The 55,789-nt window shown below is 73.5% G+C and carries 53 protein-coding genes and 1 pseudogene (1 of these 54 cut by a window edge); 30 read left to right on the top strand and 24 right to left on the bottom strand.

Features of this window, described 5'->3' with window-relative positions; all coding sequences use genetic code 11:
• From LPU43_RS07850 to yidD, 6 genes are all read left to right on the top strand, one after another.
• Nucleotides 1-1,045 carry the 3' portion of a hypothetical protein gene (locus tag LPU43_RS07850; protein WP_229399588.1) on the top strand. The gene continues 503 nt to the left of window position 1, outside the view, so the window shows 1,045 of its 1,548 coding nt (coding positions 504-1,548); its start codon lies off the left edge, out of view; its stop codon occupies nt 1,043-1,045.
• Between the two features lie 124 nt (nt 1,046-1,169).
• Nucleotides 1,170-3,464, top strand: coding sequence for a putative bifunctional diguanylate cyclase/phosphodiesterase (locus tag LPU43_RS07845; protein WP_229399587.1), 2,295 nt, complete (start codon nt 1,170-1,172; stop codon nt 3,462-3,464).
• 49 nt (nt 3,465-3,513) lie between these two features.
• Nucleotides 3,514-4,272 carry a MerR family transcriptional regulator gene (locus LPU43_RS07840; RefSeq protein WP_229399586.1) on the top strand — a complete coding sequence of 253 codons (759 nt, stop codon included), beginning with the start codon at nt 3,514-3,516 and terminating at the stop codon, nt 4,270-4,272.
• Between the two features lie 196 nt (nt 4,273-4,468).
• Complete coding sequence (locus LPU43_RS07835; protein WP_229399585.1) at nt 4,469-5,569, top strand: hypothetical protein; 1,101 nt, start codon at nt 4,469-4,471, stop codon at nt 5,567-5,569.
• Between the two features lie 231 nt (nt 5,570-5,800).
• Nucleotides 5,801-7,390, top strand: a complete 1,590-nt coding sequence (gene wzy / locus LPU43_RS07830) for an O-antigen polysaccharide polymerase Wzy (protein WP_229399584.1) — start codon at nt 5,801-5,803, stop codon at nt 7,388-7,390.
• Between the two features lie 38 nt (nt 7,391-7,428).
• Nucleotides 7,429-7,797 carry a membrane protein insertion efficiency factor YidD gene (yidD, locus tag LPU43_RS07825; protein WP_229399583.1) on the top strand — a complete coding sequence of 123 codons (369 nt, stop codon included), beginning with the start codon at nt 7,429-7,431 and terminating at the stop codon, nt 7,795-7,797.
• A gap of 97 nt (nt 7,798-7,894) precedes the next feature.
• Here the strand turns inward: yidD and LPU43_RS07820 are convergent, their stop codons facing one another.
• The 5 genes from LPU43_RS07820 to LPU43_RS07800 form a co-directional block, all read right to left on the bottom strand.
• Nucleotides 7,895-8,347, bottom strand: coding sequence for a VOC family protein (locus LPU43_RS07820; protein WP_229399582.1), 453 nt, complete (start codon nt 8,345-8,347; stop codon nt 7,895-7,897).
• A gap of 37 nt (nt 8,348-8,384) precedes the next feature.
• Complete coding sequence (locus LPU43_RS07815; RefSeq protein WP_229399581.1) at nt 8,385-9,278, bottom strand: phosphorothioated DNA-binding restriction endonuclease; 894 nt, start codon at nt 9,276-9,278, stop codon at nt 8,385-8,387.
• A complete protein-coding gene (locus LPU43_RS07810; protein ID WP_229399580.1) occupies nt 9,275-12,340 on the bottom strand; it encodes a DEAD/DEAH box helicase in 3,066 nt (1,021 codons plus the stop codon). Before LPU43_RS07810 ends, LPU43_RS07815 begins: the two co-directional genes overlap by 4 nt.
• Nucleotides 12,341-12,433: 93 nt before the next feature.
• Nucleotides 12,434-12,946, bottom strand: a complete 513-nt coding sequence (locus tag LPU43_RS07805; protein WP_229399579.1) for a flavoprotein — start codon at nt 12,944-12,946, stop codon at nt 12,434-12,436.
• The gene (locus LPU43_RS07800; RefSeq protein ID WP_229399578.1) at nt 12,943-13,221 is read right to left on the bottom strand and encodes a hypothetical protein; all 279 of its coding nucleotides are present in this window, start codon (nt 13,219-13,221) and stop codon (nt 12,943-12,945) included. Before LPU43_RS07800 ends, LPU43_RS07805 begins: the two co-directional genes overlap by 4 nt.
• Before the next feature lie 441 nt (nt 13,222-13,662).
• Between LPU43_RS07800 and LPU43_RS07795 the strand changes: the two genes are divergently transcribed.
• Nucleotides 13,663-16,056 carry an acylase gene (locus LPU43_RS07795; RefSeq protein ID WP_229399577.1) on the top strand — a complete coding sequence of 798 codons (2,394 nt, stop codon included), beginning with the start codon at nt 13,663-13,665 and terminating at the stop codon, nt 16,054-16,056.
• Nucleotides 16,057-16,119: 63 nt separating this feature from the next.
• Here the strand turns inward: LPU43_RS07795 and LPU43_RS07790 are convergent, their stop codons facing one another.
• From LPU43_RS07790 to LPU43_RS07780, 3 genes are all read right to left on the bottom strand, one after another.
• On the bottom strand, nt 16,120-16,620 hold the full coding sequence (locus LPU43_RS07790; protein ID WP_229399576.1) for a macro domain-containing protein: 501 nt from the start codon (nt 16,618-16,620) through the stop codon (nt 16,120-16,122).
• 320 nt (nt 16,621-16,940) lie between these two features.
• The gene (locus LPU43_RS07785; RefSeq protein WP_229399575.1) at nt 16,941-17,609 is read right to left on the bottom strand and encodes a hypothetical protein; all 669 of its coding nucleotides are present in this window, start codon (nt 17,607-17,609) and stop codon (nt 16,941-16,943) included.
• Nucleotides 17,610-17,762: 153 nt separating this feature from the next.
• The gene (locus LPU43_RS07780; RefSeq protein ID WP_229399574.1) at nt 17,763-19,796 is read right to left on the bottom strand and encodes a DEAD/DEAH box helicase; all 2,034 of its coding nucleotides are present in this window, start codon (nt 19,794-19,796) and stop codon (nt 17,763-17,765) included.
• A 233-nt stretch (nt 19,797-20,029) separates the two neighbouring features.
• On the opposite strand from LPU43_RS07780, the gene LPU43_RS07775 reads away from it, so the two are divergent.
• Nucleotides 20,030-20,350: a helix-turn-helix domain-containing protein gene (locus LPU43_RS07775; RefSeq protein WP_229399573.1), complete on the top strand. Its 321-nt coding sequence runs from the start codon at nt 20,030-20,032 to the stop codon at nt 20,348-20,350.
• Nucleotides 20,351-20,459: 109 nt separating this feature from the next.
• Nucleotides 20,460-20,999 (top strand): annotated as a pseudogene (locus LPU43_RS07770) (AAA family ATPase); the annotation flags it as partial.
• Nucleotides 21,000-21,068: 69 nt separating this feature from the next.
• Here LPU43_RS07770 and LPU43_RS07765 read toward each other — a convergent pair.
• A complete protein-coding gene (locus LPU43_RS07765; RefSeq protein ID WP_229399572.1) occupies nt 21,069-22,049 on the bottom strand; it encodes a hypothetical protein in 981 nt (326 codons plus the stop codon).
• 185 nt (nt 22,050-22,234) lie between these two features.
• Here LPU43_RS07765 and LPU43_RS07760 point away from each other — a divergent pair, with 185 nt between their 5' ends.
• Both LPU43_RS07760 and LPU43_RS07755 read left to right on the top strand, forming a co-directional pair.
• Nucleotides 22,235-23,557 (top strand): AAA family ATPase, encoded by a 1,323-nt coding sequence (locus LPU43_RS07760; protein ID WP_229399571.1) that lies wholly within the window; start codon nt 22,235-22,237, stop codon nt 23,555-23,557.
• A 103-nt stretch (nt 23,558-23,660) separates the two neighbouring features.
• On the top strand, nt 23,661-24,308 hold the full coding sequence (locus tag LPU43_RS07755; protein ID WP_229399570.1) for a DUF6879 family protein: 648 nt from the start codon (nt 23,661-23,663) through the stop codon (nt 24,306-24,308).
• On the opposite strand, the gene LPU43_RS07750 is transcribed toward LPU43_RS07755, so the two are convergent.
• On the bottom strand, nt 24,272-25,093 hold the full coding sequence (locus tag LPU43_RS07750) for an inositol monophosphatase family protein (protein WP_229399569.1): 822 nt from the start codon (nt 25,091-25,093) through the stop codon (nt 24,272-24,274). The two genes, LPU43_RS07755 and LPU43_RS07750, sit on opposite strands and share 37 nt — an antisense overlap.
• Nucleotides 25,090-26,118, bottom strand: a complete 1,029-nt coding sequence (locus LPU43_RS07745; protein ID WP_229399568.1) for a DUF5919 domain-containing protein — start codon at nt 26,116-26,118, stop codon at nt 25,090-25,092. Before LPU43_RS07745 ends, LPU43_RS07750 begins: the two co-directional genes overlap by 4 nt.
• Nucleotides 26,119-26,397: 279 nt before the next feature.
• Between LPU43_RS07745 and LPU43_RS07740 the strand changes: the two genes are divergently transcribed.
• From LPU43_RS07740 to LPU43_RS07730, 3 genes are all read left to right on the top strand, one after another.
• Nucleotides 26,398-26,739, top strand: coding sequence for a hypothetical protein (locus LPU43_RS07740; protein WP_229399567.1), 342 nt, complete (start codon nt 26,398-26,400; stop codon nt 26,737-26,739).
• Nucleotides 26,736-27,827 carry an oxidoreductase gene (locus tag LPU43_RS07735; protein ID WP_229399566.1) on the top strand — a complete coding sequence of 364 codons (1,092 nt, stop codon included), beginning with the start codon at nt 26,736-26,738 and terminating at the stop codon, nt 27,825-27,827. The genes LPU43_RS07740 and LPU43_RS07735 overlap by 4 nt, the downstream gene beginning before the upstream one ends.
• A gap of 154 nt (nt 27,828-27,981) precedes the next feature.
• Nucleotides 27,982-28,827: an SAM-dependent methyltransferase gene (locus LPU43_RS07730; RefSeq protein ID WP_229399565.1), complete on the top strand. Its 846-nt coding sequence runs from the start codon at nt 27,982-27,984 to the stop codon at nt 28,825-28,827.
• A 76-nt stretch (nt 28,828-28,903) separates the two neighbouring features.
• On the opposite strand, the gene LPU43_RS28660 is transcribed toward LPU43_RS07730, so the two are convergent.
• Both LPU43_RS28660 and LPU43_RS07720 read right to left on the bottom strand, forming a co-directional pair.
• Nucleotides 28,904-29,899, bottom strand: coding sequence for a cellulose binding domain-containing protein (locus tag LPU43_RS28660; RefSeq protein ID WP_305073661.1), 996 nt, complete (start codon nt 29,897-29,899; stop codon nt 28,904-28,906).
• A 75-nt stretch (nt 29,900-29,974) separates the two neighbouring features.
• Nucleotides 29,975-30,646, bottom strand: a complete 672-nt coding sequence (locus tag LPU43_RS07720) for an SMI1/KNR4 family protein (RefSeq protein ID WP_229399564.1) — start codon at nt 30,644-30,646, stop codon at nt 29,975-29,977.
• A 103-nt stretch (nt 30,647-30,749) separates the two neighbouring features.
• Here LPU43_RS07720 and LPU43_RS07715 point away from each other — a divergent pair, with 103 nt between their 5' ends.
• A complete protein-coding gene (locus LPU43_RS07715) occupies nt 30,750-31,268 on the top strand; it encodes a GNAT family N-acetyltransferase (protein WP_229399563.1) in 519 nt (172 codons plus the stop codon).
• 51 nt (nt 31,269-31,319) lie between these two features.
• Here the strand turns inward: LPU43_RS07715 and LPU43_RS07710 are convergent, their stop codons facing one another.
• Together LPU43_RS07710 and LPU43_RS07705 are read right to left on the bottom strand one after the other, a co-directional pair.
• A complete protein-coding gene (locus LPU43_RS07710; RefSeq protein WP_229399562.1) occupies nt 31,320-32,171 on the bottom strand; it encodes an aldo/keto reductase in 852 nt (283 codons plus the stop codon).
• An 84-nt stretch (nt 32,172-32,255) separates the two neighbouring features.
• Entirely contained in the window at nt 32,256-33,494 is a 1,239-nt protein-coding gene (locus LPU43_RS07705; RefSeq protein ID WP_229399561.1) for an endonuclease, read from the bottom strand.
• A gap of 220 nt (nt 33,495-33,714) precedes the next feature.
• Between LPU43_RS07705 and LPU43_RS07700 the strand changes: the two genes are divergently transcribed.
• The 5 genes from LPU43_RS07700 to LPU43_RS07680 are packed head-to-tail and all read left to right on the top strand — an operon-like array spanning nt 33,715 to nt 37,598.
• A complete protein-coding gene (locus tag LPU43_RS07700) occupies nt 33,715-35,343 on the top strand; it encodes a Ycf46 family AAA ATPase (RefSeq protein ID WP_229399560.1) in 1,629 nt (542 codons plus the stop codon).
• Between the two features lie 28 nt (nt 35,344-35,371).
• Nucleotides 35,372-35,827, top strand: coding sequence for a hypothetical protein (locus tag LPU43_RS07695; RefSeq protein WP_229399559.1), 456 nt, complete (start codon nt 35,372-35,374; stop codon nt 35,825-35,827).
• Nucleotides 35,824-36,036, top strand: a complete 213-nt coding sequence (locus LPU43_RS07690; RefSeq protein WP_229399558.1) for a DUF2997 domain-containing protein — start codon at nt 35,824-35,826, stop codon at nt 36,034-36,036. The genes LPU43_RS07695 and LPU43_RS07690 overlap by 4 nt, the downstream gene beginning before the upstream one ends.
• Nucleotides 36,020-36,925, top strand: a complete 906-nt coding sequence (locus LPU43_RS07685; protein ID WP_229399557.1) for a ComEA family DNA-binding protein — start codon at nt 36,020-36,022, stop codon at nt 36,923-36,925. Before LPU43_RS07690 ends, LPU43_RS07685 begins: the two co-directional genes overlap by 17 nt.
• Nucleotides 36,903-37,598: a 4Fe-4S single cluster domain-containing protein gene (locus LPU43_RS07680; RefSeq protein ID WP_229399556.1), complete on the top strand. Its 696-nt coding sequence runs from the start codon at nt 36,903-36,905 to the stop codon at nt 37,596-37,598. The genes LPU43_RS07685 and LPU43_RS07680 overlap by 23 nt, the downstream gene beginning before the upstream one ends.
• A 46-nt stretch (nt 37,599-37,644) precedes the next feature.
• Here the strand turns inward: LPU43_RS07680 and LPU43_RS07675 are convergent, their stop codons facing one another.
• Genes LPU43_RS07675 through LPU43_RS07665 form a run of 3 tightly spaced genes read right to left on the bottom strand, consistent with a single transcriptional unit; the run spans nt 37,645 to nt 40,048 of the window.
• A complete protein-coding gene (locus LPU43_RS07675) occupies nt 37,645-38,361 on the bottom strand; it encodes a YqeB family protein (RefSeq protein WP_229399555.1) in 717 nt (238 codons plus the stop codon).
• Between the two features lie 2 nt (nt 38,362-38,363).
• Nucleotides 38,364-39,152 carry an ABC transporter permease gene (locus LPU43_RS07670; RefSeq protein WP_229399554.1) on the bottom strand — a complete coding sequence of 263 codons (789 nt, stop codon included), beginning with the start codon at nt 39,150-39,152 and terminating at the stop codon, nt 38,364-38,366.
• Nucleotides 39,149-40,048 (bottom strand): ABC transporter ATP-binding protein, encoded by a 900-nt coding sequence (locus tag LPU43_RS07665; protein ID WP_229399553.1) that lies wholly within the window; start codon nt 40,046-40,048, stop codon nt 39,149-39,151. Before LPU43_RS07665 ends, LPU43_RS07670 begins: the two co-directional genes overlap by 4 nt.
• 178 nt (nt 40,049-40,226) lie before the next feature.
• Between LPU43_RS07665 and LPU43_RS07660 the strand changes: the two genes are divergently transcribed.
• Together LPU43_RS07660 and LPU43_RS07655 are read left to right on the top strand one after the other, a co-directional pair.
• Nucleotides 40,227-41,480, top strand: a complete 1,254-nt coding sequence (locus LPU43_RS07660; RefSeq protein ID WP_229399552.1) for a sensor histidine kinase — start codon at nt 40,227-40,229, stop codon at nt 41,478-41,480.
• Nucleotides 41,459-42,241, top strand: a complete 783-nt coding sequence (locus LPU43_RS07655) for a response regulator transcription factor (RefSeq protein WP_373321675.1) — start codon at nt 41,459-41,461, stop codon at nt 42,239-42,241. Before LPU43_RS07660 ends, LPU43_RS07655 begins: the two co-directional genes overlap by 22 nt.
• Before the next feature lie 90 nt (nt 42,242-42,331).
• Here the strand turns inward: LPU43_RS07655 and LPU43_RS07650 are convergent, their stop codons facing one another.
• Entirely contained in the window at nt 42,332-43,114 is a 783-nt protein-coding gene (locus LPU43_RS07650; RefSeq protein WP_229399550.1) for a D-Ala-D-Ala carboxypeptidase family metallohydrolase, read from the bottom strand.
• A gap of 320 nt (nt 43,115-43,434) precedes the next feature.
• Nucleotides 43,435-44,076: an NAD(P)-dependent oxidoreductase gene (locus LPU43_RS07645; protein ID WP_229399549.1), complete on the bottom strand. Its 642-nt coding sequence runs from the start codon at nt 44,074-44,076 to the stop codon at nt 43,435-43,437.
• 303 nt (nt 44,077-44,379) lie between these two features.
• On the opposite strand from LPU43_RS07645, the gene LPU43_RS07640 reads away from it, so the two are divergent.
• Together LPU43_RS07640 and LPU43_RS07635 are read left to right on the top strand one after the other, a co-directional pair.
• On the top strand, nt 44,380-44,973 hold the full coding sequence (locus LPU43_RS07640; protein WP_229399548.1) for a pentapeptide repeat-containing protein: 594 nt from the start codon (nt 44,380-44,382) through the stop codon (nt 44,971-44,973).
• 123 nt (nt 44,974-45,096) lie between these two features.
• Nucleotides 45,097-45,429: a hypothetical protein gene (locus LPU43_RS07635; protein ID WP_229399547.1), complete on the top strand. Its 333-nt coding sequence runs from the start codon at nt 45,097-45,099 to the stop codon at nt 45,427-45,429.
• 196 nt (nt 45,430-45,625) lie between these two features.
• Here LPU43_RS07635 and dacB read toward each other — a convergent pair whose 3' ends face one another.
• On the bottom strand, nt 45,626-47,209 hold the full coding sequence (gene dacB, locus LPU43_RS07630) for a D-alanyl-D-alanine carboxypeptidase/D-alanyl-D-alanine endopeptidase (RefSeq protein ID WP_229399546.1): 1,584 nt from the start codon (nt 47,207-47,209) through the stop codon (nt 45,626-45,628).
• Between the two features lie 268 nt (nt 47,210-47,477).
• Here dacB and LPU43_RS07625 point away from each other — a divergent pair, with 268 nt between their 5' ends.
• Nucleotides 47,478-47,759 carry an adhesin gene (locus LPU43_RS07625; RefSeq protein ID WP_229399545.1) on the top strand — a complete coding sequence of 94 codons (282 nt, stop codon included), beginning with the start codon at nt 47,478-47,480 and terminating at the stop codon, nt 47,757-47,759.
• A gap of 72 nt (nt 47,760-47,831) precedes the next feature.
• Here the strand turns inward: LPU43_RS07625 and LPU43_RS07620 are convergent, their stop codons facing one another.
• Nucleotides 47,832-48,995: a beta family protein gene (locus LPU43_RS07620; RefSeq protein WP_229399544.1), complete on the bottom strand. Its 1,164-nt coding sequence runs from the start codon at nt 48,993-48,995 to the stop codon at nt 47,832-47,834.
• 88 nt (nt 48,996-49,083) lie between these two features.
• Here LPU43_RS07620 and LPU43_RS07615 point away from each other — a divergent pair, with 88 nt between their 5' ends.
• The 4 genes from LPU43_RS07615 (at nt 49,084) to LPU43_RS07600 (ending at nt 53,048) form a co-directional block, all read left to right on the top strand.
• A complete protein-coding gene (locus LPU43_RS07615; protein WP_229399543.1) occupies nt 49,084-50,010 on the top strand; it encodes a sulfotransferase domain-containing protein in 927 nt (308 codons plus the stop codon).
• 69 nt (nt 50,011-50,079) lie between these two features.
• Nucleotides 50,080-50,481 carry a hypothetical protein gene (locus LPU43_RS07610; protein ID WP_229399542.1) on the top strand — a complete coding sequence of 134 codons (402 nt, stop codon included), beginning with the start codon at nt 50,080-50,082 and terminating at the stop codon, nt 50,479-50,481.
• Nucleotides 50,482-50,792: 311 nt separating this feature from the next.
• Nucleotides 50,793-51,185, top strand: a complete 393-nt coding sequence (locus LPU43_RS07605; RefSeq protein ID WP_229399541.1) for a cupin domain-containing protein — start codon at nt 50,793-50,795, stop codon at nt 51,183-51,185.
• 78 nt (nt 51,186-51,263) lie between these two features.
• Complete coding sequence (locus tag LPU43_RS07600) at nt 51,264-53,048, top strand: glycoside hydrolase family 15 protein (protein ID WP_229399540.1); 1,785 nt, start codon at nt 51,264-51,266, stop codon at nt 53,046-53,048.
• 75 nt (nt 53,049-53,123) lie between these two features.
• Here the strand turns inward: LPU43_RS07600 and LPU43_RS07595 are convergent, their stop codons facing one another.
• The gene (locus tag LPU43_RS07595) at nt 53,124-54,314 is read right to left on the bottom strand and encodes a threonine synthase (protein ID WP_229399539.1); all 1,191 of its coding nucleotides are present in this window, start codon (nt 54,312-54,314) and stop codon (nt 53,124-53,126) included.
• A gap of 15 nt (nt 54,315-54,329) precedes the next feature.
• Entirely contained in the window at nt 54,330-55,418 is a 1,089-nt protein-coding gene (locus LPU43_RS07590) for a DNA polymerase ligase N-terminal domain-containing protein (protein ID WP_229399538.1), read from the bottom strand.
• A gap of 78 nt (nt 55,419-55,496) precedes the next feature.
• On the opposite strand from LPU43_RS07590, the gene LPU43_RS07585 reads away from it, so the two are divergent.
• A partial coding sequence (locus LPU43_RS07585; RefSeq protein ID WP_229399537.1) for an aldo/keto reductase occupies nt 55,497-55,789 on the top strand: 293 nt, incomplete at its 3' end.

Here is a 55,789-nt window from a genome sequence, read left to right as displayed (position 1 = left end):
CTCGTCGGCGCTGGTGGCGTTGACCGAGGCGCTGACCCTGCACTGGGCCACCGGGCAGAGCGCGGTGGAGGACCTGCACCTGCCGGCGGTGCTCGGCTGGATCGACCCGCCGCCGGGGCTGGACGGCGCACGGGCGGCGGCCCGCGCCGAGGACCCGTCGCTCTGCCCGCCCGCCGGCCCGGCCACCGACCCCGACTTCGACAACAGGGTGCTTGCCCCGGCCATCGCCGCGTACGCCGGGGCGGGCGACGACGAGGCCGCCCGGCGGTCGGCGTACGCGGAGCTGGAGCGGGCGCTGCGCGGCCAGCTCGCGCCCACCTGGGACCTGATGTGGCGCGGCCTGGGGCTGCTCGCCGCGCTGCCGCCCGGCGCGCGGGTCGAGGACCGCTGGGCCCGCGACCGGGACGCCTTCACCGCGCACGCCGAGCACGTCGACGAAGGCGGCGGGCCGCAGCCGCGCCGCGACGGCGCGGTCGCCGCCGCCGTGCGCCTGCACCGGCTGGAGCGGGCGCTGACCTCGTACGCCGTGCAGCGCGCCTACGACGACCCCCTCGTGATGGCCGAGCACCGGCTGGCCGGGGAGGCGTTCGTGGGCGACGTGACGCTGGCCGACCCGGGGCGGGTGGACGACACCGGCAAGCGCCCCGTGCTGCGCCCCCGCATCCAGGTGGTCACCACCGAGCCGGTGGCGGTGCCGCTCGGCGCGACCCTGTACTCGCCGGCCCGACCGGGCCAGAAGGCGAAGGTGGTCTTCGTGACCCCGGCGGCCGACGGCAAGACCGAGGTGGTGCTGGAGCTCTCCGGCGGCATGGGCCGGGGGCTGACCGCGCCGCCGGGCACGGTGCCGGAGGTGGGGGAGCGGCTCTGCCTCACCACCCTCTCGGACGGGTTCCTGCCGGCGGGCGCGTTCCCGGCCCCGGAAGAGACACCGTGGACCCACGGCGGCCCCCCGGCCGCCGCCCCCGTCGATCCCGCCCCGGCCACCGCTCCTGCGGCTTCCGGCCCCGCCCCGGCGGACGGCGACCCGGCCGAGGAATGGGGTTGAGGCCACGCCGGGGCGGATGACCCTGGCGGCCCGCCCGGGGGGTGGCTAGTCTTTCGACGTCCATTGTCAACGACCGGTCTCACCGTCGAGGGTGCGCGCAGGAGAGAGAGCCGGAACGACCACTGTGCTGCCCCACGACGCACGTCACGCCTGTGCGACCCGCGCCGGGTCGGCCCGTTCCGGCCCGGCCGGCTTCGTCGTGGCCGCGCTGCTCCTCCTCGTCGAGGCGGCCTGGCTGGCCGCCGCCCTGCCCGGCGGGGCGCTGGTCAGCGACCTGGCCGCCGTCGCCGTGGCGGGCTGGGCCGGCTACGCCTGCTTCGTCGCGGCCCGCCGGGGCCCGGCGCCGCTGCGCTGGTTCTGGGTGCTGCTCGCGACCACCATGGGGCTCGCCGTGCTCGGCCGGGCGCTGTGGACGGCGCAGCGGCTCGGCGGCGACCCCCTGCCGCACACCCCGCTGATCGGCACGCTGTTCACCCTCGGCATCGTCACCGGCACCGCCGCGCTGCTGAGTTTCCGCGCCGCGCCGCGTAGCGCCGTCGGCCGGGCCCGGACCGTCCTGGACGGGGTGATCGTCGGGCTCGCCCTCATCCCGATCGGCTGGGTGGTGGTGTTCCGCGACGTCGCCGTCGCCGACATCGCCGACCCGATGCGCACCCTGGGGCTGCTCTACCCGGCGCTCGACCTGATGCAGTTGACCGTCCTGGTCGCGGTGGCCGGCCCGGCCCGTCCGATGTGGTGGCCGCTGACGGCGATCGGGGCCAGCCTGGCCGTCCGGGTGTTCGCCGACGCCACGTACGTCTCCCTGTTCGCCCACGGCGACTACGTCCCCGGGCACCCGATCGACGTCTGCTGGCCGCTGAGCTACCTGCTGATCGGCGCCGCCGCCGGGTGCTCGCCGTCGCCCGCCCGGGGCGACGGGGAGGAGAGCGTCGAGGCGCCGCCGCCGCCGTGGTGGCGGGTCGCCCTGCCGTACCTGCCGGTGGGCGGCGCGATCGCGGCGGTGATGCTGGCCCGCCTCTCCACCGGGCAGACCCCGCATCTGATCTTCCTCGGCATGATGGCCCTGCTCGGCGTCCTCGCGGTGCGGCAGGGGCTGGCCGCCAACGAGAACCTGCGGCTGGTCGCCCAGCTGCGCTGGCTCGCCTACGTCGACCAGCTCACCGGCCTGCCGAACCGGCTGATGTTCGTCCGCCGGCTGAGCCGGGCGCTGCGCGACGAGACCCCGGTCGCCGTGCTGGTGCTCGACCTCGACGGCTTCAAGCAGGTCAACGACCGGTTCGGGCACGGCACCGGGGACGACCTGCTGACCAGCATCGGCGAGCGGATGAAGCGGGCCGTGGGCACCGACGGCAGCGTCGCCCGGCTCGGCGGCGACGAGTTCGCCGTCCTCGTCCAGGGTCATGCGCAGGTCCGGCCGGAGCGGCTGGCCGAGCGGCTGCTCGCGGCCCTGCGACCGTCCCCGGGGGAGGAGGAGGCGGGCGTGCACCCCTCGGCCAGCATCGGCATCGCCGAGTACGGCCCCCGGCACACCTCCCACACGGACCTGATCCGCGACGCCGAAATCGCCATGTACGCGGCCAAGGCGGGCGGCAAGTCCACGTACCGGACGTGCACCCCCGCGCTGCGGGAGGCGGCGGTGAGCCGGGCCGAGCTGATCGCCGACCTGCGCCGCGCCGTCGACGAGGGCCAACTGCACCTGGAGTACCAGCCCATCGTCGACCTGGCGACCGGCGCGGTGCGCAGCGCCGAGGCGCTGGTGCGCTGGCGGCACCCCCGGCTGGGGCTGCTCTCCCCGGAGCGCTTCCTGCCGCTGGCCGAGGAGACCGGGCTGATCCTGCCGATCGACCGCTGGGTGATCCACGAGGCGTGCCGGGCCGCCGCGACCTGGCAGGACCGGGCCCCGGAGGCGACCGTCGCCGTGAACATCGCCGCCGCGCACCTGCGCCGGCCCGACCTGATCGCCACCGTCACCGCCGCCACCGCAGGCGCGGGCCTGGCCCCGCGCGCCCTCACCCTCGAACTGACCGAGTCGGCGCTCATCGACGGCAGCGACGCCGTGCTGGACCGGCTGGCCCAGCTCCGCGAGCTGGGCATCCGCATCGCCATCGACGACTTCGGCACGGGCTACTCCTCGCTGAGCTACCTGCACCGCATCCCGGCCACCGAGCTGAAGATCGACCGGTCGTTCGTGGCCCGGCTCGGCGAGGACGCCCGGGCGTACGCGACGGTGGAGATGGTGACCCGGCTCGCCGACGCGTTCGACCTCACGGTGGTGGCGGAGGGGGTGGAGACCGACGGGCAGCACGCGGCGGTCACCGCGATCGGCTGCCTCCACGGGCAGGGCTGGAGGTACGGCCGCCCCGCCGCCCTCGCCGACCTGCGCGCCACCCTGACCACGGTGGCCCGGAAGCAGGGTTGACCCTCACGTAACGGCAGGCGACAGCATGGTCTCCGGTAGGGAGGGAACCATGGCGTACACGGTGGGTGAGGTGGCGCGGGCCGCCGGGGTGACGGTGCGGACGCTGCACCACTACGACGAGATCGGCCTGCTCTCGCCGAGCGGGCGCACCCCGGCCGGCTACCGCCGCTACGACGACGCGGACCTGGAGCGGTTGCAGCTCGTCCGCCACTACCGCGAGCTGGGGTTCCCACTGGACGAGATCACCGCGATCCTCGACGACCCGGACGCCGACCCGGCGGCGCACCTGCGCCGGCAGCACGAGCTGCTCACCGGGCGGATCGGGAAGCTCCAGGAGATGGTGGCGGCGATCGAACTCGCGTTGGAGGCGAGACGGATGAACATCAGGCTGACCCCGCAGGAGCGGTTCGAGGTCTTCGGCGACTTCGACCCCGACGAGCACACCGAGGAGGTGCAGCAGCGCTGGGGCGGCACCGAGGCGTACCGGGAGTCGAACCGGCGCGCGGCCGGCTACTCGAAGGAGGACTGGCTGCGCAACAAGGCCGAGAACGAGGACTGGGGGCGGCGGATCGTCGCCGCGCTGGACTCCGGCGCCCCGGCCGACGGCCCGGAGGCGATGGCGCTGGCCGAGGAGCACCGGCAGCTCATCAACCGCTGGTTCTACGACTGCCCGTACGAGATGCACATCTGCCTGGCCGACATGTACGTGGCCGACGAGCGGTTCACCGCGTACTTCGAGGGGCTCCGCCCCGGGCTGGCCGCCTACCTCGGCGAGGCGATCCACGCCAACGCGATCACCCGGGCCTGACGGGCGGGTCCGGCCCCCTCGCCGGGGCCGGACCCGCACCCGGTGTTGCTTGGCCGTGCCCGTCGGGAGCCTGAACCGCCGCGCGCGCCATCCCCCGATCGGGTGGTTCGTCCGCTTCGCCGGGTCCGACCGGGTTGCCCGAGCCGTTGAACCGGGTGACACCCCGGTTGGTGGCTCGCGCGGCTAAGGAGTCGGCGTGGCGAAGGCTGATGCGACGGGTTCGACGTGGCGGTACCGGTGGGCGCACCGGCAGAACGAGCGGCGGCAGCGGGCGTACCGCGCCGCCGAGCGGGCCTGGCGACAGCGCGACGAGGAGCTGCGGCGGCTGCGGACGGCGGCGGCCGACTTCGGCCGCGAGGCCACGGCGGGCGCCGGGCTGCCCCTGGCGCTCGCCCCCGGCGAGGCGGTCCACTGGGCGCTGCCGGCCGCGCAACTGGTCGAGCTGCGGCACACCGCCGTGCTCCCCGCCCCCGACCTGAACGTCGACCCCGGCCGCCCCGCGTCGCGCCACCGGCTCCCCGACGGGGTGAAGGTCGTCGACGCCGGGATCGCCGTGGTCACCGACCGCCGGCTCGTCCTGCTCGGCGGCCGGGGCCGGCGCGACTGGGCGTACGGGAGGATGACCGGCCTGGCCCACGACCCGGCGGCGCCGGTGACGCTGATCCAGGTCCTCGACCGGCGGCGCACCTCCGGGCTGCTGCTGCCCGCCGACGCCGCCGCCGAGTTCCGGTTCACCCTCACCCTGGCCTTCGCCGAGGCCATCGAGCAGCGGGGCGCGGTGCTCGCCCGGCTCGACGAGCTGATCGCCGAGCACGACCAGACCCGGCCGTTCCGCCCGTCGATCGCCACCCCGGGGCAGGCCCGTCCCATCGCCGCCGTGCCCGGCGGCCGGCGTACCGTCGCGGTGGCCGCCGCCGCGGCGCTGCTGGTGCCCGCGCTGCTCGCCGGGTCCGACCAGCAGTCGCGGCGCGGCTCGGACGTCGCGGTCGCCGCCACCGCCGCCCCCACGGCCCGCGCCGTCCCGACGGCCGCGCCGAGGCCGCGCGCCGCCTCGCCCACCCCGACGCGCGACCGGCTCTGCGGCGCCCCGACCAACCCGTTCGGGTACGACTACTGCGGCGGCTCCCGCATCCGCACGCCCGACGTGCGGGTGTGCGACTTCTTCGACTGCGGGCAGGACTTCTGGGCCGGTAGGGGTTACCTGGTGCAGTGCCGCGACGGGTCGGTCAGCCTCACCGGCGGCCGGGCGGGCGTGTGCGCCGGGCACGACGGGCCGCGCCGCACCGTCTGGGCCTGACCGCCGCGCTCCCCGCCCACCCGATGTCGGCGGAACTGAAGCGGGGAGGTCCGCCCCGGTGGTACAACGGTGGCAGCGCATGTCCGATTAGTGCATTTTATGGGCTTTCGTTCTCGGGTGGTCGCTGCGGACGGCCTGCGCGCTGTCACGGCCGCGCGTCACTGGCGTGCCCGTGCACGGCCACGCACCCGCGCTGACCCGTCCCGTCCCGCCGCCCGATCAGGACCTCCCATGCCGAGCACCGCCCTGAACGAACCCCCGACGGCCCGCGAGGACGCCCGGAGGGGGCGGCGAAGGGCCGAGCGGACGGTCGACATCCTCGGCCGACGGCCCGGCCCAGTCGCGCTGGCCGTCGTCGGTGCCGTGCAGGTGGCGCTGGTCGTCTCGTTCTGGCAGCCGCTGACCGCCTCGACCCGGGTCGCCGCGACCGCCGCCGCCGTCGTCGCCTGCACGACCCTGGCCCTGCTGCTGCGCCTGCGCGGGAACCGCCAGTTCAGCCTCGGCGTGGTCCTCCTCGCCAGCTACGCCGTGTTCCACCTCGGCGTGAGCCCGTACCTCGTCCGTGGCGCCCTGCCCGGCCTGCTCGCCGCGCCGGACGGCGACCCGGTCGGCTGGCTGCTGTCGCCCGAGATCGCCACCGCGACGACCCTCACGACGCTGAGCATGGCGGTTTTCCTGCTCGGCTACGCGCTGGCGGCGCTCGCCCAGCGGCGTCGCCGGAGCCGGACGGAACCGGTGGAACCGGCCGGGGACACCGCCGGCGCGACGACGGCCATGCTCTGGCTCGGGCCGGTCCTCGCCTGCGGCGGCACGCTCCTGCTGCTGTCGGTCGTCCAGGCCGAGGGGTGGGACTCGCTCGGCGCGGCCAACTACGCCCTCTACCGCACCGAGGAACATCGCGCCCAGCTCGGCTACGCGTTCCTGCTGCTCGGGGTCGGCCTGGCCGTACTCGGCACGAACGGCCGACGCGGCCGGTCGCACCTGTGGGCCCTGGCCCTCGCGCCCTTCGTGGTCATCCCGCTGGCGATCGGCTGGCGCGGGGGAACCATCTTCCCGATCGCGGCCTACCTCGTGGGATGGAGCAGGAGCCACCGGATGCGGGTCCGCCCCTGGCACGCCGTGGCGCTGCTGGCGTTGCTGACCCTGGGATCGATCGTCCGGCAGGCCCGGGAACGGGGGCCGAAGGACTTCCGGCTCACCGAGGTCTCCGTCAACCCGATGGACGGCCTCGCCGAACTCGGCGCGACGCTGCGGACCGTGGTGGTGGTGCGGGAGTGGCACGGCCTGCGGGGCGAGCCCTTCACCGGGTGGGCCACCTACTGGGCCCCCGTCGAACGGCTCCTCGACCGGCTGCTCGGGCTGCCGTTCACCCCCGCCGCCCTCGACGAGCGCAACCTGTCGACCGTCTTCCTCTCCCGCACCGGCATCGGCGCGATCGGCGGATCGCCCACCGCCGAGGCGTACCGGGCGGCCGGGGTGCTCGGGATCGTCGTGGTGTTCATGCTGATCGGGGCGCTCGTCGCCTACCTCGACAGCCGGCCCTCGGGCACCCTGTCCGAGTACGCCGTGGCGCTGGTCGGCTACGTGCTCCTGGTGTGGTCGCGCAACAACTTCACCCCGGTCGTGGCCCAGCTCGCGCTCTGTCTGGGCGTCCTCGCCCTGGCCGGGGCGTGGGAGACCCTGCGGGCGAGGGCTGCCGCTGCCGGCCCGCCCCGCCTCGTCGCCGGCCCGCCCCGCCTCGTCGCCGGCCCGCCCCGCCTCGTCGCCGGTCCGGCCCGCCTCGTGACGGTCCCGACCCGGCAGGCCGCCGCCGGGCCGTAGCCGCGGGCCGGGTGGTGCGGCTGCCGCATGATGTACGCGTGATCAACCTCAAGCCCCAGCGGCGCGGGAAGAAGAAGCGCGGCGACTCCTGCACCGACTGCGACTGTGACGGCCTCGCCTGCTGCGACCTCGGGCTCTTCTCGTTCCTGCTCACCCTCGGCTCGGTGACCGCCGGGGCGACCCGGGCGCCGATCGTCGACCGCGCCGGCCGCGCCGCCATCCTCGGGTACCGGCGCTGGCTGTCCCACCGCTGGCCCGGCCAGTGCCGCTACACCCCCACGTGCAGCGCGTACGGGCTCGCCGCCGTCGAGAAGCATGGGCTGGCCGTGGGCGGTCGGATGGCCGCCGAGCGGCTGCGCCGCTGCAAGCCGCACGTGCCCCGGGGCACCCACGACCCGCTGCGCTGACCGCGTCGCGGCTGATCGGCCGTCATGCCCGGCCGGCTGATTGGCCGTCATGCCCGGCCGGCTGATTGGCCGTCATGCCCGGCCGGCTGATCCGCCGTCACGCCCGGCCGAAGTCGGGGACCGTGATGGTGCCGTCGGCGGCGAGCGGGAAGCCCGGGTTCCAGGCGATCTCCCAGACGTGCCCGTCCGGGTCGGTGAAGCAGCCGGCGTACCCGCCGTAGAACGTCTCCCGGGCGGGCCGGGTCACCGCCGCCCCGGCGGCCGACGCCTCGGCCAGCACCGCGTCGACCTCCTCGCGGGACCGGACGTTCTGCGCCAGGCTCACCCCGCCAAAACCGTCGCCTGTGTTCCCGTTGTCGGCTCCACTGTCGGCGATCCCGGCGTCGGCGGCCAGCTTGTCGCGGGCCCAGAGCACGACGGCGAGGCCGCCGGCCTGGAAGAAGACCGTCTCCTCGACCTCCTGGCCGCGCCAGCCGAGCCGCTCGTAGAAGGCGCGGGCGCGGGGCAGGTCGGTGACGCCGAGGGTGACGAGGCTGATGCGCTGCTCCATTCGCGCACCGTACTGGCAATCGCGGCGGGTGCGGCCGCTACGCGGCGAGTGGCTCGCCCTTGAACACCTCTCGTCGGTGCCAGGCAAGGTGTTCGGCGGCCGGCACCGGGGCACCGGGTCGGGGCCGCAGAGCGCGGCCGTGCAGGTCGTAGACCGATCTGCCGGCGTCGGTGCGGGCGGTGAAGGCAACCGATACGGTGATCCGCAGGCCCGTGTCCAGCCCGACCGCCCCGAAGTCGAAGAGCTTGTGGTGCAGGGCGCACAGCGCCAGCCCGTTGTCGAGGCTGTCCGGGCCGTCAAAGGCGAACCAGCGGACATGGGCCGCCTCTACTCCCACCGAGATGTGCCCGAGCTGCCCGTCGTAGCCGCAGAAGGCACACTGGCGGTCCCACATCTGCAGGATCTCGGCGCGCCAGCCTGGGTCGCGTCGACGAGCGGTGACCCGCGCCGCGGCGGCGTGCAGGACGCGGTCGGGATCCAGTCCGGCGGCGACGAGCACATCGGGCGCGATGGTCGCCGGAAAGTGGCTCTCCACCAGCGTTCGGGCGACCTTGTTCAGTAGGCCCGAGTCCTCGCGTAGCGCTGCCTCGATGGGGGCCTCGAACCGCCCGACGACGTCGTGGGCGTGCAACGGACCCACCAAATCCATCGGTACGTCCGGGTTTAACGTCCAGACGCCGTCGCTGCGTAACCGGGTGAACGGGTACGCGGCGCTCTGCGCCCGCCCAGTCTTGGATGCCGGTCCGAACTCGGCGATGAGATCACTGAGCTGCTCCTGGGCCTGCGACCAGGGCAGCTCGCTGGACCCGGTGCTGGCGAGACGCCCGAGGGCCTGAAGCACGAGTAGCGGCTTGTGCGGGGCTCTGCGTCCGTGCTGCTGGTGCAGTCGTAGGGAGGTCAGCCGGTCGTACACCTCGCGCCGGTTCGTCACGCGGCGATCGCCCGCGCCGCCGAGTACACGTCGGCGGGGAGCGGGTGCGTCAGCTCCCAGACGATCCGCATCGGCCGGTCCCCGGTGTGCCGCCGGTACGTCATCGGCCCTGCGTACAGGTAGGCCGGCGCGCCCAGGTCGCGGTCCGGCACCCGACTCTCCCGCACGAACAGGTGCACGGTCGAGCCCAGCTCGGCGTGGTTGACGTACCGCTGCCCCGTTGCCGACGTCGTCGACGTGGTGCTCTGCGACTCCCACTGGAACAGCTTCTCGGTGATGGCCCGGTCCGCGTACATCGTGGTGGGGGAGTAGTGCCGCTCCGACTTGACCAGCGTGACGAAGAACAGGTCCGCCCGCTCCTCCGGCAGCCACTTGACGCCCTCGCGCAGCGACCCCGGGTTCGCCATGCCGAACGCCGCGCACGCCTCGTTGCGGCTGTACCGGGCGTGCACCCGCAGCGCCCCCACGCGCGTCGTCACCCGGTGGATGCGCTCCCGCAGTACCTCGGCGACCTGGCGCAGCTCGGCGCGGCGCACCGGCTCCGCCCACAGCCGCGCCAGCCGCTCCTCCCGGGATGTCAGCGGGGCGTTCGGCCCCCACAGGTCAAAGTGCAGCATGTTCCACAGCCGCCCCGGCTCCGGCCGCTCGCCGGCCGCCACCCGGGCCAGCAGGTCCAGCCGGTCGGGGTCGTCGAGGTGCAGCATCCGCCCGATCGCCCGGCCCAGCTCCCGGTCGTCCGGCCCGGGAGTTGACGTCTCCAGGCCGGCGAGCCGCCGCAGCCCGGCCCACCCGCCCACCGACGCCGACCGGTACACGTCCTCGATCTCCAGCCCGGTCTCCCGCAGGTACTCCACCAGCGTGACGTCCCCGAGCTGCCGCAGCTCCGCGACCAGGCCCCGCTTCGAGGTGGGCATGGCGCTGGCCAGGTTGCGCAGCACCACCTCCTTCGCCACCCGGTCCAGCTCGATGTGGCAGCCGCTCGGCAACGACGGGAAGTCCTGCTCGACGGCCTCCCGCAGCGCCCGCTGGCTCACCCCGGTCAGCGCCCGCCAGCGCAGGTCGAAGCGGAAGTTGGCGTGCTGCCCGCCGATGAAGTCGAGCACCGTCAGGCACGGCTTGTCGTCGGCCAGCCGCAGGCCACGTCCGAGCTGCTGGAGGAAGATCGTGGCGCTCTCGGTGGGGCGCAGCAGCAGGATCGTGTCGACCATCGGCAGGTCGACGCCCTCGTTGAACAGGTCGACCGTGAACAGCACGCGCAGCTTCCCGGCCCGGAACTCCCGCAGCAACTCGCGCTGCGCCGGCCTGTCCACCTGCGAGGTCACCGCCGCCGAGGGCACACCGTGCCGGGTGAACCACTCCGCCATGAACTCGGCGTGCCCGATGCTGACGCAGAAGCCGAGCGCGCGCATCCGCCCGACGTCGGCCTTCTCCCGTGCCGCCCGCAGAATGATCCGCGCCCGCGCGTCGTTGCCGGTGTAGAGGTTGCCCAGCTCGCCCCGGTCGTACCCCTGGCCCCGCTTCCAGGCCACGTGCGACAGGTCCACGTCGTCGTGCAGCCCGAAGTACTGGAACGGTGCCAGCAACTGCCGTTCGAGCGCGTCCCACAGGTGCAATTCCACGGCGGCGTGGCCGTCGAACCACCGCCGCACGTCGCCGCCGTCGGCCCGGTCGGGGGTCGCGGTCAGCCCCAGCAGTACGCGGGGACGCAGCCGCCCCAGCAGCCCCGCGTACGTCGGGGCCTCCGCGTGGTGGAACTCGTCGACGATCACCATGTCGTACGCCTCGGGGTCGACCTCCCGCCGGTGCAGCGACTGGATCGAGGCGAAGACGTGCCGCCAGTTCTCCGGCTTCTCGCCCGCGACCAGGATCTCGCCGAAGCTGCCGTCCCCCATCACCTGCCGGAACGTCGACAGGCTCTGCCGCAGGATCTGCTCCTGATGGGCGACGAAGAGCAGCGAGTCGACGCTCCCCTCCCGGTGCAGCCGGCGGTAGTCCAGCGCCGCCACCACCGTCTTGCCGGTGCCCGTCGCCATCACCACCAGGTTGCGGTGCCGACCGTGGACCTTCCGCTCGGCGTCCAGGTCGGCCAGGATCACCGCCTGGTACGGGTACGGCCGCACGTCCAGGCTCGCGATCTCGGTAGCGGTTCCGTCGCGCTTCTCGCCGCGCAGCGCCCGGCGCAAGCGCTCGGCGTCCCGCTCCGGCCGGTAATCCTCGAACGCCGGATCGTTCCAGTAGTCCTCGAACGTGGCGGCGAACGTGGCGATGACGTGCGGCTGCTCGACGTTCGAGATCCTGACGTTCCACTCCAGGCCGTCGACCAGCGCGGCCTTGGACAGGTTCGACGAACCGACGTACGCCGTGGTCAGGCCCGTGTCGCGGCGGAACAGCCACGCTTTGGCGTGCAGCCGGGTCGTTCGCGTCTCGTAGGAGACCTTGATCTCGGCCCCCAGCTCGGCGAGCCGGTCAAGCGCCCGCTGATCGGTCGCCCCCAGGTACGTGGTGGTAATGACCCGCAGCCGGCCGCCCCGGTCTCGTAGCTCGCGTAGCGCCGGCTCGATGATCCGCAGCCCGTGCCAGGTGATGAACGCGCAGAGCAGGTCCACGGAGTCCGCCGAGGCCATCTCGTGGGTGACCTCGTGACCGATGCGGGGCTGGTTGCGGCCGTTGACCAGCAGCGCGCCGGTCGAGAGCGGGGTGCTGGGGCGGGGCGGGAAGGTGGGCTGGGCCGGCAGGGTGGGCGGGGCGGCGATGGCGTGCAGGAGGTTGCGGGCGTCGGCGACCTGGTCGTCCGGGGTGGCGGCGTCCGGGTCGAGTTCGGTGATGGCGGCGGCGATGCGGTTGGCGAGGTCGACCTGGCGGTGGAGCTTCTCGTCACCGCTGCCGGGGACGGCGCGCAGGGCGCGGCCGACGAGTACGGCGAGGTGCCGGGTCAGGTATTCGTGCGAGTCGGCCGGGTCAAGGGGGCGATGCTGAACGAGAGCATCATCGAGCCGGTGGAGCCGGTCGGCGAGCTGGGTGGTGAAAAGGTGCTCGTAGACGCCCTGCGCAAGATTCGCCACGCGAGTGAGCTAACCATCCGTCGACCAAACGCTGGCGTACCTGATCGAATCGATTTGGCCGCTGATCGGTCGAGCAACGCCATGAGTATTTCGTCAGCCCATTCGAAACTCCGGGGCGGCGCGCCGGAGCTCGGTTGCGACCGTCCGCCAGTCCAGCTCAGTTGGCAGCGGTGTCACGTCGACGGCAGCTTCTTGCAGTAGCCGTACGTGCCGGCCGTAGCTCGGGTGAGCAGCAAGCTGGGGTTTGACGTTCGGAAAGGCGTACACCGGGATGCCCGCACCGAGGGCCTCGTTGAGAATGCCAAGGGCGAGCGTGTCGTTGATCCCCTGCGCCCACTTGTTGATGACGTTGAAGGTCGCCGGCACGACGGCGAGGGCCGTTGCCGGAGGATGCGGCTCAGGTTCGCCCGGCTTCCGCCACTCGACCCGTACGGGATAACCGGTCTGCCGGGCCAGGACGTCCCGGCCGATCCAGGTCGCGGCGGTCGGGGTGGCCGTCAGGCAGACCGTCCAGCCCTCGTCCTGCAGCAACTGGATCAGCTCGCCGATCCGCAGCACGGGAGGAGCGGCGCAGGCGACCAGGGCCAGCACCGGCTGGGGACTCATGGCAGCACCCCGGCCCGCTTTGCCAGCGGCCACAGCCCCGGCGTAGCCGCACGTCGATCCTTCGCCAAGAGGTCGAGCAGCAACGTGCGCGCCTGGAGATTGGCGTGCACCACATCGGCGGCTACGCGCTCGGCTTCGAGTAGATGTAGCACCGCCACTGACCTGTCTACGGACGCCATCAGCGCCGATTCCGCCAAGTCGACGTGCACCTGCGCCCTGGGGCCAACCAACACCACGGGGAGCGACGATATGTCGAGACGGTCAGCGATCTCCATCGCCCGTTCGGGATTGTTGCTCCGCACCGCCGCCGAGACGGCGTGGATGACGACGTTGGTCGACCCGAATCCAATCCACAGCCGATCTCGACCCGCGCCCCACCATTCGGCCCATTGTGCGGTCTGTGCCAGGAGCCGCCCCCGCTTTCTTCGAATCGCTCGCCTTGGCAGCCACCATCACGGCCAGCAGCAGGAGTTCTCCCTTGGCAGAGAGCAGGTCGCCGGCTCGCCCTGGCGTACGCCTGACCGCCCGGGCCCGCCGTGACCGGCTGCTCGCCCCAGCCCAGCTCCACCCCTGGAAGGGCTCGTCGAGACCGACTCCGGGTGGAGATCGTGGTTCTCCCCGATGCCCCCATCGACAGGCGTTGCTAGCGTCCGCCGTGTACGGACAGTCGACGCACGGGGAGGACGTCCGATGACCGACCGACACCGAGGCACCGTATGAGGCCCGGCCTGCGCCGTCTCGGCACCGCCGCCACCAGCGTCGGCCTGCTGCTCGCCGCCGGCCTGACCGCGACCGGCGAACCCGCCGTCGCCCGCGCGGGCCACGGCGGCTACGAGGCGACTATCCGCCGCGCCTCCTACGGGGTGCCGCACATCACCGCCCGCGACTTTGCCGGCCTCGGCTTCGGCGTCGGGTACGCCCAGGCGGAGGACAACATCTGCCTCGTCGCCGAGCTGATCGTGACCGCCAACGCCGAGCGCGCCCGCCACCTCGGCTCTGCCGACCGCGACGTGGCCAGCGACCTGTTCTACCGCAAGGCCATCGACCAGCGGGTCGTCGAGCGGCTGCTCGCCGGCCCCCGCGACGGCGTCCACGCCCCGTCCGACGAGGTTCGCGACCAGGTGCGCGGATTCGCCGCCGGGTACAACGCCTACCTGCGGCGCACCGGCGTGGCGCGGCTGACCGACCCGGCGTGCGCGGGTCGGCCGTGGGTGCGGCCGATCACCGAGCTGGACGTGTGGCGGGCCCACTGGGTCCGGATGGTGCGGGCCAGCTCGGGGGCGCTCGACGACGGCATCGTGGGCGCCGCCCCGCCCGCCGCGCCCGCCGGCCGGCCGGGGGAGATCACCGGAACGCTGGCCGCTCCCAAGGCGGCTGCCGTGGTCGCCGCAGCCGACGGCGCGCCGGCCGGGGTGGGCAGCAACGCGTACGCCCTCGGCCGCGACGCCACCGCCGGCGGCACCGGGATGCTGCTGGCCAACCCGCACTTCCCGTGGGACGGGGTGGAGCGCTTCTACCGGATGCGCCTCAAGATCCCCGGCCGGTACGACGTCGAGGGCGCGGCCCTGGTCGGCGACCCGATCATCGAGATCGGCCACAACGGCAAGCTGGCCTGGAGCCATACCGTCTCCACGGCCCGCCGCTTCGTCTGGCACCGGCTGACCCTGGTCCCCGGCGACCCCACCGCGTACCTCTACGACGGCAGGCCCCGCCGGATGGTCGCCCGCACGGTCACCGTCCAGGTGCCCGACCCGTCCGGCACCGGCACCGGCACGGTCAGCCGCACCCTCTACGACACCCACTTCGGCCCGGTCGTGTCGGTGCCGGGCACGTTCGACTGGACCGCCGGGACGGCGTACGCGATCAGCGACCCCAACGCCGCGAACAACCGCGCGCTCGATGGCTGGCTCGCCATGGGGCGGGCCCGGACGGTGGGCGAGCTGCGGACGGCGCTGGACCGGCGGCAGTTCCTGCCCTGGGTGAACGTCATCGCCGCCGACAGCCGGGGCGAGGCCCTGTACGCCGACCACTCCGTCGTGCCCCGGGTCACCGACGAGCTGGCCGCCTCCTGCATCCCCGCCACCTACCAGCCGATGTACGCCGACAGCGGCCAGGCGGTGCTCGACGGGTCGCGCTCGGCGTGCGAGCTGGGTGCCGACCGCGACGCCGCCGTGCCCGGCATCCTCGGCCCGGCGCGCCTGCCCACGCTGGTCCGCGCCGACTACACCACCAACTCCAACGACAGCTACTGGCTGGCCAACCCCGAGCAGCCCATCGAGGGATTCCCGCGCATCGTCGGCGACGAGCGCACCCCGCGCAGCCTGCGCACCCGGCTCGGCATCGAGCAGGTGCGGCAGCGCCTGGCCGGCACCGACGGCCTGCCCGGCACCGGCTTCACCACCGGCAACCTGTGGCAGGTCATGTTCGGCAACCGGGCGTACGGCGGCGAACTGGTCCGCGACGACCTGGTACGCCTTTGCGTCGCCAACCCGACGGCCACCGCGTCCGACGGCAGCGCCGTCGACCTGACCGCCGCCTGTGCGGCGCTGCGCGACTGGGACCTGCGGGTCGACCTCGGCAGCCGGGGCGCGCACCTGTTCACCGAGTTCGTCCTGGCCGGCGGCCTGCGCTTCGCCGACCCGTTCGACGCCGCCGCCCCGGTCACCACGCCCCGCCGGCTCGCCGTCGACGACTCCCGGGTCCGTACCGCGCTGGCCGACGCCGTACGGAAGCTGGCCGGCGTCCCGCTCGACGCCCGTCTCGGCGACGTGCAGACCGAGCCGCGCGGCGCGCAGCGCATCCCCATCCACGGCGGACGCGCCGAGGGCGGCGTGTTCAACATGATCGTCAATCCGCTGCAGCCGGGGGGCGGGTACCCGAAGGTGCGGCACGGCTCGTCGTTCGTGATGACGGTCGAGCTGGGGCGCAACGGGCCGTCGGGACGGCAGATCCTGACCTACTCCCAGTCGGCGAACCCGAACTCCCCCTGGTACGCGGACCAGACCCGGCTGTACTCGGGGAAGGGCTGGGACACGATCAAGTTCACGGAACGGCAGCTCCGCGCCGACCCGAACCTGATCACCTACGTAGTACGGGAGGACCGCCGCTGACCGGCGGGATGCGACGACGTGCCGGCTCGCGGCGGCAAGGGCCGCGAGCCGGCACGTCCGGCGTCAGTTGAGGCTTGGGTGTGGCGGCGCGCCGTCCGATGGATCGGAGACGCTCTCCGGCGGAAAGAGCAACACGCGAACGTCGGGTAGCTCGGAGAAAGCCTCTTCGATCATCGGTCGGACCTCGTCCCAGTCGAGCCCGCCATTGCCGCAGCCAAGAGCGGGGATCGCCACGGAGGCGATGGCGCGGTCTCGGACGAGCCAGGTGAGATCGGCCAGGCCTGCCCGCACATCATCAACCTTCGAAGTGGCGCGCCAGTGGCCCTTCGTCGGAAAGTTGATCACATAACGGCGGAGGCCGGGCGGGCCGGAGTCGAAGACGAACATCTTTCCGAGCTTGACCGCCTTCGCCGCGCACGCGGCTCGGTAGGCCGCGTAGTTGGCGGGGTAGGCGCGCTTGAACTGGAGAGCGATGCCCTTGCCCATCACACCCACCGTGTTGACTGCGTTGACCAGGGCCTCCGCCTCTGCGGTGAGCAGGTTGCCACGGCTGACGACGATCATCGGCACACCTTCCTTCAGGTGTAGCCGTAGTACCATTGACCTCTGACAACAGTGTGCGCGTCGATGCGCGTTGTCCTACGAACTTCCGATCCGGCCCATCGAGCGGCGGATGCCGTGGTGTTGGCAGGCGCCGACGAAGTCACCGCTGATGGTGGTGCATTCGCGGCGACGCAGATGCCGGCGGAGCGCGTTGCGCTGCCGTATGATCCACTCGACCCGGTTGCGGTTGACCCGCACACCCTGTTCGTGCGGTCCGACGCGACGGCTACGAGCGGTGGCTCGGGGTGGCCCCGAGCCGCCGCGTAGAATTCGGAGGCCCGCTACCTGGGGCCAAGGACGTCGGGAACCGGAAACCAAGGGTCGTTGCCGAGCGGCCCCAGGTAGAGGTACGCCAGGCCCTGGGGGCCGTTGACGGGCGCGAAGAAGTGCCGGTCCTCGTTCATGTAGACCCGTCCGCCCTGGTATCCCTTCACGGCCGCGAGGCGGCGAGCAAGACGCCGGGCATTCTCCTGGCCGACGACGTCGGACAACCGATGCTGAAGAATGCGCTGTCCTGAGGCCACCTCATACCTGATGTCCGTTGCTCCCGCGCATAGCACGTAGAGGATCCCGACGTGTGGCCCTACCCAGTGGTCCCCGGGTGCCAGACCCGGCGGGGGAACCGGCCCGATGCGCTGCCCGTCGAATTCGAACCAGAGGAGATCCCCGTAACTGCCGGCGTAGACACAACCGCCATCTGGATGGGGGACGAGGACGTGGCTGTACTCGTTGATGTAGAAGGCGCCCCCCGGCACGCCGTTTACCTCGTTCTTGACGTCGTCGACCATCTTGACCAGCTTCTCGTGCCGGTCGTTGGTGAGCAGGTATTTCTCCGAGCTGCTGACGCGGTAGATCAGGCGGACCTCCCTGCCGCCGCTCTTTCCGTGTACGACCGAGTACTTCGCATCCCTGTTGGTGTTCGAAGGGGTGGGCCCGGGGTAGCGCAACAAGTTTTGCCTCCAGCCGTGAACGCGCCGGATCCTACGTGGACGGTCCTTCGCGTCTCGGTCACTTCGGATGACCGACAGGCGAGCCTAGTGCTGACCGCTGAAGTGGACCATCTACTGTCGGGATGGAGACAGTCGGCCGTCACCAAGACTGGATCATGGGTTGTTCGAGGGCCAGGCGAAGCCCCCCGGGGCATGAGCGAGGTGGAACTTCTTTCCGCCCTCCGCGTACCAGGCGCGGCCGTCCTTGCTGAGGAAGAACGCGATTCCGCGATCGAACAGCTGCCGCCAGTTGTCCAGCACGAGACGAGCGTTCCTGGTGAGATCGGCGGATGCTGCGGAGTCGAGGAGGGCGAACTCAATTCCGTCATCGGTTCTGCGTTCGATCACTCCGCCCTGTTTCTGCCGGAGGCGATAGCTCCCCCCCAACTTGTCGACCGGCCCGCTGAGCAGCGTGCCGGGCTTGAGATCGGTCGGATCACAGGGCGCGTCCTCGATGGTGTCCGTTAGGGCGACTTCTGCCTTGAAAGGCTCCCGGAGCTGCCCTGCGGCATAGCACGTCGTTCCGTCTGGCCCTTCGCCCCATACGAGCACGAGCCGGTGCAGTGGAGTCACCCGGAAGCGGCCGCCGGGCCGTTTCCGAACACGCTCCACCATTGCCGCGACATCCTGCGGGTTGCCAACCAGCACGCCCGAGATGGTGGTGACATTGCCGAGCGTGTCGACGGAATACTCTTGGCCGGCTACCACACCGAGCCATGGAAGCGGCTCAGTCGGCGCTGCTCGGCCGATCCTGTTCCACTCCTGCTCTTCCGTGGGGCGCGGGGTGGCTGGCGGCCCCAGCATTTCTTCCGGCTCGGCGTCCGGCTCCGAAGGCCAGCGCAAATAGTGGTTGGCACCTTCACCGGTCAGATCTGCCCAGTCCTCCTTCGCGTAGATCTGCTCGTCCACCGTGCCGGATACGTAGATGAGGTGCATGTCCGCATGCTTCGGAGCCCCCGTGTCGTCGAAACGTCGCCGCAGGACTCGTCCCAGCGCCTGAATTCGTTGGCGAACGCTGGAGGTCGATGCGACTGAAAGTCCCACATCGGCCTCGGGTACGTCGATGCCCTCCACCAGCGACTTGACGGAGACGAGCACCTGCGCCGCCCCGGTGCGAAAGTTTTCCAGTGCGAGCGTGCGGCTCCGCGTGTTCAGCCTGGAATGCTCGATTGCAATGCGCGTGTCGGGCATTTCCTTCACAAGGTCACGGTAGAGGCTGATGGCCTCGTTGACCCGTTCGTGGAAGAGTAGTACCCGTCTAGCCTGGCCCGATCCGAGCGTTCGATCGAGGATGCGATGGGCGACCCTGCTGCGATTAGCAGCACGATACAGCAGGTCCTTACGGCGTGACGTCGCCGCTATGTACCGCCGCGCGATCTGTCCAACGTCGTCTCGGCGTTTCTGAAGTTGTTGAGAGCGGCTGGTCTCGAAACCGAGTGACTGCAACTCCTCCGCCAGGTCATCCACCTGGCGGCTTATCTGGTCGTACTGGCGTCGTTCATCGTCCGACAGTTGTACGCCATGATGGTGGATGTTGTAGTCGGGGAGCCATCCCGCAAGTCGTGCGTCGCGCAGCGTGAAACGATAGACGACTGGCCCGAGCGCGCGCCCTACGAGCTGTTCGTCGTATCGCAGCGGCTGCCCCGCCTCATCGAACTCCTCTCGGTCCGGGGTGGCGGAGAGACCGAGCCGATAATTCGCCGGGGTGTTCAAAACTCGGGAGAAGGTAGGGGCACCCGCGCGGTGGCATTCGTCAACGATGAGCATGAGTGGTTGTGCGACTTTGGCCAGAGCGGGTAATTGTCGGGATGCTGTGTTGAGCACTGCGACGATTGCTCGTCGGGTGCTGAAATTCGCTGACTCTCCGGCGCCAAGAAGACCGATTTCCGACGCTTCGAGACTAGTGAATCGCTCCAGGGCGGTCTGCCATTGGCGTGCCAATGCCTCAGTGGGAACGACCACAGCGATGCGCAGGTCCGGGTTTTGCTCCGCAGCGCGTTCGGCGCAGGCCATTGCGATTAACGTCTTTCCACCACCGGTGACGATCTCCAGTGTACCTCGGTGCGGAGCGGCGGCATCACCGCTGGCCCATGCCTGCACCGCCGCAGCCTGCCAGTCCGCCAGCGTGAACCCGCGTGTTTTTATCACCTGGACTCCTCATTGGAGGCGTATAGCGTACGAAGAACGCCACCGCAGATCATCCCTCAAGCGTAGGTCGCGATGCCGACTCGACCGTTCTGGCGTCACCCGGTGCTGTCTTGGCGACTGCTCACGCCATGAGGGCTGGCTGACATGGCGTCAGCCGGTACGCTGCTTGACTCCGCCCCGTTCGTCAACCGGCAAGGGACGACGCACGGGCGGTCGGTGAGGAGGCAACGCCGATGCCAACCGGGCGGGAGGTGCCGCTGACCGTGATGCCGGAGTGCGTCGAGCTCTCCACAGGAGAGGCTGCCGCGATCCTCGGAGTGACCAGGCCGACCGTGGCCAAGCTGATGAACGATGGCGTCCTGCCCTATGCCCGCCCCGGCCCCAGTCGCCGGGTTGCTTTGCACGATGTGTTGGCCTACAAGGAGCAGCGATCGAGGGATAGGCGCGAGGCGCTGGACGAACTCACGGCCGACGCGGTCGACATGGGCGTCTATGACGAGGCGATGCGGCGTGGGTGGGAGTTGTCGGACGAGCAGCCGGAGCATGACTACTGATCGACAGGGGCCCAGCGACAACCGGTGGTGAAGGCCATCCTGTCGCCCCTCGCTCGACGAATGGCCAGGTGGTTAGAGCGCGGACGCGCCTGATGGGAGGAGGGCGTCGATGCTCGGGCTGGAGGTGTCGCCCGCCGTGGAGGCGGAGCGGGTGATCGCGGCCGTGCTGGCGGACCTGCGCTCCGGTGACCATCGGGGCGTCGTCGTCGACTCGCCGCCCGGAGCCGGGAAGTCGACCCTCGTCGTCCGCGCCGCCGTCGAGCTGGCCGCCGCCGGCGAGTCGCTGATCATCATCGCGCAGACTAACGAGCAGGTCGACGACCTCATCGACCGGCTCGCCCGCAAGGCCCCCGAGCTGTGCATCGGGCGGCTCTCCGCCACCGAGTACCGGCCGACCGACCGGGTGAAGGACCACGCGACGGTCAAGGTCGCCGCGAAGGTCACCGACCTGGGTGGTCCGGCCGTCATCATCGGTACGGCCGCGAAGTGGGCCACGGTCACCGACGGCTCGTGGCCGTGGGCGATCGTCGACGAGGCGTACCAGATGCGGTCTGATGCTTTGTTGCGCGTGGCCGGCAGGTTCGAGCGGGCCCTGTTCGTGGGGGACCCGGGGCAGCTCGACCCGTTCTCCACGGTCGAGACCGCGCGCTGAGCGGGCGTTTCGCCGGCCGACGATGCGGCGGCGTGGAGAGCCGCCGCATCGTCGGCCGGCGGCTCCCTAGAACAGGTTCGGCGTGGCGAGGACGGGTGCCGCGAAGGCGAGGTCGTCCTGCCGCCTGATGCGGAAGGGGAGCCCCTCCGGCATGAAGGTGACCTCGTTCTCCGTGTCGTTGGCGAAGAACGAGAGCTGGTGCCCGGCGGACTTGGGCCGTGCCGTCATGTAGAGGGCGAAGACGCGGTGGTGCGGTATCACGGACTCCGTGACGACGTTGCCGTGGATCGTCTTGACCGTGTAGAGCGAGGACGACTCCAGCGCTCCCCGGGTGGCGACCAGCGGCACGTCGTACACGGTCGAGGGGTTCGCGATCTCCTCAGCGGTCAGTGCCGCGCCGGTGCAGACCCGCCGGAAGTACTGGAGGGCGGCCGTGCTCTCGGTGCGGACCACGGTGAGGGTCTCGGCGGCGTGGTCGTTCGCCGGGAACGTGGTGTGGCGCAGCAGCAGTTGGGTGAAGGCGTGCCAGGTGATGACGGCCGGGCGCAGGTAACGCTCCCGGAGCGTCTCGTCGCCCCTCGGCGCGAGCCCGAGGTACTTCGCCCGCAGGACCGCGATGTCGTCCCGGGCCACGCTCCAGGGCTTCGGCACGTCGTTGAGCTGCTTCCAGAAGTACGCCTCGGGCCCGGGGGCCGTCCGCTGCCGGACCAGGAACTCCTTGACGATCTGCACCATCGATGCCCACGACGAGTCCTGCACGCCCGAGGCGTACCCGACGACCAGGCCGATGATGTCGTCGGCGTCGCCCGGGAACGCCTCTCTGATGTAGCCCTCGTAGGCGGCTACCGCCGATCCCTCGCCCCGCAGTGAACCGAACGGGCGGCCGTCCTCGCTCGTCAACAGGTACCCGTCGTGGCTGCCGCGCCCCAGCCTCTGGGTCAGCAGCCGGGCGATCCCGAACCGCTCCATGCCATCCATGTGCCCGGCGAGTTCGTCGATGTAGGCGGTGGTCCACCCGTCATCGGTCATCTTCTCCCGCAGCGGCATCCGCGACTCCCTCGGCTCGACGCCGGCGCACGCCGGCCGATCGAGGATGCGCCGATGGCGTGCGGCACGCTGTCGCCAAGTCGTTCGGGTGCTGTCCGCGTTACGTCGGTGTCGCTACGCCAATGATCAGGGGTCCGTGGTACCGGTAGTGTCCGGTAGGCCAACCGTGGGGGAGGAGGGCGTCGATGCTCGGGCTGGAGGTGCCGCCCGCCGTGGAGGCGGAGCGGGTCATCGCGGCCGTGCTGGCGGACCTGCGCTCCGGGGACCATCGGGGCGTCGTCGTGGACTCGCCGCCCGGTGCCGGGAAGTCGACCCTCGTCGTCCGCGCGGCCGTCGAGCTGGCCGCCGCCGGCGAGCCGTTGATCATCATCGCGCAGACCAACGAGCAGGTTGACGACCTCATCGACCGGCTCGCCCGCAAGGCCCCCGAGCTGTGCATCGGGCGGCTCTCCGCCACCGAGTACCGGCCGACCGAGCGGGTGAAGGACCACGGGACCGTCAAGGTCGCCGCGAAGGTCACCGACCTGGGCGGGCCGGCCGTCATCATCGGTACGGCCGCGAAGTGGGCCACGGTCACCGACGGCTCGTGGCCGTGGGCGATCGTCGACGAGGCGTACCAGATGCGGTCGGACGCCCTGCTGCGCGTGGCCGGCAGGTTCGAGCGAGCCCTGTTCGTGGGGGACCCGGGGCAGCTCGACCCGTTCTCCACGGTCGAGACCGCGCGATGGACGGGCCTGAGCTGGGATCCGATGCAGTCGGCGGTGGCGGTGCTGCTGCGGCACAACCCGCAGCTACCGGTGCACCGGTTGCCGGTGTCGTGGCGGCTGCCCGCGTCGGCGGCCCCGGTGGTCGCGGCGGCGTTCTACCCGTTTACGGGGTTCCGGGCCGGCACGGGCGCGGCCGACCGGGTGTTGACGTTCACCGAGGCCGGGCCGGGGGACGCCGTCGACGCGGCGGTGGAGCTGGCGGCCTCGACGGGCTGGGCGCTGTACGAGCTGCCCGAGCGGCACACCCCGCGTACCGATGGGGAGGCCGTCGCCGTGTGCGCCGCGCTCGCGCTGCGGGTGTTGCGGCGGGGCACGGTCGCGGTCTCGGAGCACGCGCCGGCCGGCGCGCCCGTCACCGCCGACCGGATCGCCGTCGGGGCCGCGCACCGCGACCAGGTCGCGGCCATCCGCGCGCACCTCGGCGAGGCCGGGGCGGGCGTCACCGTGGACACGGCCAACCGGCTCCAGGGGCGCGAGTACGACGTGACGATCGTGCTGCACCCGCTGTCGGGGCGGCGGGACGCGACCGCGTTCCACCTGGAGTCGGGGCGGCTGTGCGTCCTGGCGTCCCGGCACCGGCACGCGTGCGTGGTGGTGGCGCGGGCGGGGATCGCGGAGCTGCTGGACGCCCACCCGTCGACCGAGCCGGTGCACCTCGACGTGCCGGTGAAGTTCCCCGACGGCTGGGAGGCCCACCAACTTCTGCTGGCCAGGCTCGCCAATCCGATGGCCAGGGCCTGACGGGCTGTCGTCGTACACCGGGTGCGTCCCGCGCCGGTCATCATCGCTCAGAGTCGGACTGTGAGCGATCTCAAGCGGACGGGGACGAAGCCGGATCTCCCTCATGCGTGACCTGCTTCGTGCAACGGCAGGGGAGCGACTGGGACTCGCGGAGTACGACGCCGACTTCTACGCGACCGTCGAGTCTGTCGATGGTCCGATCCTGAAGACGGAGCGAATCCAGACGTTCCGTGAGCCGGGCAGCCCGAGCTGGGAGGCGTTCGCCGAGGGACGGTGGGAAGAAGCGCTGCGCCTCGCGGCCGAGCCCGACCCGGAGTTGGTGAGGTTCTTCCAGCAACTGGAGGAACGCGGCTCCGGGCTGTGCCGCCTCCGGATCGTCGAGTCGCCGTTCACCCCGTACCTGATCTGGGAGCTGCACTTCCTCAAATACCGGGCCGATGCCGGAGAGCAGATCTGGGTACTCGATGCCGGCGCGGTGGCGAGCTCGGAGCACATTCACGGGCCCGTGCCTGAGCTGATGGTCACCGGCCGGCAGGCGGTGTACGAGGTGGTCTACGACGAGACCGGCACGCCGGTCGGAGCTGACAAGTTCGTCGCCCCGGGTGTCGTCGAGGTCTGCCGAAAGCAGGTGTTGGCGTTGCTTGACGTTGCCGAACCGTTCGAGCCCTTCTTCCGCCGGGAGGTCGATGGGACCAGGCCGTCGACAGTCGTTGCTCAGGAGCCGCCCGATGCCGGCACCGGCACCGGCTGAGAGTCCGCCTCGGCCAGTAGGGCCAGCAACGCGTCGACCAACGGGGGTGTCGAGGCAATCGTCATCGCCGACGACGCGTTGTGATCCGTGCCATCCCGGTCGACCACCGACGCGCCCGCCTCACGGGCTATCGCCACCCCTGCGGTCATGTCCCAGGCGTTGTTGGACAATGTCAACGCCGCATCGATCCGGCCCTCGGCCAGCCACGCCAGGTCGAGGGCAGCGGATCCGGTCATCCGTACCCGTTGTGCCTCTTCGGCGAGCCGAGCCGTCAGCGCGAGGCGCAGTCGGTTCCTCGCGGCTGCCTTCGCTCCCACCGCGTAGTCACCGATGGCGACGATCGCCTCACTCAGCTCCCCGGTGGTGCTGGCGCTGATCGGCTGGCCGTTGAGGTGTGCCCCGTCACCTCTGGCAGCGGCGTAACGACTGCCGAGGAACGGCAGCTCGATGACGCCCAGTACGGCGACGTCACGGTGGAGCAGCCCGAGCGAAACAGCACAGAGGGGAATGCCGCGTACGAAGTTGGCGGTGCCGTCGATCGGGTCGAGAACCCACCGGATCTCCACTGGCCCGGTGCTGCCCTCCTCCTCGCCGAGGAAGCCGATGCCCGGCGTCGCGTCGAGGAGGTACGCGCGTAGCTCCCGCTCGATAATGAAGTCGAGTTGGGAGGCGAGATCCCGGTCGCCCTTCGGGGACAGCGCTCCCGGTGATCGCCCCCGCATGGCCTCCGCTCCCCGTCGGATCGCCTCGGTGGCGATGGGAAGCAGTTCGCGATAGTCGCTCACAGCCGTCGCCCCCGCTCCCACTGCGACTCGAAGACCCGTTCGAGCACCGGGTAGAGGCCCGCCTCCCGCTCCTGCCTGCGCATCACGAATGCCGGGGCGTCGACCCCTCGGCTGTCGGTCAGGTAGGGCTGGGCCACGCAGAGGTCGTCCATGAGCATGATGTTGAACCGAAGCGTGCTGTCGTAGGTCGCGAGTTCCAGGCTGCCGCGCAGTTCGGTGGACAGCCGGTCACGGACGCGGAGCATGGTGCCGATATTGAGCTTGGTAAGGGCCGACAGTTGCCCGGACGGAAAGCCCTCCTCCGCCTCGCGCGCCGGCATGGCGACGCCGTCGGGATCGAGGAAGAGGCAACGGATGCGGGCACCCTGCTCCACGAGGGAGTGCCATCCGCGGTCCGCGTAGTCCTGGCACAGCGTATTGAGCGACAGACCCATTGCCCGGATGTCACGGGCACCCTCGAACAACGTGCTCGCGGGCAGATGTGTCGAGAGTTCGGACCGGTTGGGGTAGACCGCCGTGAGGCCCGCAAGCCGGTCGGTGGACTCCTCCGGCCGCTCTTCCAGCGATCGCAGGGCGAGCATGACATCGCCGGGCGGTACGGCTGTGGTCTCCCAGTTGTGCACGTCGGCAGCGGTGGGCGACCAGGCCAGCAGCGACGCCAACAGCCGGGCGAAGTCCCTGTGGTTGAGCCCGACTGCCGTTCGTACCCGTGCCGCCTGCTGCCGGGCCAATAGAGCGAAGTCCGGCTTGCCCGCCTCGACCGGCGGTGTGCGGGCGTCCTTCCCGATGGTGGTGAGGACGAAGCAGCTCCGGACCTCGTCGGTTGCGGTGCCGAGGGCCGTGTCGAGGGCGGCCTGCATCTCCGGTCGTGGGCAGACCCCGTCCTGCCCCGCCTCCCACTTCGAGACGGTGCGCTCGGCCACGCCGAGGTGTGCGGCGAAGTCCCTGATGCTCATGCGCAGCGACTGTCGTAGCACCTTCGTCTCCCGGCCGGTCCATCGCTGCACGGTCGCCGCTGTCGTCATCGCACCGCCCTTGGTCACGTCGAGCCGCCTCGGGCAGAGTATCGGCAGTATGTGCAGCGCGGTTACCGCCCAGGTGCAGTGCGTGGTCGTTCTCGGTGAGTCTGCTCCCGGCGAGGGTGGACGCATGGCCCGGGGCGGGTGCCGGCTCCGGGGTCGCGCCTACCCCCGACGCGTCCCCGCTCCCGCCCGCTCCGGTGCCACTCCACCCGTTGACAAGGGGCCCTTCCTCTACCGAATCGGTTAACAAGGTGCCCCTCCTTTCACATCTCAGGAGTGAGCGTGGCGTATCCGGGCGAGGTCGTGCAGGAGGCGGTGTGGCAGTGGTTGCGCCTGGTCGCCGTGGACGCGGAGCTGGAGCCGTATCTGGTGGGCGTCGACCTGGGCCGGTTCGCGCGGCACCTGGAGGCGGTCCTCGGCGCGGCGCTCGGTGACGACGACGTGGTGGCGGAGGGGCCGTGGCAGGGCCTCGGAATGTCCGAGGAGCAGCACCGGCGGGTGGTCGACTACCTCGCCGGGGTGCTCTGGGCGGGGAACCTCCCGGAGGCCACCATTTCGGCCGCCCGAGCGGCGTTCGACGGGGAGGCCCGCGACGCCGCGTCGGCGGGGGAGGCGGGCCGGTGAGCGTCGATCTCGTCACCTCCTGGGCTGCCCCCGTCGCCGACGTCGACCGGGCCGCCGGTCACTTCTGGCGCACCCTCGCCGACCGGATGCCCGCGCTGTTGCCCGAGCGCGACGCGCCCCTGTTCCTCGCCGCCCTCGGTCGGCTCGCCGTGGGCGACGACGACCCGGACGGGCGGGCCGCGCTGCTGACCGTGCTCGGCCGGGCCTGGCGCGACTGCCGCCTCGACCAGCGCCATGCCGCCCCGGTGGGGGACGCGCTGGTCGCCACGGTGGCCCGCCACGCCCGCGCACAGTGGACCGCGTCGTCGGCCGCCGCCTGGGAGTATGCCGCCCGCCGCGCGTCGGCGGCCGTCCAGCGGGCCGCCGGCCGCGTCGGGGAGGGGCCGGCGTGGCGGTCGGTCGAGGTGCTCGACCACGATCGCCCCGCCGGGGGCGTCGCCATCCTCACCGTACGCCCCTGGCGTCGCCTGCCCTTCCGCCCCGGCCAGGCCGTGCCGGTGAGTGTGCCCGCGTTGCCCGGCCGGTGGCGCTGGTACTCGCCCGCCAATCTCCCACGCCCGGACGGCACGGTCGAGCTGCACGTCAGCGCCGTCGGGGCCGTTTCCCGCGCCCTCGTCGAGCGGGTGCGCCCCGGGGAGCGGCTCTGCCTCGGGCCGCCCCGCGACAGCGGTCTCGCCCTCACGCCCGATCCGGCCGCCGACCTGCTCCTGGTGGCCGGCGGCACCGGGCTTGCCCCGCTGCGCGCCCTGGTCGAGCAGGTCGCCGCCGAGCGGGCCGGCTCGGACGTCCGGCGGGTGACCCTCGTCGTCGGCTCCCGCGCCTTCGCCGACCTGTACGACGCGATCAGCCTCGACAAGCTCCAAACGGCACATTCCTGGCTGAGCATCGTGCCGGCGTTCTCGCGCGACCCGTACGCCGAGCCCGCCGAGCGGGGCGACGCCCTCACCGTGGCACTGCGCCACCACCGGCCCGGCCAGCGCGTGTACGTCTGCGGCCCGCCCGCCATGGTGTCCGGCGCGCGGTCACGGCTGCTCGCCGCCGGGGTGCCCGCCGACCGTGTCCACCTGCCCGACGGCTGCGACTGTTGATCACGCGCCGCCGTCAGCGGGAAAAGGGCAGCCCGGGTGCGGCGACGCGAGGGGACGGCGGGCATACGATCGGCCGCCTACGCTGTGCGAAGGGGCCGGGCGGGTGGCGACCGGCCGGACCCGTCCCTGACCGTACGAACGATGAGGATTTTCCGTGGGTGCCGCAACCCCTCAGGACAACCACACCGCTCGACTCTCCGACCGACTCGACACTAGCGTTCCCCACCCCGCCCGCCGCTACAACTACTGGCTCGGCGGCAAGGACCACTTCGCCGTGGACCGACACTCCGGCGACCAGATCGCGGCCGTGTACCCGGCGATCCGCACCCTGGCCCGGGAGAACCGGGCGTTCCTCCGGCGGGCCGTGCGGCACCTGGCGGCCGAGGCGGGCATCCGGCAGTTCCTCGACATCGGCACCGGCATCCCGACGGCCGACAACACCCACGAGGTCGCGCAGGCCGTGGCCCCCGAGTCGCGGGTGCTCTACGTGGACAACGACCCGATGGTGCTGGTGCACGCGCGGGCGTTGCTGACCAGCTCTGCGGGGGGCGTCACGGCGTACCTCGACGCCGACCTGCGTGACCCCGAGAGCATCCTGGGGGCCGACGAGCTGCGCGCCACGCTGGACCTGTCGCGGCCGGTGGGGCTGATCCTGGCGGCGGTCGCGCACTTCCTCACCGATGCCGACCGGCCGCACGAGGCGGTCGCCCGGCTGGTCGAGGCGCTGCCCTCGGGCAGTTACCTGGCGTTGAGCCACGTCACCACCGACTTCATCCCCGCCGAGATCGTCGCGCGGATGACCGCCGAGGTGGCGGCGGGCCGGATGCGGCAGGACGGCGTTCCCCGCTCCCGGGCCGAGTTCGCCCGGTTCTTCGCCGGCCTGGAGCTGGTCGAGCCGGGCATCGTCCCGGTGACGCGTTGGCGACCCGAGGTGCCCGAGTCCGAGCGCCCGTCGCTCGCGGAGGCGTCGGTCTACGTCGCCGTCGCCCGCAAGCCCTGACCGCCGCCGGGAGCCGCTCAGCCCCTTCGGAGTGGAGGGGAGCGGCTCAGCGCCTCCCGACGTGACGGGGAGCGGCTCAGCCCCTCCCGGCGTCGCCGAACTCGCGGACGCCGCCGACGTCGAGGGTGATCCGGCTGTTGTCGGCCCACGCGTCGGTGGCTGCCCGCCAGCTCGGGTCGTCGCGCTCGTCGATGTTGGACCAGTCGGGCCGGTGGAACCGGAGGCGGATGGGCCCGGTCGACGCGCCGGGGGCGAGCACCCCGCCGGTGAAGGTCAGCTCGACCCAGCCGGGGGCCGGCGTCCCGGGCAGCGGATAACGGGTCGGTGTGGGCGTCGGCAACGGGGCGGCGGTGGTTGGCGTGCCGGGCGTCGCGGTGGCGGTCGGCACGGTGCCGGTCGGCACCGCGCTGGGGGACGCGGTCCTGGTCGGCAGCGGTGGCGGTGGCGGCGGGGGCACGGGGGGCACGAAAAAGAAGAGCTCGCGCCGGATGCGGTCGCAGCCCAGCTCGGCCCAGTCGCAACGGGTCGTCAGCGAGACGTTGCCGCCCTCGAAGAGCAGGTGGTACCGCACCCGCACGGTGGTGAGATCGAGCGGCCCGGTGCCGGTGTTGGTGATCGCGGCGGCGAACTGCACCTGGTGGTCCGTCGGCGACCAGTCGACGTTGAGGTAGCTGACCTTCGCCTTCCCGTACGCGGTTCGCACGGTGGTGGCCTCGGAGGGGGCCGAGTATCCGCCGATGGTGTACGCCTGGAGGGCGATCCGGTAGTCGGTGCCGGGCGCGAGGGTGGTCAGCGTGATGGTGGGGACGGTCGTGCTGCCGAGCAGCCGGTAGGTGTGGGGCCCGATCGGGGAGAGCACGTCGTACACGATCGGCTGGGTGCCGCCCGGCTCGCCGACCCACGCGGACGGCGTCCAGGTCAGGGTGAGGCGGTGCGGCTCGTCGGCCACGACGACCGGTGTGCCGGGCGTGGTGAGCGCCGGGACGTCGTCGGCCCGGGCGGCGGCGACGGTGAGCAGGCTGCCCAGCAGCGCGGTGGTGACGATGGTGGCGACGGTACGACAAGCGCCCATGAGCAGATGGTAGGCATTCGATACACGGGCATCAATGGCCGTTCGGCTGCTTCCGCCGGGCGCCGTGGCCCGGCGTCAGGGGCGGGGCACCCGGCGGTCGGCGTCGTCCAGCCAGCGGCGGTACCACCCGGCGAAGCCCAGCGGGGTGCCGTCCTCCGCGAGTAGCGGTTCGAGGCCGCTCTCGTCGGCGGTGCCGTCGGACCACATCGTGCCCCGGGCCGGCCCGGTGACCACGAGGGCGTCGCGCAGGGCGCAGCCGTGGTGGCACAGGTAGAGCAGGCCGGTGAAGTGCGCCTCGTCGTACATGATCGCGTCGTGCCGCTCCCACCAGGCCTCCTCGGCGGCCTCGTACTCCTCCGGCGAGGCGAAGTCGTCCTCCTCGGGCATCTCGGGCAGGGCCTCGGCCTGGTTGAACGCTGCCGTGTGCGGGAACGGCCGGGCCAGGGACTCCGGGGTCGTCATGTCCGCGCCGTCGCCCTCCCACCCCCACCGGCCGTCGACCCGGCGGGCCGGGAAGAGGCCGTACGCCGGGCCGGCGCCGCCGCACCCGACGTCGAGCAGGAACGAGCGGTACTCCGCCGGCAGCTCCACCCCGAACTGGGCCTCCAGCTCGGCCACCTCGGCCGGGGTCAGCGGCGGCGCGACCGTGAACCCGTGCCCACCCGCCCCGAAGACCTCGCCTGCCGCCGGCGCGGCGGCCAGCCGGGCGAGTCGTTCCCGTACGTCGGACCAGTCGTGTGCCGTCACGGCGGCACCATACCGACCCCCGCCAGCACGCTCACCGGGCCGCGCGGCGGGCGCGAGTGTCGGCGGGGTGGGCTTGGATGGGGGATCACGGAGGAGGGGGCGCATGGGCGGCGGGGGAGCGGCACGGGTGCGGATCGAGCGGTGGGCCGAGGGTGACCTGGACCTGCTGCGCCGGCTCAACACCCAGGAGGTCCGGGCGCACACCGGCGGCCCGGAGACCGAGGAGCAGGTGGTCGCCCGCCACGCCCGGTACCTGGCCGGGCCCGGCCCCCGCTCCGGGAACATGTTCGCGGTCGTGCTGCTGCCCGAGGGGGTCAGGGTGGGCACCGTCGGCTACTGGGGGCGGGTCTGGCGCGACGAGCCGGTGTACGAGATGGGCTGGGCGATCCTGCCCGCGTACCAGGGGCGGGGGCTGGCGACCGCGGCCGTGCGGGAGGCGCTCGCCCTGGCCGGCGCGGAGCGGGCCCGCCGGTACGCCCACGCCTACCCGTCGGTGGGCAACCCGCCGTCGAACGCCGTCTGCCGCAAGGCCGGCTTCGAGCTGCTCGGCGAGACCGACTTCGAGTATCCGCCGGGCCGGTGGATGCGCTGCAACGACTGGCGGATCGCCCTCCCCGCCTGACCGGCCCGAGCCGCCGGCCCCGGCGGGCGGGCCGGAGCCCGCCCGCGGGATTCAGGCGGGGATGACGTCGAAGGTGTCGGGGTTGGGGCCCTGCCGGCCGGCCTCGCCCCGGTCCAGGGCGGTGATCCGCTCCATCGTGGCGTCGTCCAGCTCGAAGTCGAAGATCCGGAAGTTCTCCTCGACCCGCTCCGGGGTGACCGACTTCGGGAAGACGATGTCGCCGCGCTGCACATGCCAGCGCAGCACCACCTGGGCGACGCTCCGCCCGAGCTGCTCGGCGATGTCGAGCAGGGTCGGGTCGTCGAGCACCTTGCCCTGCGCGATCGGCGCCCACGCCTCGGTGGCGATGCCGTGGGCCCTCCCGTACGCGCGGACCTCCTCGTTGCCGAAGTACGGGTGCACCTCGACCTGGTTCACCGCCGGCGTCACCTCCGCCTCGGCGGCCAACCGCTCGAGGTGGGGCACCTGGAAGTTCGACACGCCGACGGAGCGGGCCCGGCCGTCGCGCTGGAACTCCTCCAGCGTCTTCCAGGTGGAGACGAAGTCGCCGTCGTAGCGGGTGGGCAGCGGCCAGTGGATCAGGAACAGGTCGATGTAGTCCGTCTTCAGCGCCTCCAAGGTGGAGTCGAACGCCCGGCGGGCGTCGTCGGGGCGGTGGAAGCCGTTGTTCAGCTTGCTGGTGACGAAGACGTCGCTCCGGTCCAGGTCGGAGGTGCGGATCGCCTGGCCCACCTCGGCCTCGTTGCCGTACATCTCGGCGGTGTCGATGTGCCGGTAGCCGATCTCCAGGGCCCGGCCGACCGCCTCGGCGGTCACCTTCGGCGCGATCTGGTAGACCCCGAACCCGAGCTGTGGGATGGTGTTGCCGTCGTTGAGCGAAATGTCGGGAATTGTGTAGGCCATTCCTCAAGGTACCCGCCGGTGCCGTTTCCTCACCAGGAGATTGCCGGCGCGGGTGCTGCGGCCCCCGCGCCGGCGACGCGACGGTCAGCCCCAGATCGCGGTCACCCACTCCGGGTGGTCGATGAACGGGTTGCGGTTGCCCTGCCAGCGGTCGTAGATCACCTGGTTGCGGCGCTTCTCGAAGGCGTCCGGCGGGTCGAGCCGGTGCCAGGCGAGCAGCACCGACAGCCTGCCCAGGTACGGCGCGCTGCCGTTGGCCACGGAGTTGTTCATCTCCAGGTTCGGCCAGCCGTCGTTGCCCTCGTACCGGATCGCCATGTACATGATCATGCGGGCCACGTCGCCCTTGACCGCGTCGCGCGGCTCGAACGAGTCGGCGTCGCTGTAGCAGCCGGCGCACTCGGCCACGGCGCCGCCGCCGTTGTCGAAGTCCTTGTTGCCGCGGGTGGAGTTGACCGAGACGTCCTCGGGGCGCAGGTGGTGCACGTCGGTGCCCGGCCCGGTGGCGGTGCCGAAGTCGCCGTGCGACTTGGCCCAGACGTGCTCGCGGTTCCAGTCGTTCACCCCGCCGCCGTTGCTGGTCTTGCTCTGCGACCGGCCGCTGTAGAGCAGCACGACGTTGTTGGCGTTGGCCGGGTCCTGGTCGGCGTCCTTCAACGCCTCCCACACCCGGTCGTAGCTGAGCTTCGTCTGGTTCTTGATGATCGTGTGCAGGGAACTGCGCAGCGCGGTCCCGGTCTTGCCGATCGCGGTCGCGTAGTAGGTCGAGTCGTAAGGGCCGCCGCTGCCGGTCGGGGTGGGCGTCGGCGCGGGCGGCGAGGTGGGCGCGGGCCCGGTCGGGGTGGGCGCGGGGTCGGTCGGGCTCGGCGTCGGGCCGGGGGTGGCGGCGCCGAGGCTCATCGCGGTCGGGTTCTTCAGGCCGCCGTGGCTGAAGTACGCGGTCAGCGCCCCGGTCGCGGTGACCTGCCGGCCGCGCAGCCCCGGATTGGTCAGCAGCCCGAACGTGCTCCGGTACGCGGCAGTGACCTGGACGTAGAGCATCCTGCTCGGGCTGGTCTCGGCGGCGGTGTCGGCGATGGCGATGGCCGTGTCCGCCGTGTAGGCGGAGGTGATCACCGTGGTCGTCGCGGTCGGCTGGCCGATGACGAACCCGGTGACGGTGGCCGCCCGGCCGTCCTGGGCGGCCAGCGCCTGCGCGACGGTCAGCGTGCTCGCCGCCGACGCGGAGGCGCTCACCACCACGGGTGTCCCCAACGCCACGGCGAGTGTGAACGCCGTGACCAACCGCCCGGATCGCGAGCGGGTGACGCTCTTCATATTCATGGTCCGCGATGCTAGCGGTGGGGGTGCGAACTCCGGGAGATCGCCGGACGACTTTACGGGGGCGAATCCGGGGGCGGGCGGGCTTCGCACAGCAGCGGCCAGGGGCGGGGCCGGGGGTGGGAGGTGCGGCCGGCGGCGCGGGCTCCGCGTCGGCCAGCACCCGGGGGGCGGTGCGCTACAGTCTGCGCGACCCGGTGGCGTTTCGGGGAAGGGAACAGCGATGGTGACGACCTTCCGCGACACCCTGTCCCAACTGCTCAAGGCCCGCGTGCCGGTGCTCCAGATCTGCTCGTACGAGGAGCAGCGGGTCCTAGCCGAGATCGCCGCCGTCGCCCACGACGCCGTTCGGGTGCGTACCCCGCGCGGGCTCTGGACCTGGTCGGCCACCCGGGGTCTGGTACCGCCCGACGGCAACCGGCGGCAGGGCACCACCGACCTGGCCGCCGCGCTCGACGCCGCGTGGCGGATCGACGAGCCGGCCGTGGTGGTCCTCGCCGACCCGCACCCGGCGTTGGGCGCCGGGGGCCGCCCAGCCGACCCCGGGGTAGTACGCCGGCTGCGCGAACTGGCCGTCGCCTACCGCTCCGGCCCGGTCTCCCGCACCCTGGTGCTGCTCTCCCCGGTGCCGGACCTCCCGGTCGAGCTGACCAGGGACGTCACGGTGGTCGACTTCCCGCTGCCCACCGAGCCGGAGATCCGCGCCGTCCTGGAGGGGATCATCGCCGCCAACGTGGCCGGCGGCCGGATCCGCATCGCCCTGGACGAGCGGGGCCGGGAACGGCTCACCAAGGCGGCCCTGGGGCTGACCCTGCACGAGGCGGAGAACGCCTTCGCCCGCGCGATGGTCGACGACGGTGTGCTCGACGCCCGTGACCTGAGCCTGGTGCACGAGGAGAAACGGCAGGCCGTGCGCCGCAGCGGGTTGCTCGAGTTCTTCGACGAGCCGGTGCCGCTCGGGAATGTCGGCGGGCTGGAGAACCTCAAGCGCTGGCTGGGCAAGCGCGACGGCGCCTGGCTCGCCGAGGCCGCCGGATACGGGCTGCCCACCCCGCGTGGCGTCCTGATCACCGGGGTCCCCGGCTGCGGCAAGTCGCTGACCGCCAAGGCGGTGGCCGCCGCCTGGGGGCTGCCCCTGCTGCGCCTCGACATCGGCAAGATCTTCGCCGGCCTGGTCGGCTCCAGCGAGCAGAACATGCGCGAGGCCATCAGGGTCGCGGAGGCCACCGCGCCCTGCGTGCTCTGGCTGGACGAGATCGAGAAGGGCTTCGCCGGCGGGGCCGGCGGGGACTCGGGCACCTCCGCCCGGGTCTTCGGCTCGTTCCTGACCTGGATGCAGGAGAAGACCCGTCCGGTCTTCGTCATCGCCACCGCCAACGACTTCGCCGCCCTGCCGCCGGAGCTGCTGCGCAAGGGGCGCTTCGACGAGATCTTCTTCGTGGACCTGCCCACCCGGGCCGAACGCGCCTCGATCTGGGGGCTGCACCTCGCCCGGCGGCTGCGGCACCCGGCCGTGGCCGGCGAGCTGATCGTCGACGACGCGTTGCTGACGGAGCTGGCCGGGCTCAGCGACGGCTACTCCGGCGCCGAGATCGAGCAGGCGGTCGTCGGCGGGCTGGTCGACGCGTACGCCGAGCGCCGCCCGTTGTGTCGCGACGACCTGTTGCGGGCATTGGTCAACATGGTTCCGTTGAGCGTCACCCAGGCCGAGCGAATCGCCGCCGTGCGGAGCTGGGCGGAGCACCGGGCGGTCGCCGCGACCGCCGCCGAGGACTGGGACCTGGACGCCCGCCCCTCGCCCGGCCCCGGCCGACCGGGCGGCGGGCCCGGCGGCCGGGCCCTCGAGTTCTGACGACCACCGCGACGACAGGAGAACACCGGTGAGCATCTCGTTGATTCTCGTACCGCTGGCCGTGGCCACCGTCGCCGCCGCGCAGGCCGCCTCCGCGGAGCGCGACGGCTCGGGCCGGGTGGTCTGCCAGGTGCGGACACGGATGAGGGACGAGACCCTGCTCGCCACCGCGCTGCGCGACACCAACGCCGTGGTCGCCGCCGGGGCCGACGGGATCACCGCCGACTGGGCGGGGGTGCGGGCGGTGTTCCAGCGCGGTGCCGACGGCATCTGGGCCGCCCACGTCGCGGGCGAGGTCGACGAGGCGCGGGCGGTGGAGATCGTCCGCTCGGTGGACGTCGCGTACGGGCGGCAGGTGCAGGGGGCCGTGCTGGAGCGGCTGCGCGCCCAGGCCCCGGCCGCCGGGCTGCGCCTGGAGTCCGAGCAGGTCACCGAGGACGCCTCGGTCCGTCTGGTCTTCGCCGTCGAGGAGCGGACGGCGTGAGCGGGCAGCCGCGCGTCGTCGTCACGGTCAACCCCGACGGCTCGGTCAGCGCCGAGACCCAGGGCGTGCTGGGCGAGGGCTGCCTCCACTACGTCGCCGTGCTGGAGGAGTTGCTGGCCGCGCGGACGGTGCACAGCGCGTACACCGCCGACCGCGACCGGGTGCCGACGGTCGTCGCCCAGGAGCAGCACGATGTCGACCGTGCCTGACGGCTGGCCGCCGGGCTGGCCGCCCGCGCCGGGCCCGACGCCCTACCACCCGCCCGCCCCGCCGGGGTACCCCTCGCCGTACCCGGCCGGACCCCCGCCGGTGGCGTGGGCCGCCGCGCCGCCGTACCACTCTCCGGCGGCCAGCGTCTGGTGGCGGCTGCGGCACAGCTGGTGGATGCTGCTGCCGATCCTGGGATTCAGCTGCCTCGGTGGGTTCGGCTTCCTCTACGTGGGCGTCCGGGCCCGCCGCCCCGCATGGTGGCTCTCCGGCGTCGGATACCTGATCGCCGGTTGGGCCGGCTTCCTCGGGGTCGGGTCGACGGGCAAGGAGAGCACCGCCAGCGACTGGTTCTTCGGCGTGTGGTTCGCGGCCTGGGTCGCCGGCGTCGTCCACGCCTTCGTGATCAACGGGCCCTGGTTGCGGTGGCGGGCCGGCTACCGCCCCTGGTACGCCCATCCCGCGCCGGGGCGGCCCGCCGCGGCGTACCCGCCCGGGGCCCTGGCCCCGCCGCCGGTGCCGGCGCCCGCCGTCCCCTCGGCGTTCGCCGCTCCGCCGGCCTTCAACCCGTCGTCACCGCCGCCCGCCGTGGTGGTGCCGCCGCAGGCCGCCGTGGCCTCGTCGGCCGGTAAGGGGAAGGCGGACGCGCTGTCCCCGGTGGACGTCAACACCGCCGGGGCGGCGCACCTCGCCGCGCTGCCCGGCTTCGACGCCGAGCGGGCCGGCCGGGTGGTCGCGGCCCGCCAGGCCCGCCGGGGATTCGCCAGCGTCGCCGAGTTCGCCGCCGCCGCCGGGCTCGCCCCGCACGAGTACGCCCCGCTGCGCCATCTGCTGGTCTGCCCGCCGCCCGCCCGCCCGGAGGTGCCCAGTGGACGCGTACTCGATTTCTGAGACCGGCCCGGTGCGGCGCTCCCCGCTCGGGCCGGGGCGGGTGGCGCTGGCCCGGTTCGTCGCCACCACCCGCGCCGAGGGGCCGGGTGAACGCACCGCCCTGTGGGTGCAGGGCTGCGCCATCCGCTGCCCGGGGTGCTTCAACCCGCAGCTCTGGGGCTTCCGGGGCGGGGAACTGGTCGAGCCCGCGGAGCTGGCCGAACGGGTCCTCGCCGCCGGCGCCGAGGGGGTGACCCTGCTCGGCGGGGAGCCGTTCGACCAGGCCGCGGCGCTGGCCGAGGTGGCCGCCGGGGTGCGCCGGGCGGGGCGCTCGGTGATGACCTTCACGGGCTACACCCGGGCCGGGCTGCGCCGGGCCGTGGAGCACGGACGCGACGACGTGGCCGCGCTGCTGGCCGAGACCGACCTGCTGGTGGCCGGGCCGTTCCGGGCGGACCGGGTCGACACCCGCCGGCCCTGGGTGGGCTCCACCAACCAGGAGTTCGTGCTGCTCGGCGACCGGTTCCCGGGGCTGCTCGACGAACTGCCCCGCACCCCCGACCGGGTCGAGGTGACCGTTGACGCCGCCGGTGGGATCTCGGTCAACGGCTGGGCGGAGCTGGACGCCCTCGACGAACTGCTGGCCTCGGTGGGCCGGCCTCAGCCGCGCTGGGCGAGGGCCGAACGCCCGTAGCACGATCCGTCGACACTCTGACGGTTCTCCATCGGTTGCGAGAAGCTCAGGAGCCGCTCCCGGGCCCAGAGCCCGGCGGCGACCGCCGCCAGTACTGTCGCTTCTCCTCGTCCCGCACCACCACCCCGAGCCGACCCAGCTCGCGGCGCAGGTCCCGGGCCTCGTCGTGCCGGCCCTGCTCCACCGCCTGCTGCCGCGCCCGCAGCAGGGCGTCCGCCCCGGCGGGCAGCCCCGGCAGCCCCTCCACCCACCGCCGGTACGCGTCCCGGTGCGGGTCCGCGTCCGCCCACGGCCAGCCGTGCGTCCGGAACGCCGCGGCGAGCAGCCGGACGTTCATGTCGCCGTCCTCCCGGTCCAGTTCCCCGTCGCCGTCCCCGAGCAGGACGAGGCTCTGCCCGTCGACGAAGACCACCCGCACGGCCGCGCGGGCGTGCTCGCGGTCCCGCCCCTCGCGGCGCAGCCGGACCCGGTGCGCGTCCACGTCGATCACGGGCCGCTCCCGGGTGCCGAGCCCGGCGACGACCAGCCCGGCCAGGACGCCGAGCGCCGCCGCCGCGACCGCCGTGCCGGGCCGGGGCAGCCCGGCCAGCAGCTTGAGCCAGCCCTGCAACGGCACCCACGGCAGCCGGGCCAGCGGGCCGGCGGCGGCGACGAGCAGCCAGCCCGCGCCGGCCCCGAGCAGCGGGAAGCCGGCCCACATCACCGCCAGCTCGCCGACCTCGCGGCCGACCCGCGTCCGCGCGCTCCCGGCCCCGGCCCCCACGGTCAGGACACCTCGCGCCGCAGCGTGCGGACCAGCCCGGCGACCAGCGGCAGCGCCACCCAGACCAGCACGGACACCGCCAGGCGCCCCCACTGGTCGGCGGTCATGGTCGGGCCGAGGAGCGGCTCCATCGTCACGCTGGTGTCCAGCCAGCGGGCCGGCTCGCGCAGCGCCGCGACCATGCCGGAGAGCATGGCCCACACCGTCGGCAGGACCAGGTAGGTGACCACGGCCAGCGGGGTGTTCACCAGCAGCAGGCCGAAGGCCGCGCCCATCAGCACGTTCAGCACCTGGAAGGCCACCGCGTACGGCAGCCGGGCCGCCTCGAACGTCCAGGTGCCCGCCCCGCCCGTGGCACCCGCCACCAGCGTGCCGAGCGCGGCGATGGCGAGGCTGACCAGCACCGACGCCAGCGCGGCCAGCACCACCGCGGCGAGCTTCGCGACGATCACCCGCTCCCGCCGGGGCACCAGCGTGTACGTGGTCAGCGCGGTGCGCTGGGACCACTCCGAGGTGATCGACAGGATGCCCAGCACCGGCAGGAGCAGCCCGGTGGGGATCAGCTGCGGGCCGAAGAACTCGGTGAACGTCTGCCGCTCGTCGGCCAGCACCGAGAGCTGCACCACGACCATCACGGCCGAGGCCAGGGCGAGGGTGGCCAGCAGCCACCGGCCGGCCCGGGTGTCGGCGAGCTTGCGCAGCTCGACGGCGGTCAACCGGAGCAGCGACGGCCCGCGTACCTCCGCGCGGTGCGGCGGGGCGACGGTGGGGGCGATGGTGGTCGCGGTCATGCCGTGGTCTCCTTCGTGGTCGTGCCGCCGGTGAGGCTGAGGAAGAGCTGCTCCAGGCCGCCGCCACCGGCGGGGCGCAGCTCGGTGAGGGCGACCCCGGCGACCGCCGCGGCCTGCCCGACCGGGTCGGGGTCGGCGCGGACCAGCAGGCCCCCGCCGGGTTGGGGCGACGCCTCCAGGCCGGCGGCGGCCAGCGCCCGCCCGAGGGCCGCGCCGTCGCGGGCCCGGACCAGGGTGCCGGCGCCGGCCAGCAGCTCGTCGGTGCCGCCCTGGGCGACGATCCGGCCGCCGCCGATCACCACCAGCCGGTCGGCCACCGCCTCCACCTCGCGCAGCAGGTGGGAGGAGAGCAGCACGCTGCCGCCCCGGTCGGCGAAGTCGCGCAGCAGGCCGCGCATCCAGAAGATGCCCTCCGGGTCCAGGCCGTTGGCCGGCTCGTCCAGCACGAGCACCCGGGGGTCGCCCAGCAGCGCGTGCGCCAGGCCGAGCCGCTGCCGCATCCCCAGGGAGTACGCGCCCACGCGCCGCCGGGCGGCGGCCTCGCCCAGCCCGACCAGGTCGAGCTTCACGTCGACCTCCCGCCGGGGGACCCCCATCGTCGCGGCGGCGAGCGCCAGCACCTCCCGGCCGCTCCGGCCGGCGTGCTGCGCCGAGGCGTCCAACAGCACGCCGATCTCGCGGCCCGGGTTGGGCAGCCGGCGGTACGGCACCCCGGCGACGGTGGCGGTGCCCGACGTCGGCGAGGCCAGCCCGCAGATCATCCGCATCGTGGTGGACTTGCCGGCGCCGTTCGGGCCGAGGAAACCGGTGACGCTGCCGGGGGCGCAGGTGAAGGTGACGTCGTCGACGGCCGCGCGTCCGCCGTACCGCTTGGTCAGGTGCTCGACTTGAATCATGGGGCCGAGCCTGCCCGCGCCACCCGGCCCGGCGCTGCGGCCGGCAGTCGAGCACCGCCTCGACCTGTGGTCAGGTCTCGCGTCGACGTGTGGTCAGACCGGGCGTCGACCTGTGGCCAGGTCGGGCGTCGACTTTGGTAGCTGTCGGCGGGGCGGCGCTCCTTCCTAGTATGGGCCGATGACGAGCGCCGTCGTGCCGGACCATCCCTGGCTGCTGCCGGGCGCCCTGACCGACGCGGCGGGGCGGCAACGGCGCACCACCCGCGACTGGCTGGTGGACTCCCACATCTTCCTGCTCGCCCTCGGCTGGGTCTTCCTCGCCGCCTGGGACGCGAGCCAGCCCAAACCGGAGTTCGCCGGGCGGCTGCCGTACGAGTGGATGCAGGACCTCGACAACGTGCTGGGGCTGCTGGCCGCCGGCGCGCTCTGGCTGCGCCGCCGCTGGCCCGTCGCGCTCGCGCTGGCCATCCTGCCGCTCGGGCTGTTCTCGGTGACCGGCAGCTTCGCCCTGCTGGTCGTCCTGTTCACGGTCGTGGTGCACCGGCCACTCCCGCAGGCCGCGATGTTGCTCGGCGCGAACGTGCTGACCCTCTTCAGCTACGCGGCGCTGCGCCCCGACCCCTCCCTGGGCTACTGGGGCGAGATGATCTTCGGGGTGATCTTCGTCGGCTCGGTGCTGGCCTGGGGGATGTTCGTCCGCGCCCGGCGGCAGCTCGTCCTGTCCCTGCGGGAGCGGGCCGACCGGGCCGAGGCGGAGCAGCAGCTCCGGGTGGCGCAGGCCCGGCAGCTCGAACGCACCCGGATCGCCCGGGAGATGCACGACGTGCTGGCGCACCGGGTCTCCCTGCTCAGCCTGCACGCCGGCGCGCTGGAGTTCCGCCCCGACGCGCCGCCCGCCGAGGTGGCCCGCGCGGCCGGCGTGATCCGCGAGAGCGCCCACGCGGTCCTCCAGGACCTCCGCGAGGTGATCTGGGTGCTCCGCGCCGACGACTCCACCTCGTCCACGCCGCCCGACAGCGCGGTGGAGCGCCCGCAGCCGACCCTGGCCGACCTTCCCGCGCTGGTCAACGAGTCCCGGGCCGCCGGAACGCGGATCGAGGTCGTCGACGACGTCGAGGACGGCGCAGCCGCGCCGAGGGCGCTGGGGCGCACGGCGTACCGGATCGTGCAGGAGTGTCTGACCAACGCCCGCAAGCACGCGGTGGGGAGCACCGTCAGGGTCCGGCTCTCCGGGTCGGCGGGGACGGGGCTGACCGTCGACGTCCGCAACCGCTGGCCGGTGGGGAGCGCGGCGCCGGCCGCCATCCCGGGCGCGGGGACCGGCCTGGTCGGCATCGCCGAGCGGGTCAGCCTGGCCGGCGGGCGACTGGAGCACGGGCGGGACGCCGCAGGCGACTTCCGGGTCACCGCCTGGCTGCCGTGGCCGGCATGACCGGGGAGGGACGGGAGCCCGTGGCATCCGGCCCGGGGGGCGCGGGTGGTTCGTCCGGTTCGGGGGCGGGCGGCGGCCCCGGGCGGCCGGTGCGGGTGCTCATCGTGGACGACGACGCCCTCGTCCGGGCCGGCCTGTCGATGATCCTCGGCGGCGCGCCGGAGCTGCTGGTCGTCGGCGAGGCCGCCGACGGCGACCAGGTGCCCGCCGCCGTGGCCGCCCGCGAACCCGACGTGGTGCTGATGGACATCCGGATGCCCCGGGTCGACGGCCTGACCGCCACCGAGGCGCTGCGGGCCCAGCCCCGGCCCCCCGAGGTGCTGGTCCTGACCACCTTCGACGCCGACGACCAGGTGTTGCGGGCGCTGCGCGCCGGGGCGGCCGGCTTCCTGCTCAAGGACACCCCGCCCGCCGAGATCGTGCGGGCCGTGTGCCGGGTGGCCGCCGGGGAGGCGACCCTCTCGCCGACGGTCACCCGGCAGCTGATCCGGCACGTCACCGCCGCCGACCCGGCCGGTGGCCACCGGGGCGGCGTCGACCCGCGCCGGGAGCGGGCGCTGCGCCTGATGGCCGGGCTCAGCGAGCGGGAACGGGAGGTCGCGCTCGCGCTGGGCGCGGGCCGGACCAACGCCGAGATCTCCGCGGAGCTCTTCATGAGCGTGGCCACCGTGAAGGCGTACGTGTCCCGCCTGCTGACCAAGCTCGACCTGAACAACCGCGTCCAGGTCGCCCTCCTGGTCCACGACGCCGGCCTCGTCTGACGGGCTCGGGCCGGCCCCTCACACCATGCCGGCGACATGGCGGTATCCGAGTGCCGTGGACACCGCCATGTCGGCGACACGGGCTGATCGTCAGCCGGCGCCGATCCCGCAGTCCGACGCCGACCAGGAGGTCGTGTTCGGGATGCCGTCGTCGTCGTTCTCGCGGCGGGAGTCGACGTGGACGTGGTCGTCGTGGTCGGGGTAGCCGGGGCCGTAGATGCCGCTGAAGCCGTGGTCCCGGGCGGCGCGGGCGACGTCGCACAGCGACGATTCGAGGGACCCCAGGTCGGCGGCCGTGCCGTAGCGGTGTTGGCTGTTCGACGCGCCCCCGACCTGCCGGTTGCAGGTGGTGCTGCGGTAGCCGCTGGTCACCGGCAGCGGCTTGTCGCCCAGGTCGCGCCGCAGCGCCTCCAGCTTCCACATGGTGTGCAGCGCGTTCTCCTTGGTCGTCGCGGACGGCAGCGGCCCGCCGCTCCAGCCGCCGCGCCCGCACCCGTCGTCCAGTTCCGGGTAGCTGAAGTGCCGGGGCGTGCAGTCGTCGTCCTGGAGCGCGTAGAGCTTGGCGTACGTCTGCGACCCGGCGATCCCGTCGGCCCGCAGCCCGTACGCGGACTGGAAGCGCTTGACCGCGGCGGCGGTCTTCGGGCCGTAGCGGCCGTCGGTCTCCACGATGTCCCGGCGGCCGGCCCACCCGGCGACCCGGATCTGGAGCTGGCGCACGTCGTTGCCGGAGAGCCCCCGGTAGAGGTCGCGGTTCCAGGTGTAGCAGCCGTCCGCGTGGGCCGCCGGGGCGGCGACCGCCACGGCGATCGCCGCGCCCGGGAACGCCAGGGCGAACGCGACGACGGCCCGTTTCACGATCTGAGCACGCACAGATTCCTCCCGAAAGGAGAGTCGGTGGGGTAGCTCGGGGCGTCGGACCGGGACGTCCCGTCCGTTCCACCGTCGCATCGCGGCGGCCTCCCGGCGGCGAAAAAGAGAATTGTCCTCGCGATTGCTCGTTCCTGAACGGATGCGGGGAGAAGGCCGGCCCCGGCCGGGTGCCCGTTCGCCCCCGAAGATGTCGTGGCAGGGCGATTCCGGTACGGAGGACGCGGCGACCCCAGCCGTGCCGCGACCGGTCAGCGAGGGTGACTGCGGGCGGGGCGCCGGCCGGCGGTGACGTCACCGGGGGCTCGGAAGCGCGTGCGCGCTCAGTACCCGACAGTGAAGCGCATGTTCTCGAAGCGCGGGTTTTCGATTTCGTCCACGACGGCGACGGCCAGGTCCTCGTAGCTCAGCGCCGCCCGGCCCCGCTCGTCGGTGACCGGCTCGTCGGTGCCCGTGCGGTAGCGGCCGGTGCGCTCGCCGGGCCGGAACTCCAGCGGCGGCGGGGAGACGTACGTCCAGGTCACCCCCGCCGTGGCCGAGCGGTACCAGGCCAGCGCGTCGGCCTGCCCCAGCGCGGAGTCCCGGTACTCCTCGGGGAAGTCCGGCTCCTCCAGGAACGGGGTGCCCCTGGGCGTGAGCAGCGTCGACCCGCCGCCGACGTGGATCACCCGGGGCGGGGCCGGCAGGTCCCGCAGCACCGTGATCAGGTTCTCCGCCGCGTCCCGCCACAGCGCCCGCTCGCCCCCGCCGATCGCCACCACCATCGCGTCCGTGCCCGGGGCCAGCTCCCGTGCGCTCCGCGCCGAGGTGGCGTCCCCGGTGACCACGCGCACCGCGGCCGGCAGGTAGCCGACCGCCTCGGGCCGGCGCACCGCCGCCGTCACCCGGTGGCCCCGGTTCACCGCCTCGACGGTGATCCGCGAGCCCGCCGTGCCCCCGGCACCGAACACCACGATGTCGCTCATGGCCCCACCGCCTCCCGCGCCGCACCCGTTGCGCGGCCGTCCCCGGGCCGTCGCCCCGTCCCCAGGCTAGGGAGCCGACGGCCCCCGGCGGCGCGGTTCCCGCGATCCCGGCGGAGGCGGCTGCTTGGTCGGCGGCGCGGTTCCCCGATCCCGCCGGGGGCGGTTCGGTCGATCGGTGGCGCGGCACCCGCGATCCCGGCCGGGGCGGGGGTCGATCGGTGGCGCGGCTCCCGAGAAGCAGCCGGGCCCACGGTCGTCGCACGGGGCGCGGAGGGTGCCGGCCCGGCCCACTAGGCTGGCGAAATGCCGGAGCTGACCGAGGACGCGACCTACCGCCACGACGACTGGTACGGCGAGGACCTCGCGGACCGGCGCTTCACGCGCTGCGAGTTCTTCGACGTCGACCTCACCGAGGCGGTCAGCCGGGGCGCGGTCTTCACCGAGTGCGTCTTCGGCAACGTGGCGTTCAACGCCTCCCGCCACGTCGACTCGGCCTTCACCCGCTGCTCCTTCACGCGGTGCAACCTCTTCGAGGCCGAGTTCACCGGGTGCAAGCTGGTCGGCAGCTCCTTCGCCGAGTGCGACCTGCGCCCGCTGCGGATCACCGGCGGCGACTGGTCGTTCGTGGCCCTGCCCCGGGCCGACCTGCGCGGGGTGCGCGTCACCGACGCCCGGATGCGCGAGGCCGACCTGACCGGGGCGAACCTCACCGACGCCACGGTCACCGGCGTGGACCTCTCGGGCGCCCAGTTCCACGGCGCCCGCCTGTCCCGCGCCGACCTGCGCGGCAGCGACCTGTCGGCGCTCGACCCGAGCGCGGTGGAGCGCGACGGCGCGCTGATCGACGCCGAGCAGGCGGTGATGCTGGCGCGGGCGCTGGGCTTCCGGATCGGCTGATCCGCCGCTCGGCCGAGGCCGCCGGGCATGCCCGCCCCGGGACAGTTTGTCCGTCGCGCCGCTTTGCGGCGGTCGTAGGTTCTGCGCTGTCCCGGTCCGTCATCCTCTGTGGAGGCTTCACCGATGAGCAGCGTCACCACCCGCACCGTCCGTCCCGCCGCCCCGCACGGGAGCGGCCAGGAGCCCGGGGAGGGGCTGCGGGACATCCCGCTGCCGCCGTACGTCACGGGGGAGGACGCCCAGTTCGCGGTGCGGGCGGTGGTGGTGCACGCGCCCCGGCGCTGGTCCGGCGGGACGGTCTGCCGCAACGATGCCAGCCCGCACCCGTGCCGGCTGCACCGGTGGGGCCGGCGGGTGCTGGCGCTGCGTGGCCTGCGCGCCGCCGAGATCGACGCGCTGATCGAGCGGGGCGACCCGACGGCCGTCGTGCGCCCCCCGGACCGCCCCGGCGCCTGACGGCCGGGGCGTCGTCCTCGGCCGGATCGTCCGGCTCCTGCCGACCTGCGGCGACACCTGCCGCGACCAGCGGCGGAACCGCCGCCACCAGCGGCGACGCGGCGGGCCCGCCCCCCGTCCCGGCGGGCCCGCCGCGTCGCCCCCCGGGCCCCGGGCCCCTTCCCTCGCACCCGGAAGGGGCCCGGCCCGGGCCCGGTCAGCAGGTGGCCGGCTTCACCCAGGAGCACTCCAGGCCGGCGGGGGTGCGCGGGGCCTCGGGCGCCGTCGGCGGCGCGAGCCGCGCCCCGCCCGCGCCCTTCTCGCTGTACGACGCCAGCGCGATCGCGATCTGGTCCTCCAGCCCCTTCACGGAGGCGGCGAGGTAGTTGTTGAGCACGACGGAGAACGCCAGCAGGCGGCCGTCCGCGTCGGTGACGTAGCCGGAGAGGCTCGACGCGCCGGTCAGGCTGCCCGTCTTGGCGTGCACGTTGTTCGCGGCCGGGGTGCCCCGCATCCGGCTGCGCAGCGTGCCGCCCACCGCCCGGTCGGGGTTGCCGGCCACGGGCAGCGCGGCGTACCAGGTGTCGAACCAGGGCTCTGCGCGCACCGCGCCGAGCAGGGCGGCGAACTGGGCCGGCGGGATCATGGTGAGCCGGGACAGCCCCGACCCGTCGCGCTGGCGCAGCGTGCCGGTGTCCATCCCGGTGTCGGCGACGTACTCGCTGATCGCGGCCAGCCCGGCGGGCCAGGTGCCGGAGCCGGAGAGGACCCGGCCGATCTCCTTGGTCAGCACCTCGGCGTGGCCGTTGTTGGAGAGCTTGAGGAACGGCACCATCAGCTCGGCCAGGGGCATCGAGTCGTGCCGGGCGACGGGCGCGGCGTCGGCCGGGGTGGCCCGCCCGAGCACGGTGCGGCCGAGCACCCGCACGCCGTGCCGGCGCAGGGCCGCCCGGAAGACGTCGGCGGCGTACCTGGTCGGCTCCCAGACCGTCACCCACTCGCTGGCCGGCTGCGCGCCGACGGCGATCCGGCCGGTGACCACGATCGTGTTGCCGCCGTGCGCGCGCTCGAACGACAGGCTGGTCTCCCCGGTGGCGACGGTCTCGGCGCGGTTGTCGACCCGCAGGTAGCCGTTCGGCGGGGTCATGGTGACCGCCGGCCGGCCGCCGGCCGCGCCGGCCGGGGCGGCGCGCACGACGACGGTGCCCGCGTCGTAGTCGGTGTCCGGGGCGACGGTCAGCGCGGAGACCTGCGCCGCGTAGTAGTAGGGCTCGTCGTCCCACGCCCAGTCCGTGCCCAGCCGGGCGTCGTCGTAGCGGGTGTCGTCGGCGACGAGGTTCCCGGTCACCACCCGCACGCCGGCCGCCGCGACCTGGGCGGCCAGCCTGTCGTAGTCGGCGGCAAGCATGGTGGGGTCGCCGCCCCCGCGCAGGTAGAGGTCCCCGGAGAGCAGCCCGGCACCGCGCCGCCCGTCGGCGGCCACGGTGGTGCCGAACCGGTGGCCGGGGCCGAGCAGGGCCAGCGCCGCCGCCGAGGTGAGCAGCTTGGTGTTGGAGGCGGGGACCAGCCGCCGGTCGCCGTTGCGGTCGTAGAGGGTCTTCCCGGTGGCGGTGTCCACCACGACCACGCCCGCCTGGGCGCCGTCGAGCCGGGGGTCGGCCAGGACCGCGTCGATGGTCGCGGTGAGCCGCGTCAGCGCGGGGGTGGGGGCCTCGGCGGTGGCGGTGGGCGCGCCGGTCGTCGCCGCGATGGCGACCAGCACGGCCAGCGCGAGCGCCCGGGGAAAGAGGCGACAATGCATGTCCCGATGCTGTCATGGAGGTTTCTGCCACAGCACCCCGTCGACCGAAGGTTTTTGTCAAACGCGGGGTCGGTAGGGGTTTTCGTTAGACGCGGCTCTATTTGACGGATGCCCCCGAAGGGGGCAACGTAGGCAGGGAGGGGCGGGTGACCTGCCCTGTTTCGCGCGGTGACGACCTGATTCGTCACCCGCCGTTCCCCGTGTGCTCGTACGCGGGCTGTGACCGGCCTGCGCCGACCGCGATCCGAGAATCCACGAGGAGTGCGCCATGCTGACCATGACCGACAACGCCGTGCTCGTGATCCGTGACCTGGCCAACCAGGAGGACGTCGCCGCCGACGGCGGGGTGCGCATCGCCGCCGACGCCGACGCCGGCTCGCTCACCATCGAGCTGGTGCCCGAGCCCGTCGAGGGCGACCAGGTGGTGGACAACCAGGGGGCGCGGATCTTCCTCGACTCCGACGCGGCGGAACTGCTCACCGACACCTCGGTCGACGCCACCGTCGACGACGAGGGCATCGTGCAGTTCGGCTTCACCGAGAAGCAGTAGCGCGGCGGCTCGACCGGGCCACCCGGCTGTTCCGGGGCTCGACCGGGACACCCGGCCACCCGGCCACCCGGCTCAACCGGGCCACCCGGCCTGGCCGCCCCGGCGCGGCCGGGTGACCCGGTCCCGCTCCGCCCGGCGCTTCCCGTCCTGCCGGGGCGCGGCCCGACCCTGCGCGCCCGGCCAGCCGCCGGCCCGCCGGCCGCCGTCCGGCGGGGGAACGGCCGGCCCCGACTCGTCCGCCCGGCGCAGCTCCCGCAGCACGTGCGCCAGGTGGTGCGACGTGCTCCAGGCCGCCCAGTTCGCCGTCGACCCGGCGCCGGCCGTGCCCCGGGCGCGGCGCAGGATCTCGTGGTCGCCCCAGGAGAAGCCCGCCCCGTCCGCCGGCCAGTGCGGGGCCGAGACCACCGTCCGGCACAGGTCGGCCACCCGCTCGTCGCCCCGGCCGCCCCGTCGGGACCAGCGGTAGACCCACCACGCCCCGTCGGTCGCGTAGCGGACGGTGGGCAGCCGGTCCCCGGCCGCCTCCGCGCCGGGCACTGCGCAGCCGACCCCGTAGTCGCCGTACCCCACGCCCAGGTCGGCCAGCCGCCGCCAGAGCAGCCAGTCCCAGCGGTCGAGGCGGACCGGCTCGTCGGTGGGGAGCCGGGACAGCGTTGGCGGCAGCCCGCCCGCCGCCACGGTCACCGCCCGCCAGGCGTGCCGCCGCGCCCAGTCGACCAGCCACCGGACCCGGGGCTCCGCCAGCCGGACGTCCGCCGCGCACCAGACGTCCCCGGCGTCGACGAGGAGCTCGCACTGCTCCGGGACCAGCCGGGCGAGCCGCCAGATCCGCTCCACGGCGGCCGTGGTCGCGTCGGGGCCGGACCGGTCGTGGCCGGCCCGCAGCCGCACCACCAGCCGCCCGGCGTACGCGCGGGCCGCCCGGCCGTGCGCCGCCAGCCGCGCGTCGCTCTCCGCGAGACCGGCCACGGGCACCAGCGGTACGCCCCAGCGGATCAGCTCCGCGTCCGCGGTGTCGGGCAGCGCGCTCACGTCGACCGCCGGCAGCAGCCCGGCGGGGAGCCGGGCGAGGGCGTCGACGAGCGGAGAGTCCACGGTGGACACGTCGAGCACCGGGGCAAGCAGGGCGGCGGCGGCGCTGTCGAGGTGGCGTAGCGCCTCCAGTTCGCCCCGACGGCAGGCGAGGACGGGGTGGTAGACCGGTTCCGCCGCCCGGCCCCCGTGGGCGGGCACCATACCTCAATGTAGCGACCCGCCCGCGCCCGTCCCAGGGAAACCGGAAATTGTCGCGCGTACGGCTGGGGTGCGCTCGTACGATCCCCGGATGCCTGACGCCCCCTTCCGCTACCGCTCGGAGGACGAGGACAGCGCGCGCTGGCTCGGCTTCCCGTTCCGCGACGGCGACATCGTGATCAGCACCCGCTCCAAGAGCGGGACCACCTGGATGCAGATGATCTGCGCCCTGCTGGTGTTCGGCACGCCCGAGCTGCCGGCCCCACTGCCGGAGCTGTCGCCCTGGCTGGACTGGCTGGTGGAGCCCCGCGACGCGGTGTACGCCCGGCTCGCCGCCCAGCGGCACCGCCGCTTCGTCAAGACCCACACCCCGCTCGACGGCGTTCCCCTGGACGACCGGGCGCACTACGTGGTGGTGGCCCGGCACCCGCTGGACATGGCGGTCTCCCTCTGGCACCAGGGCGGCAACCTCGACCGGGCGCGGCTGGCCGAGCTGACCGGCCAGCCGCCGCCGCAGGGGCAGCCCGGCCCGCGTACCCCACTGGTGGAGGCGCTGCGGCACTGGGTGGACCAGGAGGTCGACCCGCGTGAGGAGCTGGACTCGCTGCCGGGGGTGCTGTGGCACCTGGGCGACGCGTGGGCCCGCCGGGACCGGCCCAACGTGACGCTGGTGCACTACGACGACCTGGTCGCGGACCTGGCCGGGGGGATGCGCGCCCTGGCCGGGCGGCTCGGCGTCGAGGTGCCCGAGCCGCGCTGGCCGGAGCTGGTCGAGGCCGCCACGTTCGACCGGATGCGGCAGCGGGCCGACCGCCTGGCCCCGGACCCGGCGGGCGTGTCTCGCCTGGCTGCACCGCGATCGCTGAGCCGCTCGGCATATGCGCAGCTCAGGGGCGTGATCGAATCGGTCGGAGTCCTTGATTGGACAGCGCCGACCCCTGGTGTCGACCGGCCTCGGCGGATTAGCGTCGGACTCGTAAAAGGTATTGATCAGATTCAACCGACAATGGTCGCCTGATCGACCTTTTTCATCACATCCCTCTATTTGGCCTGCCCGGTGCGCGGGCCGGCCCGAAGGAGCGTCAGCATGTCCGAGTCCAAGCAGGCCGCCGCCGACCAGCCCGTCGCCAGCGCCGCCGTCCGCGCCGAGGCCAGCGCGCTGCTGGTCCCCGCCACACTGTCCGGGATGCCCCCGACAGCCCAACTCCTCTTCGCGGTGGTCGACGCCGGTGGTGCGCTGGTGCGCGGCTTCGGCGCCGTCTCGGCCACCCGCCTCGGCGTCGGCGTCTACCAGGTCGTGTTCAACCACGACCTGACCCAGTCGGCGTTCGTCGGGACCATCGGCCTGCCCGGCAGCGTCGGCGCCTCGCCCAGCGGGGAGATCGCGGTCGTCGGCCGCGCCGGGGTGCCCAACGGGATCTTCGTGCAGACGTTCACCTCGGCGGGGGCCCCGGCCGACCGGGGGTTCCACATCGCCGTCGCGTCCTGACGGGCGCTGGTTCCGGCCCTCGCCGCAGCCGGCGGCGGGGGCCGGGCCTGCGCGGGGAAAACGTGCCCGGAGACGGGCGCACGGCGCCGCCGCGACCCTCGGGGGTCGTAACGTCGCCGCGCTCCGGCCGTCTCCCGCCACCGCAGCCGTACGGCGGTACGCCGACGGGGACCTGGCCCGACCGGCCCAGCGGGCCTGGTCTGCCCATGTCGATGCCCGTCCCGGGCGGGCCCAAACCTCGGATCAGTGGGGATTTCCACCATCTGAGGGTTCCCGGCGTGGCCCGGGGCGGTAGCGGGTATGTGGGGAGCATGGAGCATTTCACGATCGCGACTGTTGCCGAGAAGAGCCCGGACTTCCGGCGGGTGCTGTGGACCGGCGAGCACAGCCAGCTGGTGATCATGACGATCCCGCCGGGTGGCGAGATCGGCGAGGAGGTCCACGAGGGCATCGACCAGATCCTGACCTTCGTCAGCGGCACCGGCGAGGCCCGGGTCGCGGGCGAGAAGAAGGAGGTCGCGCAGGGCGACCTGGTGGTGGTGCCGGCCGGGACGAAGCACAACTTCGTCAACACCGGCCCCAACCCGCTGGTCCTCTACACCGTCTACGGCCCGCCGGAGCACGCCGACCAGGCCGTGCACCGGACCAAGGAGGAGGCCGACGCGGCGGAGGCGGCCGGCGAGGACGAGCCACCCACCTCCTGAGCGCGGCGGCACCACGGGCCCGGCGGGCGCAGCCGGGCCCGGCCGCCTGATCCCGCCCCGAGCGGGTACCCGGGGCGGGTGGACCAGCCGCCGATCTCCGACTACGGGTTCCTCTCCGACTGCCGCTCCGGCGCCCTGGTCGGCCGGGACGGCTCGGTCGACTGGTGGTGCCCGGGCCGGTTCGACGGGGCATCGGTGCTCGGCCGGCTGCTGGACCCGTCGGCGGGGCACTGGCGGCTCGCGCCGGTTGCGCCGTCGCGGGTGGAGCGGGCGTACCTGCCGGACACGCTGGTGCTGCGCACCGTCCACCACACGCCCTCGGGCAGCGTGGCGGTGCTCGACGCCCTCGCCGCCGAGGTCGGGGCGCGCGGTCACGAGCTGGGCCTGAACTCCCCGGCCGTGCTGCTGCGGGTCGTCCAGGGGCTCACCGGCCGCGTGCGGATGGCCCTGGACTTCGCCCCCCGCCCCGAGTACGGCCTGCTCACGCCGTACCTGCACGAGCAGGCCGACGGATCGGTGCTGGCCGGTGCCGGGCCGGTCGCGCTGGTGCTGCACGGCACCGGCGGGGCCCTGCGGGCGGATCGGGAGCGGGTCCGGCAGGAGTTCGAGGTCCCGGCCGGCGGCACCGTCGGCTTCGCCCTCGCGTACGCCGAGACGTACGGCGACCCGCCGGTGCGGCTCGACCCGGTCGCCGCGCTGGCCGACACGACGCGCGCGTGGGAGGCGTTTCGCGAGTCGCACCGCTACGAGGGCCGGTACGCCCCGCAGGTGCGGCACAGCGCGACCGTGCTCACCGGCCTCACCTACGCCCGCAGCGGCGCGGTCGCCGCGGCCCCGACCACCTCGCTGCCGGAGCGGCTCGGCGGCGACCGCAACTACGACTACCGCTTCTCCTGGCTGCGCGACTTCTCGATGACGATGCGCGCCCTCTGGGTGGCGGCCTGCCCGTCCGAGGCCGACCGGCTCTTCGCCTGGGCGGCGCGCTCCATCGGCCGGGTCGGCGCGGACCCGGTGCCCGTGCTGTTCGGGCTGGAGGGCGAGCGGGACATCTCCGAGCACGACTGCTCCCACCTGCGCGGGTACGGCGACAGCCGGCCGGTCCGGGTTGGCAACGACGCGTGGCGGCAGCGCCAGCTCGACGTGCCCGGCGAGGTGATCGACGCGGTCTGGCAGTTCCGCGACTACCTGGGCGACACCCTCGCCGAGGAGCTGCGGGAGATGGTGCTCGGGCTCGCCGAGCAGGTCGCCGCCACGTGGCGGCTGCCGGACCGGGGGATGTGGGAGACCCGGGACGTCGACCGGCACTACCTGTCGTCCAAGGTGCTCTGCTGGGTGGCGCTGGACCGGGCGGTGGAGTTGGCCCCCCGCCTCGGCGAGGGGGCGGACCCGCGGCGCTGGGCGGCGATCCGGGACGAGATCCGCGCGACGGTGCTGCGCGAGGGGTGGAACGACCGGGTGGGCGCGTACACGGGGGCCTTCGGCTCGCCCGAGCTGGACGCCTCGGTGCTCTTCCTGCCGGTGGTGGGTTTCGTGCCGGCGTCCGAACCCCGGATGCGCGCCACCATCGAGGCCGTCGAGCGGGAGCTGGGCACCGGCGACGGGCTGGTGCGGCGCTGGTCCACCGACCCGGCCGGCTTCCTGCTCTGCTCGTTCTGGCTGGTGGAGTGCCTGGCGATGGCCGGGGAGCCGGAGCGGGCCCGGCGGCTGTTCGAGCGCGTCCTCGCCTACGCCAACGACGTGGGGCTCTTCGCCGAGCAGGTGGACCCGCAGACCGGGGTGCAGTGCGGCAACACGCCGCAGGCGCTGTCCCACATCGGGCTGATCAACGCCGCCTGGCGGCTGACCGAATCGGCCTCGGCCTGACACCGGCCTGCAACAGGTCTGCAACCGTGGCGGCCGGCCGGTCCGCCCACGGGCGGGCCGGCCGGCCCGCCCCGGTCAGGCCACCACCGGCACGGCCGAGACGTCCACCGTCTCCGGGTACTTGAGGCCGGCGCCGGTGTTGAGCACCACCACCCGCTCGCCGGCCCGGATCCACCCGCCCTCGCGCAGGTGACGGGCGGCGGTCAGGCAGGCGGCCCCCTCCGGGCAGAGCAGCAGCCCCTCGTCGGCCCCGAAGTCCCGCAGGTCGCCCAGGAGCTCCGCGTCGTCGACCGCGACGGCCGTGCCGGCGCTGGCCCGCAGCGCGTCGAGGATCAACTCGTCGCCGACCGGGGACGGCACGGTGATGCCGTACGCGATGGTGCGCGCGTCCTCCCACGGCCGCGCCCGGTCCTCCCCGGCGGCGAAGGCCCGGACGATCGGCGCGCACCCCGTCGACTGCACGGCGACCAGCCGGGGCAGCGGCTCCTCGATCCAGCCCAGCTCCCGCAGTTCCCGCATCGCCTTGTGGATGCCGATCAGCCCCACCCCGCCCCCGGTCGGGTAGACGATCACGTCGGGCACCTGCCAGCCGAGCTGCTCGACGATCTCGTACCCCATCGTCTTCTTGCCCTCCAGCCGGTACGGCTCGCGCAGCGTGCCCGCGTCGAAGACCGCGCCCCCGGAGGCCGCCACCAGCGCCGCCACGTAGCGGCCGGCGTCGCTGATCAGCCCGTCGACCAGGCGCAGGTCGCCCCCGGCGGCCAGCACCTCGCGCCGGCAGATGGCCGGCGCGTCCAGCGGCATGACGATGGTCGACCCGATCCCCGCGCGGGCCGCGTACGTCGCCCAGGCCGCCCCGGCGTTGCCGTTGGTCGGCATGGCGATCCGCTCCACGCCCAGCTCCCGGGCCCGGCTCACCCCGACCGCCGCGCCCCGCGCCTTGAACGACCCCGTCGGGGTCAGCCCCTCGTCCTTGACGATCAGGTCGGGGATGCCGATCCGGGCGCCGTAGGTGGGCACGCGCAGCAGGGGCGTCCAGCCCTCGCCCAGCGTGGTGACGTGCCGCTGGTCGACCACCGGCAGCAGCTCCCGGTAGCGCCACAGGTCGGCCGGGCGCAGGGTGAAGCGTTCCGGGGTGACCGCGTCGGCCACGGCCGCCAGGTCGTAGCGGGCCAGCAGCGGGGAGCCGCAGCCGCACAGGTTCCGCAGCTCGGTCGCCGGGTACGCCTTCCCGCAGCGCGGGCACTCCAGATGCGTCAGGTACACGATCCTCCTCGCGTCTCAGCTCGCGGTGCCGGGGGCGTCGTCGCCCACGTCGATGGTCAGCCAGCGCCGGCTGCGCCGCCCCGGCTCGTACGCCGAGTCCAGCCGCTTCGCCACCACCCCGGGCAGCCCCTGCTCGGCGGCGGCCCGCAGGGCGTCCGTCCCGGCCCCCGGGAACGACGGCGGCGTCTGCCAGTGGGCCCCGGCCAGCGCCAGGCCGTCGAGCAGCTCCCGGCGTCGCGCGTACGGCACGTCCACGCTCGGCGCGCCCTCCAGCCAGAGCAGGTCGAAGATCAGGTACTGGCCGGCCGGGTCGCGCCGCGCGCCGGTGGTCGGCCGTGCCGGCCGCACCCGGCCGCGCCGGTCGATGTCGACCAGCACGCCGTCGAGCACCGCCTCCGTCGGCGCCAGCTCCTCGGCCAGCCCGCGCAGCCACGGGTACCCGCCGGTGACCTCCTCGTCGGCGTCGGAGAGCAGGCGCAGCCGGCCTCCGGAGACGTACGCCACCGCCCGCACGCCGTCCCAGCGCGGCTCGTACCCCCACCCGGCGGCGTCGGCGGGCAGCCGCGCGGCCCGGGTCGGGCGCATCGGGCGGACCAGCTCGGGCATCCCGACCCAGCCCGGCGGCGCGGGGTCGGTCCGGCGGACCATCCAGTCCCGCCCCTCCGCCCCGCCCGTGGCGAACAGCACGTACCGGCCGGAGGTGCGCCGGCCGTCGAGCACCACGACGACCTCGTCGTCGCGCCACTTCTCGCACTCGTACGTCCCGGCGTCGTGGATGACCATCTTCCCGCCGCCGTACTCGCCGGCGGGGATCTCGCCGTGGAAGTCGAGATACTCCATCGGGTGGTCCTCGGTGTGCACGGCCAGGTGGTTGCGGCCCGGCTCCCGGGGCAGGCCGCGCGGCACCGCCCAGGAGGCCAGCACCCCCTCGTGCTCCAGCCGCAGGTCCCAGTGCAGCCGACGGGCGTGGTGCTGCTGGATCACGAACCGGGCCCGCCGCCCGGCCCCGACGCCCCGGCGACGACGCGGCGGGCGCTCCGGCACCGGCTCGGGGGTCCGCTTCGCGTCCCGCCGGCGGCGGTACTCGTCCAGGCGGTCGGCCATCCCCGCATTCTCCGCCAATCCGCCCCGGTTCGCCCGTTGCCCGGCATGTCGCCGGCCGCCCCGGGTAGAACGGTCGGTATGGATCACGATCAGCCCACCGTCCTGCTCCCCGGCGACGTGCGGATGCCGCTGCTCGGCTTCGGCACCTGGCAGGCCACCGGCCAGGCCGGGTACGACGCCGTGCTGGCCGCCCTCGACTCCGGCTATCGGCACGTCGACACCGCCACCATGTACGGCAACGAGGAGGAGGTGGGCCGGGCCATCCGGGACAGCGGGCTGCGCCGGGAGGACGTCTTCATCACCACCAAGCTGCCGCCCGAGCGGGTGGGCCGGGAGCGGGAGACGATCGAGGCCAGCCTGCGCGCCCTCGG

This window comes from Micromonospora okii (assembly GCF_020884795.1).
Taxonomy (GTDB): Bacteria; Actinomycetota; Actinomycetes; order Mycobacteriales; family Micromonosporaceae; genus Micromonospora; species Micromonospora okii.
Note: the sequence above shows the minus strand (reverse complement) of the source record. Positions and strands in the feature narration are given on the sequence as shown.

What these genes read in the sequence shown, in the direction of transcription:
- LPU43_RS07840 (WP_229399586.1), top strand. Translation starts at nt 3,514, where the DNA reads ATGGCGTACACGGTGGGTGAGGTGGCGCGGGCCGCCGGGGTGACGGTG.
- wzy (WP_229399584.1), top strand. Translation starts at nt 5,801, where the DNA reads ATGCCGAGCACCGCCCTGAACGAACCCCCGACGGCCCGCGAGGACGCC.
- LPU43_RS07820 (WP_229399582.1), bottom strand. Translation starts at nt 8,347, where the DNA reads ATGGAGCAGCGCATCAGCCTCGTCACCCTCGGCGTCACCGACCTGCCC.
- LPU43_RS07805 (WP_229399579.1), bottom strand. Translation starts at nt 12,946, where the DNA reads ATGAGTCCCCAGCCGGTGCTGGCCCTGGTCGCCTGCGCCGCTCCTCCC.
- LPU43_RS07800 (WP_229399578.1), bottom strand. Translation starts at nt 13,221, where the DNA reads ATGGAGATCGCTGACCGTCTCGACATATCGTCGCTCCCCGTGGTGTTG.
- LPU43_RS07795 (WP_229399577.1), top strand. Translation starts at nt 13,663, where the DNA reads ATGAGGCCCGGCCTGCGCCGTCTCGGCACCGCCGCCACCAGCGTCGGC.
- LPU43_RS07790 (WP_229399576.1), bottom strand. Translation starts at nt 16,620, where the DNA reads ATGATCGTCGTCAGCCGTGGCAACCTGCTCACCGCAGAGGCGGAGGCC.
- LPU43_RS07775 (WP_229399573.1), top strand. Translation starts at nt 20,030, where the DNA reads ATGCCAACCGGGCGGGAGGTGCCGCTGACCGTGATGCCGGAGTGCGTC.
- LPU43_RS07765 (WP_229399572.1), bottom strand. Translation starts at nt 22,049, where the DNA reads ATGCCGCTGCGGGAGAAGATGACCGATGACGGGTGGACCACCGCCTAC.
- LPU43_RS07760 (WP_229399571.1), top strand. Translation starts at nt 22,235, where the DNA reads ATGCTCGGGCTGGAGGTGCCGCCCGCCGTGGAGGCGGAGCGGGTCATC.
- LPU43_RS07755 (WP_229399570.1), top strand. Translation starts at nt 23,661, where the DNA reads ATGCGTGACCTGCTTCGTGCAACGGCAGGGGAGCGACTGGGACTCGCG.
- LPU43_RS07745 (WP_229399568.1), bottom strand. Translation starts at nt 26,118, where the DNA reads ATGACGACAGCGGCGACCGTGCAGCGATGGACCGGCCGGGAGACGAAG.
- LPU43_RS28660 (WP_305073661.1), bottom strand. Translation starts at nt 29,899, where the DNA reads ATGGGCGCTTGTCGTACCGTCGCCACCATCGTCACCACCGCGCTGCTG.
- LPU43_RS07715 (WP_229399563.1), top strand. Translation starts at nt 30,750, where the DNA reads ATGGGCGGCGGGGGAGCGGCACGGGTGCGGATCGAGCGGTGGGCCGAG.
- LPU43_RS07710 (WP_229399562.1), bottom strand. Translation starts at nt 32,171, where the DNA reads ATGGCCTACACAATTCCCGACATTTCGCTCAACGACGGCAACACCATC.
- LPU43_RS07705 (WP_229399561.1), bottom strand. Translation starts at nt 33,494, where the DNA reads ATGAATATGAAGAGCGTCACCCGCTCGCGATCCGGGCGGTTGGTCACG.
- LPU43_RS07700 (WP_229399560.1), top strand. Translation starts at nt 33,715, where the DNA reads ATGGTGACGACCTTCCGCGACACCCTGTCCCAACTGCTCAAGGCCCGC.
- LPU43_RS07685 (WP_229399557.1), top strand. Translation starts at nt 36,020, where the DNA reads ATGTCGACCGTGCCTGACGGCTGGCCGCCGGGCTGGCCGCCCGCGCCG.
- LPU43_RS07670 (WP_229399554.1), bottom strand. Translation starts at nt 39,152, where the DNA reads ATGACCGCGACCACCATCGCCCCCACCGTCGCCCCGCCGCACCGCGCG.
- LPU43_RS07665 (WP_229399553.1), bottom strand. Translation starts at nt 40,048, where the DNA reads ATGATTCAAGTCGAGCACCTGACCAAGCGGTACGGCGGACGCGCGGCC.
- LPU43_RS07660 (WP_229399552.1), top strand. Translation starts at nt 40,227, where the DNA reads ATGACGAGCGCCGTCGTGCCGGACCATCCCTGGCTGCTGCCGGGCGCC.
- LPU43_RS07645 (WP_229399549.1), bottom strand. Translation starts at nt 44,076, where the DNA reads ATGAGCGACATCGTGGTGTTCGGTGCCGGGGGCACGGCGGGCTCGCGG.
- LPU43_RS07640 (WP_229399548.1), top strand. Translation starts at nt 44,380, where the DNA reads ATGCCGGAGCTGACCGAGGACGCGACCTACCGCCACGACGACTGGTAC.
- LPU43_RS07635 (WP_229399547.1), top strand. Translation starts at nt 45,097, where the DNA reads ATGAGCAGCGTCACCACCCGCACCGTCCGTCCCGCCGCCCCGCACGGG.
- dacB (WP_229399546.1), bottom strand. Translation starts at nt 47,209, where the DNA reads ATGCATTGTCGCCTCTTTCCCCGGGCGCTCGCGCTGGCCGTGCTGGTC.
- LPU43_RS07625 (WP_229399545.1), top strand. Translation starts at nt 47,478, where the DNA reads ATGCTGACCATGACCGACAACGCCGTGCTCGTGATCCGTGACCTGGCC.
- LPU43_RS07620 (WP_229399544.1), bottom strand. Translation starts at nt 48,995, where the DNA reads ATGGTGCCCGCCCACGGGGGCCGGGCGGCGGAACCGGTCTACCACCCC.
- LPU43_RS07615 (WP_229399543.1), top strand. Translation starts at nt 49,084, where the DNA reads ATGCCTGACGCCCCCTTCCGCTACCGCTCGGAGGACGAGGACAGCGCG.
- LPU43_RS07610 (WP_229399542.1), top strand. Translation starts at nt 50,080, where the DNA reads ATGTCCGAGTCCAAGCAGGCCGCCGCCGACCAGCCCGTCGCCAGCGCC.
- LPU43_RS07605 (WP_229399541.1), top strand. Translation starts at nt 50,793, where the DNA reads ATGGAGCATTTCACGATCGCGACTGTTGCCGAGAAGAGCCCGGACTTC.
- LPU43_RS07590 (WP_229399538.1), bottom strand. Translation starts at nt 55,418, where the DNA reads ATGGCCGACCGCCTGGACGAGTACCGCCGCCGGCGGGACGCGAAGCGG.